Genomic DNA, 53,127 nt, shown 5'->3' with positions numbered 1-53,127 from the left:
ACTACAACTCGGTGCGCCCGCATAGTGCCTTGGGGCAACTGGCGCCGGACCAATTCCGGCAACTGCATCAACCTAAAAACGGCGAGCCCACTAACTTACGAATGGTGTATTCGGCGGGGTAAGGTCATAGGAGCGACATGTATCGGGCCCGAACGAGTGTAACTACTTAGTGACGCAGGACCAGCGATCATGGCAACTTTGTTGTGCGATCGGCTACAGACGAGAGAGGATCCATGAGTGACTTGCTTCGGATACTGTGCGCCTTCTCTTTCTTCGCAGGTTCGTGTGCGGCGCCAGCCGCTCCCGTCGCCTGCGACGGCCAACAGGCAGCAACTGCCGCTGCGGCCAACGTGACAGCCCGCGATATGCTGCAGAAGGTCGTCTCTCTTATGGACGCTGGCGACTCGATTGCGATTGACCGGCTGAGCTTGTGGCTGGGCGTTGTGAATTCAGAGCAACAACAGGCGGTCAAGGACCGGCTCAATAAGGCCTGGGCGTTCCTCGGGGGAACTTCGTTCTTATGCGATACCGCCGACCCTGACTATGCCTGGGTCTACAAATCCCAGCCATTCACCGTCCGTTTGGGTAGTGCATTCTTCTCCGCCGGTACCACCGGATACAGTTCGCAAGGTGGGACGTTGGTCCACGAGACCACGCACTTCATGATCAGCGGAGCCTCCGCTGATCCTCCAGAACAAGCGCTCTATGGCACCAAGGCTGCGCTAGAGCGTGCCAAGTCTTCTCCGGTCGAGGCGCAGCAAAATGCGGAAAATCTCGAGTACTTTGTAGAGGCCACTTTTTTCGGTATGGATCCTCCATAGGCCGGCGGCGCTCCGGCGCGCTCGCGGACGCGCGTCAGCGTCCGTCGTAGCGCGTCCTCCTCGCCCACGCGATGTGCGAACGGCGAGCGGCCCGAGGTGTGACCGAGGAGTACTCCGACATGGACCATGCTGTGAGCGCTGGGCTGCGACTTCTGCGTTTGATCTTCCGGATCTGGATTGCTGCGCTCATCTTCTTGCCGGTTCAGGCGGGTGCGCGAAACACGATCTTTTACCCGGCACCTGGTCTTCCACAAGATCATCACTATCTTGTGCCGGTTCTTGGCGCGCAGACTCCGGCTGGCGCTGCCATCATGTACGAGTGCCTGATCAAGACGCACCCCTTCATGTCCGTCGGCGTCTTTCATTTTAAGAACGTCTCAATGGCAAGCGTGTCCGTGCCGTACGTAATAGCTAACGCTAGTTACGCCACTTTGCCAGAAGCGCAGCAGGCATTGACCGATCTGCGGGCGACGGTCGACTATAACAAGGTGCTCGAATGTCTGAAACTCAGCGGGAACGCGGATGTTCGGGCATCTGAGGTGACCAGCTTTACGCTGATCCCGACCTACGCGTCGTTACTGAAAATGGGGCTAGTCGTTCCGCTCAAGCATCCGCCAAACTTCGACGTCGCTGAACTCACGCGTCGCACACCACTGGCGCCGTTCGATGGGATTGGGCACAGCGCGTACGCACCAAACACGTCAACTGCGAGTGCGGTGATTCACTATCGCCCCATGGCCTCGGCGGACGAGAGCCTTATCCTGCTGAACGACTATCAGGCGCGCTTCCCAGGCGTCCACTTCGCGGTGCTCCAGCATGGTCGCGTCTACTATTTGACTATGGCCGCGATGACCAGCCAAAAGATGTTGACCGAAGCACTTCTTGAAGCGAGGCGACGGGGCCTCTACGAGTTTGGGCAGGTCGATGCGATTCCCCCAACGGTGACTACCGGGTCGGTTCAAGAGATACTGACATTCAAGCCACTGATCCCCCACGACAAGGTCGAATCCCCTCACTTTGACGTCTTGACGATAGGCGCGGCACCCCGGATTCTAGAGCGAGAGAGCCTTTTCGAAGCGCCAACTGATCGCGTCAAGCGCTGCGTTCAAGAGGCGATTCGGGACAACCAGAAACGCCCAGGAAAACCGGAGATCAGCGTCGAACAGGTGTCAAGCTGTTCGGGCATTGTCTTAACATCCAAGATGTTGACCCGCTGTGTGCTGGAGTCCGATTGCATCGGCCCGCACGTCCCCATTGGGATTCTGCAAAAGCCCCTCGAGGTAGCGAAGCAATGTCTGTCGCAACGGGTGCTCGCAGATGGCGCGATGGCACCCGGCGCACAGTGTGCTGGGGCCAAAGACGGAGACGCGTGTGTTCTCAACCTTCGTCAAGCCGCTGCGGCAACGTGCCTCAGCACGACACTGGATACCGCCTTCGTCCAGTTGATGGAGGCTGGGGGCATGAAGGATTGTCTGGCAAGCGGAACTGCGGCATCTTGCCCGTCGCGCGCCCAGATCGAGGCGACACTGTGTGCTCAGTCCTTTGCAAAAAGTGCCTGCGCGGATAGAGCCAAGTTGGAAGAGATTTCCGACCGCATCGCCTCGGTCGTTGGTTGCATTAAAGACTCCTCATGTGAAGCCGTCGTCCCAAGGTTTGGCTACACACCAGCGCAGCTTTCGTCCGACATCGCGTTGATGGGGCAGATTGCCCAGGCGACGATCTCCGTTGACCCTGGCGGCATCGACTTTCTCAACAAGGATCAGACCAAGATCGTCGCGGAATTCAAGGCCTGTCAGGACAAGCGCAATGCCAAGGACCCCGGAGCGGAGGCGTGCTTCGTGAACCTCGGCCTGAACGACCAGGAGAAAGCAGCCTACGCGTGCGTTGAGAACGCGGGAGCCGATCGCGACAAGCAATTCCAATGTGCGATTGACAAAAACAAGGCAGTCGCTGCAGGCGTCAATCAGGCTAAGTGCCTCCGCGATGCGGGCGCGGACCCTGCAACGCTAGACGCCGCCAAGCTGGCGACTTGCACTGGGCTGGATGTCGCCCAGGCCAAGGCGACGTTGGAAAATACCGCGGCAAAGGTAGACTGCGCGCGACAACAAGTGTCCCCGCTAGATGTGGCCGAGAAATGCATTGATTCCGTGCCGCCTACCGTCAAGGCGACACTGGTATGTGCGAGGCTTGCGCGCAATGGCGCCGCCGTCGATCAACTGGCGAATAGTTGCCTGCCTGCCGGCACCGCGGACAAGGCCGCAACTGCGGCATGCTTGGTGTCGGCAGCCACGGATGCAGAGCGCCTGGCTTGCGTGCCTGATTTCATGGGCTCCATTGATCCCAAGGTGCAAGGAGCGTTGGCTTGCGCATCATCGCTAGCTTCCACTTCTGATCCTGCTCAGGCTCTCGTGGCCTGCGTGCCTGCATCGGGCAAGACGGCCGCGGAGATAGCAAAGGCGGCTGAGTGCCTGAGCAAGGCGAGTACCCAAGTCGAGCAGGCTGCCTGTGTGGCCACTGGCGTAGGCGCGGATCCGAAGACGGTGGCGACCGTGACTTGCCTGGCCAAATCAGGCGGCGACAATGAGGCCATGGTCGCATGCGCTGCCGGGGCAGCGCTTCCGCCGAACGTCGCAAAAGTAGCTTCCTGCGCGTCGGAATCGACCGGCGAAACCGATTTCGCCATTTGCGCGTCCGGGCTGAAGATGAGTCCGGAGTGGCGAATCGCTGCGGAATGCGCGGCCGAATCGGGCGGTGTACCGGTCACGTTTGCGGGCTGCACGGCCGGCCGACTAACGGTGCGCGAACTGCAAAAGTGTCTCTCGGGCCAGATCGGCACCGAGGGTGGTTGCTTCGGTCCAAGCAATGACGTCGTCAAGGCGATCAACACAGTCGGCAACGATCTGACGCATGGCCTTGGCGATAACAACGACATTCGGGTTGCGCTGGGGAAGGTCACCGAACCATTCAAGACGCTCGTCAATGGTTTCGTTGACGGCGTTCAACATGCAGCGCAGCAAGTCGGCAATGCTGTCGGTGGCGCGGCACACTGGGTTGGTTGTCGAATCGGTATAGGTTGCTGAGACAGGACGATCCCTCGCATCTTTGCGTACTATCGCTCGCGCTCGCCGAATGGTCGTTTGAAGCGTAGGTGGATCATTCTGCCGGGAAGATTGACGACTGCTACCGTCGCCCCCATCGTTCGGACACGGTGGGATAGTGACAGTGGCAGGTCCATCACATCCCTTGATCAGGTGGCGTTGACAGCGCAATCAGGGCCACGCATGCCCCTTATGCCGGATGCGGTTCCTTCAACAGTCCACGCGCTTGCACGCGTGGATGCAGCGCTATCTTCGCCGCCTGATAGCTCGCATGCGCATCCGACAGATCAAGTCGGCACGGATTGCTCCAGACTGTTGTGCCGCAAGCCTGGTTCATTGCGCCGATACGCTTCGCGTTCATGTGTCTAAAAGTAGCGCCAACGATTGACGCGACGTCATCTGAAAATGAAAAACCCCGCGTACTGCGGGGCCAGGATTGGTGAATGCAATCGTCACACTCGGACATCGTCAAATTCAGTGAACCTCGGCAGTATGACTCGCACGCGAACTCCATCTTTATGGAGCCCGATGGCAATGACGCAGTCAGCCACCTCAAGCCGAACGGCCTTGTCAGACTGGACATCGTAGAGCTGCTCAACTGCATCTTCCACTGCCTCGAGCACCTGTCTCGAGTGAGGTTCACCGACAATCAAACCGCTTAGCACAGATACCAGTGGGTCCGAGTCAGTCATGAATCGAGCGTGACGCAGCCGATCGTAGAGATCGTCCGGCATTGCATCCTTACCGACGTTCGTCCAGATCTCTTCCCCCACTACTTCCCCGTCACGCTTGACCGGCCGGAAGATGATGCTTCCAGTGTCGCGATCGAGAATGATGTCGGGGTTGCTGCCGGCCTCGCCGTTCCTCAAACGTTGCCAGCTATCGGGATCGTTCCTTTTAACTAGATTTTTCGCCTTGGCCTTATCCTCGTGCGAAACCTTTCCTCTCTTTACCGCTTTATTTCGCCGCTTCAAATCCCCTTGTCTCCGATCATACGCTTCGATGACGCGCGAACCATCTGGCAGATCGAAGATATCGATATCAAGCCTATGTCCCATTAGTAAAATCCCCGACGTAGTCGCCCATTATTGGTCTCTTCAATGCTTGGGAACCAAGCGCAACGAGACTACCACATCCAGATCTCAGTTAATCAGGGGATCGGTAAGACCCATCTCGCAAGCAACTTGGGAGAAGCAAAAAGCAGCTTGGCGAGCCGCCGGGCATTCATGATGCATACCTCGCGCCCGACGTGGGCAATACAGCGAATCGCGAGCGAGTCTACACCCCACAAATTACGCTAGATTTACCCTTGGATCAAGAATCGGTTCCGATTTTTGGCTTCCTTGATCCAAGCTGGCGCTCGGCCACGGCCCGACCACGTGGCGCCGGTCTTCGGATCGCGGTACTCCGCCTCCGTCGGCGCCTTCGTTTGCGTTGATGCCTTTCCACGGCGTGCGCCGAAGATGTCCCTTTCGGTAATGCCGTACTCCGCGACCTTGGCACGGATGTCTTCGAAAACGGCCTGAACCTCAGTTAGGCGATCAGCTTCTGCTTTTTCAGTCAGAGCATCCAATTGCGCTCTCAGGTCCTTGTAGGTCGCCATGCTTTCCGCCTCCGGTTGTGTTGGGTAAATAATAACTGTTTTGGCTTTAGTGAAGGAGTGCATCGATATCCACCAAGTGGGGAATCCCGTAGAAGGCTCGACTACGACTCACTTTCGATCTCGGATTGCGAAGATTGCGCCCTGCCGGCTCGCCAATGAGAGAATCGATCATCGTGAGCTTCAATCAGGTGACACAACGAGAAGCCATTTCCGATCCAAAGCGGAAGTAGACGAGCTTGCTACAACAACGCCGCTCGCAATGTAGAAAGAAGCCCATCACTCAGCCAGAATTTCTTTTCGAATCCAGTTGATTATAGCTACCCTCACATATCGATTAAAATTCTCGTGATCAGCCAATTTTTCCTGGAACGTAAGCGCCACCTCTCGCTGAAAATTCACTTCGTATTCGTCAAAGTAAAATTTTCCCGCATGGAAGTGCCCCGATCTTACGCTGTAAAAATAGTCACACAACTGCTTATCAAAACCTTCTTTACTATTTTTAATCATAAACTCAGAAAAGCTTATCTTTTCGAAATTGGCAAGGGCCTCCACTGCGCAGACCTTATACGACTGAGCTAGTGTCGGCCGGCTCCACCCCTGTGTTAACGCGATATTGTACATTCGGCAGCTAGATATAAATGCCTCTTTCTTTTCTGCGGATAGCGACGCAATACCTTTGAAATATCTTCTAATTTCAGAAGGAATTTTGATTTCGCAATTCGGGTAATGCGGGGATTCACTTATAGGGACATATTCTGGCCTGCTCTTATTGTTGACGTGCGCCCTAGTTATCTTGTGATTAGAAAATTTCCCTTCAAGGAAATCATTATTCGAAATAGTATCAACCGTTTGAGTCACGTGAAATTCAACCCCACCATCACGCTTCTCAACCGGAAAGTTTAACGTCATCTTTCCGGAGTTAAACGAATCTACGTGATCCATATTATTCACATCCTTGAGGCCATAATGATTATCCTTAACCACAAGGCCAAGCTCATAATCTACAAATCCGGTTCTATATCTGTTGAGAAAAAAATCAGAACCTTGCTTGATCGCAAAGATTCTAAACTCAGAACTCACCATTTCAAATCCGGTGTCCAGCAATACCGACAAATAGGCATTTGTATTTGATGTGTGATTGTAAGCCAAACTTCTAGCGTGCTCGACATTAATGGCCTCAATCTCCGTATCGAGCAGCACAATCTGCTCTGTGAGCGGCTCATTTTTGCTAGTCCAAATAATTGGCTTTATTAAGAATTTAAAGTCCGAGTTTACAAACACCTCTTCTCGCAAGGGGTGTGCGTTGAATATTTTGCTGTAGGTTCTTACGGTGTATTTTTTGCGGTCGCCATTATGCTCTCCGCCAATTATTTCATCCATCACGCGCAAAGCGTGATACTTTAAATTTATCCGATTAAAATCTTTCGGCCCATCCAGCAACGTTAGCGTTAACTCGTGTATACAATCCTCATCCACCCTGAACACACTTGCTATTTCAACCTCAACTCCGTCAATTATATTTTTAGTGACGAATTCGATGTTTCGCTCTGAGTTGGCGAGGATTTCAGAAGAAGATGATATAATTCCATTACTTATCCCCTGCAAAACAGCCTGTATCCTATTGACGGTTTCGCATTTAATCTTATATTTTCTTTCATGCTTGTAGCGGATCTGTTCTTGCATATTACTCTCGGTCATTAGAGTTTTTTCGAAGGGTGGGCGCTTGATGTGAATTGTCAACGATTTTGGCATAACCGTCGACTGTCTCCGTTTGACAGTGCTCCGATGGTGACACTGCCCCGTCCGAAACCTACATGCGGCCCGTCAACGTCAACATCATTTACATATACATTACTCACGTTATTCTTCGACGCTCTAGGCCCTCGATAGCATCCCCCGCCGCCGAAGCGGCATACAAATGGAGCGCTTAGCCTGCTGATACAGCTCATGCATGTCCCGCTGTCCATGAATCCTCGAGTCGTGCCAAACAGACGCCGCGCAAGCCCGGTTCATTGCATCAACCGTCTTAGCTTTCATATGACGCTGGATCGCCGCACGCTCTTGCCAAGGCAATGCGTCGATGCACAGGTCTACCAGCTCGGCGCGTCGCTTGGCCGCCTTCCGATCCGCCTCCTCCGACCGCTCGTCTGCCGTAAGCGCCCGCTCGGATTCGGAGAAGCCACGGCACGACGGATCGACCCGCCCATAGCCAAGGCTAGGCACGTACCCTGCCTGCCAGTCGTACCATTCGTCGAGCAGTTCTTCGATTTGGTTGCTTTCGTCGATCGTCATGTTCAGCCTATTTTCGATTTGCTTGAGACACCGGTTATTCGTCGTTACATGACGACCGTGAAGTTGATGCCGTAGTGCGTGAGCCAGTCGCCTACGGCATGGCGCATAGTTCGATTGCGCGGCCACGGAAACGAAATCTGCACGCCGTGCTCCGTCTCGGTAATCTCGCCGCTGAACGGGCATTCGTCGAAGGCAATGAGATCCGCGCCAGTCACCCCATCGAAATGGCGGATCGCCGAGATGAGCAGCCTCTCGGGAACGTCGCTATACAAGATGCACGCGGCTGCGCTCATGCCCCTTCCCTCAAATCGATTTGGAGTGCACCGCTTTCCAAGAACTGACCGAGCACACGGCATTTCTGGTTGCGGTAGACGTATGCCTTCGTCCGGAACACGCCCGGCTCAGTCCACCGCGGATCGATCTTCGGCATGCGCGCCCGATGCATTTCGGGTATGAACGCGTCCACTTCGACGGCCGTGATCAGTTGCCGCTTGACTGTAGCGATACGCGCGATGCGGACAACCGTCGCGTCGATCTCGCGCGTACGCTCGTAGAAGACGATGCCACCGCCACCGCGCTTTCTCGACGCGCTATACACCCCGTCCGGGATCTCAACCCACAATCTCACTGGCAATTTGCTTCTCCCATTTTCCGGGCACGCACTGGCGCCCATGCTTCGTAAGCGACGTCCCATGCCGCGAACTTTTGCTCCCGCAGCCCCGGGCCCTGATCGATCAATGAGTGGCAATTGGCGCATCCAGGTACCGTAAATTCGTGGCGTGCCTTGATGCCCATGCCCTTACCGTGTTTCGCCTGGTTCGAGTGACAGGGAACGACCGTTTCCCCTCCGCCGAGACAACCGCGCATGCGCAGATAGCACGGCTCGCCCCGGCAGGCCTCGAGGTATTTCGATCCTCCGGCGACCGTCGGACGCTTCGCTCGCCGCTTCATCGCCACCTTGCGCGGCGCCTGCTCGGGCAACGGTGAGCTTTTACGGAACCACGAACCGCGCTTCATCGGCGTCTTGCGCGTGCCGAAGCCTGAGCGCTTCATGCCGCCGCTCGTCCGGTTTCGACCATTGCGCGTATCGCCCTTTCAGCCCATTCGATCGATTCAATTGCTTGCCGCTCACGCGCGGCCTCTGCCGCAATACGCTCTTGAATTCGTCGCCAGCGATCAGAACCGGCCCACTTATCGAACCCTTTGAACCGCTTTCCGGTGTACATCAGCGGCGAAGCCGCGTGCCCCTTGGTACCTGCAGCGGTCACTTTCTCGCCTCTTTTCAAATAGCCAGCAGCGATCAAGTTTCGGATCGTCTCGCGCGGGCCACCGCCTAGACTCAGACCCAACCTACGAGCGATTTCACCAGCGTGAATGCCCGGATTCGCCTTCACGCACTCGATGATCTGTTTCGAGACTGGGCCTACCTTCCCATCAGCCATCAGAATTCCTCCGTTTGCCAGCCGCCGGACTTCGCCGGACCAGCAGTCACGGCGATGAACCGCACCGGGTACTGATCTGCGGCAACCTTCACCTTTACGCGCGCGTCGTCTTGCCAGTGGCCCTTGACCTCATGCGCTTCGAGCTGGCCATTCGCCAACATCACTGCGAAATCCGGCGTGTAGAACGTGTTGTCGGCGAGCCGGAACTTGATGCCCTCGAAGCGATACCAGACGACCTCGCCCTCCCGCTTCCGCGCCTCAAGGTGATCCGCGTACCGCTGCTCGGTCTTGTTCATCTCACCGGTCTTTAAGCGCCCGAGCGCTTGCATGCGCGCCTTAGCGTCGGGCTGGCGATACGTCGGCGTCAGTACGGGCGACGCACCAATCCCGTCGCTGATATCGTCGAAACCTGCGTCGACCTGCGGCCGATTGCCGGTCGCATCGAACACGGCCCTCTGCGCAGCGGTCATCTTCGGTCGCGAGTCGTCGCGTACGTGCGCAGTGCCGACCTTCCTAATACCGGCGTCGACGCGCATCGGCCATGTGGTTCGTTTCGTCATGCCTCCACCTGTTGCGCGCCCTGATCGCGCGGAATGTCGTTGAAGTAGGCGTACAGGGCCTCGTAGCGCTCTTCGCTTTCGCGGCTGACCGTGCTCAGCATGTCTTCCATCCATTCGCCCGGGCCGGCCGCCTTGAACACCTTCGCCTTGTACTGCTCGAAAACCTGGTTCGGTTTCTCTTCAATGCCAAGTTGCTTACCGAGCTTGCGAATGCCCGGCGCCGTCTTCCACCAGTCCGGAGCGATCGTGGTATCCGAGCCCGACGACGTTGCTGCCAGATCGCCTTTCAGCGGGAACAGGCCGGTCCAGCCGCGCAGCACGGCTTCCTCGATGCACGCCTTTGGGTCTTGGCCCGACGAACGCAGCTTCGTCAGCTTCCGGATCGACACGGTCGCCGCCGGACGAGTCCATGGCGCGTCCTTGTGCTTCGCCTCACGGTGTTCGCACCACATGTCCCAATCCTCGAACGCCAGCCAGCCCGGCAGTTCGATCGACTGCAGCTCGCCGTGAGCCGCAACTTTGGGCGCACGTCGTGCGCCTTGGTGGTTCTCTGATGGTTCCTGTGGTGGTTCATGGTGAATCGGGTGCAACCCATTGCACCCTTTTGCGAAACCCATTGCACCCTTTCCGTCGTTCGTTGCACCCTTTTTGCTTCTCGTTGCACCCTTTCCGATGGGTGCATCCGTTGCACCCTTTGAGCCAGCGGAAATGGGTGCAATCTCTGCACCGTTTATCCAGTCGGGATTGATGCGGTACTCGCAGGCGCGACCACGGCCGCCGCCAGCGTTGGCAACCAAAATCAACCAGCCGCGTTCCACCATGCTCTTGAGCTGGTACTGCACCGCACGCACCGAGCGGCGCGTCTTTTCCGCGAGCCTTTCGATGCTCGGGAAGATGTGTTCCCCGTTGTCGTCGCAAAAGTCGGCCAGCTTCAAAGCGAGCAACAGTTCATGGTCCTCGCCCGGATACCGGTCCCACACCATTGTTTGGACCTTGATGCTCATGCAGCCCCATCGATCGACATTTGCCGAGGATCCGCAGGCTCGGTAGCCGGCGCCGCGGCGTCGATCCCGAGAACCCACCGCAGCACGTCAGCACGCTCGCCTGTCGCCCTTTCGAGCTCGGCGGCGATCTGCTTGCGGGTGCGCATGCGTGGGGCCGCGTCGCCGGTCAGCACAGCCTTCTGTGCCCGCGACTTCGCATGCCCTTCCTTACCGTCAGCCGCTGCAATGACGGCTTGCACCTTCTGGCGCTGCTGATCCGGCGTCAGCTTCGCGAGCTTCAGCGCGTTCGAGACGGTGATCTGGTCAGCCTCGAGCGCGTCTCGGACGGCAGCCGTGCAATCGAGCAGCTTCAACTGCTGGCGGACCGTCGGCACCTCGACGCCGAACATGGTTGCGACGGTTTCTTCCGTGTGGCCGACGTCGAGCATGCGCGCCATCTTCTCGGCGCGGTTGATCGGCGAATCCTCTTTGCGGATCTCGTTCGTGCTAACCATCACGGCAGAGAACGACTTACCGCCGTCGTTGATAACCTTCTGCGGGATGGCCGGGATTGTGATCGGCGGCTCGCCGGCGGCGATCAACTGCCGATTGAGCTCGCGGGCATTGATCACCCGCGTGCGGCCGTCGATGACCAGGTTCTTGCCGGTCTCCGGATCCTTGTAGAACAGCACCGGCTTACGCACCCCGATCGCGCGGTAGTTCAACACCGTCTTCGGGTTCGGCTCTTGATGGACGCGCCGGTCGTACAAAGGATGCGACGGGTCGACAACGAGCTCAAGGTCGTTCGGGTCCATCGCGAGCGCAGTTACCTTGCTTTGCGCGCCATATGCTTCTACGGAGCTTTTTGCCACGTTTCCTCCAGAAGAGAAATTCAGGCCGCCTGTGCATCGGGCGGCGGATTGCGATCCGCAAAATCGGGATCGCCGGGTGATCGGGTCGAGCCGTCGGCGCGGTGCCAGCAATACAGTGAACCGCGCCGATGCCAGAACCAGTAGCCAGCGCACGCGCACGCCGTCAGGCGCGTGTTGCGCTTCTGCATCCAGGCATCAATTCGGAAATTGCGCTGGCCGCAGACGTTGCATTGCGGTTGCCGCACGTACTCGTCGGGACGCTTCTTCAGCACCCGGCGCGTTTCGCAGTGCCGGCAGCGGCAATGAAAGCGGGCCATTTCAGTGGCCGCACGGCACTGAGCCGTCGAGGGATTCGGACGCCCCACACGACAGACACTTACGCGGGTACGTCGGGTGTTGGCTGGCGTCCCTCACGATGCGTCTCGCCTCCTCCGGAATGGTCAAGCTCCGCTGACGCATTTCGACCTGCTGGTCGATCTGATTGGTTTCCATAAATTCACTTTTTTAGGACTACTAAACCAAGACAGAAGCGCTCTTCGTCGAAAACGCTTTTGCCTGGGTCCGCTGCTTACATCACCACCGACCGCCGCACTCCCCGAACCCTTCCCGCGCGCAGTGGCAGTTCACACCAACCTTGCTCATCGTCGACAGCCCGTCCAAGTACTCGCGCGAGACGACGCGCAACTCAAGCGCGTTCAGCCCCGCATCGATCTTGCTGATCGGCACGCCGAGATTCCCCGAGAGGAAACGGCTCACCTGCGAATCGTCCCAGCCGAGCGCATCGGCGACCGGCCCGCGGCTGCGCGGATCGCTCAGCGCCTCCCGGAACGCCCGCTCAATACTGGGCCTCCGGATGACCTCAATCGTGTTCATAGCAACTCAACTCCGTTCAAAACTGATTGAATGACCTTGAAGGTCGAATTTTCTAAACTTCAAGCATCGAATCTCGATGCAGATCGGACTAAGGCGAGGGTTCCGGCCCTATCTGTAGAATTGGCAGCTCTCACACAACCATTCCGATACGGGGAACCCTCATGATCACAGAGCGCTTCAAAGCGACCGACAATGCAGGAAAGGTTTACGAAGTCGTTGTTTTGCAAGACGAAATCGATACCAGCGACCTCGATGGCCCCAGCAGCATGTTGGGAATGAAGGAATTTCGCTTATCAACCGGTGAAGCGCTAAATCGCGTTTCTGAGAACGTCTTCCGCGTCCTCAGATCGGGTATCGAAATCACTCGCGTTTAATCTCCGGCGACGATGTACCCGCGACTAGTCGAGCTCATCGTCGTCACCTCCACTTCCTTTCCGTACTTGGACGACAGATGCTTCCACAGGGCAATTTCAACGGTAGCCGGAACCGCAATGCTGTCGACCAGGATTTCGGCTCCTTCGAATCGAATGACGTTGTCGGGCGCTGCCAGCTCCAGCCGTACCGACGGCTGGCGACCCGCTGTAGCGGTCAAACTGAGGCCGCGCACGCACCGACCGATGTCCACGCCGTCGACCTCGACATTTCCGAGGCCGACGCCGTCGACGTTGATCGTCACTGCGCTTTTCAATAATCCAGCCATGAATAAAACCTCCGTGGAGATCCGCAAGATTGCGGATGACATCGAACAAGTGCTGCGAGACCACGACCTGGCGACTCCCGATTCAATCGCGATCGGCGCCCTTCAACTGCACGCCTCTCGCCTAAGAGCACACTGCAACTACTGCGGCGAAAAGGCAGGAAAAATCACAACTCTTGCGAGCATGTTCTACAGTGCACGGAAGCATCAGTCTCATCGCGGGGGCTCCGATGGCGTCTGGAGGGACATGCATACCAACCTCGAATTGATTCGGTCATGGGCTGAGGTCTGGGAAGAAAAAGGCAATTGAGCTGAACCGATCAACCAGAGGACCAGACGTGCGTACAGACGCTTCATGCGGTCTCCTTTTGTTGAGCGAGCTCGGGCCAAATTAGATGCCAGTCGTCAGGACGAAGGTCGCGGCGCGAAAGCCGCCCCTCGCTGAATTTCTCGATCTGAACGCATCTCTTTTCAGAGATTGCGCTTAGTCCGGACGCCATCTGAGACAGATACGATGAGGAAACGCCAAGGAACGCAGCCAGCTTCGAAGCCGTTCCGCGCTCGCTCGTCGAGATGAATTCCTTGAGGTTCATGGAAGGCAGTTTAGTTGTCTCTAAACCACCGGTCAAGTGAATACTGATTTAGAAGAGTCTAAACTTTGGGCATGACGATCCAAGACATTCGCCGGGCAAATTTGCGCCGCTGGACCGAACAGCATGGTGTTCCTAGCAAAGAGAAGAGCTACTTCTCTCAGTTGCTCGGAGGCACGTCCTTTGGTGAACGCGCTGCTAGACGCCTCGAGGCCGAGTACGGAATGGGCGATGGCTACTTGGATCTACCCAGCGCCGAGATTGAAGAGCGGAATGCAACGTCACCGTCCCCGCGCGATGTCAGCCCAGAGGCCCGATCCCTCATCGATGCAATTGCCGCCGCTGACAAGATTGGGTTATCGCCAGACGCCTTCAACGCGTTGAAGGAAACGCTCAGGGTCTTTGGTGCGCTGACACGTCCTCGGGGCGGCACATTTGACGTGGAAGATCCAAGCCACTGATAGGCGTTAGATTCCAATCATGCATCAGCGCCGAAGTGCATCGGCACACCCTTCCGCTGCCTACGTCCCGGGCGACAACACCAGGCCCAAGCAGCTCCGTCAGCCAGTCAAAACCAGCGCCACTATGTCGCTCGACCACACGAACGAGTAACCCGATCCTTTCTTTCACGCTGCATTTTGTGACGATCGCCAGATCGCCCGGTTTGCAGCGCAACCCCGTCCTCTCTTTCTCGTCTCGCACGCGTATCCTCGCCGTATCCATCTCAAATTACTGTATGCATGTACAGTAGTTTAGCGAAGTTCACGCGACCCTTTCAACTGAAAATTCGGCAAACACTTAATGCGTACCGTGCGTCGGCCATGACGCGCGTTGTGGCACGCAACGGAAGTAAAGAATTTACTTGACTGTGAGTTTAGTATTTTCTAATATTCATCTCAACGCGGCTCTGATCGCTGCGCCACCGCCCCGGCGGTCGATCTTTAAGAGTACTAGTGCGCCGGGACCGCAGTACAGGGAGCAACCGGCCGGCTTTACGGTGTAGCCGAGAAACGGGGTAGCGTCCGACACCGCACAGCTTTCATGAGATGGGGCCCTGCTGAATCGGACGCGGTCTGGCCGCGGCAAGGGAGCCAGAGGTCACCGGAGTCGGTCGCGACACACATGGTGGTTCGCGAGATAGCCGGAGAGTTGACCGGTGGGGAAAGCGAAGCCGGCGACGGCAATGGCCCCATCCCATGAAAGCTTCTCTCAAGAGCGCGCATTCGGTCGCGGATCCTCCGCACCCACGAACTCAGCGCAGCAGCACCTAGCCGAGTGCGCGCCCTTGAGAGTTTCGACAGCGTTGATCGGGCGACATTGAAGATCAGTGAGGCTCGTTGAGCGCTGTTACTTATTCGGATTCCTAATTTATATGGAGAAGATGCATGGCAACCGCCACCAAGGAGCAGATCTACGACGAGCAGATCTCTCCGCTTATGACGCAGATCATTGCGATCTGCAAGGAACACCAAATCCCGATTGTCGCGTCGTTCTTCACGCCCGGCGATGACGATCCTGAGCTGGCGGTCACGACCGCACTGCTCGGCAGCGGCTTCGAAGCACCGCCGAATTTCAGCAACGCGCTGCGTGAACTCCGGCCCGAACTGTTTGGCGGAACGCCGCTCATGCTTCGAACCGATCACGGCGACGGCAGCACGACGCTCACCGCCGTCATCTAAGTCGACAGAGAACACAACAACTTCAAGGGAGCAATGAACAGCCTACAGCCTGTATTTCCACAAAACAGACGATCGCTTGTAACACGCGTGCCGAGCGATAACGCCCTGCTCGCCTCCTGCGATCAGATGAATGGGTATGTCGCGAAGGGTAGCGCGGTCGCAACGGCATGCGGCGTCGCTATCGGTTGCGTCTGGTTCCTCTGTGTTGCCTACCGTGCGGGAGTTATTACATGGCCTTGGTGAAAGTGTGGCTCGGCGCGCTCGCTGCCATTGCGCTCTTCCTCTGCCTACAATCCACTCTGCAACAAGTCTCTGAGCACATCGAGCGCGCACCAGCCACGCAGCGCACTTAGTTGGAATGGAGTAATTAAAAGCCCGAAAATAACGGGCTTGGTGGACTGCCATACAGCGCGAGTAATCTCGGCAACCGTTCAGCGTTGCTTCTGATCAGGCGCCATTCTGTACATCAATCATTCCCGATCCACCAGTTTCGCTTTGATTTTAAGCAACTTGGCGCGATTGGGACGGTAAACCTTGATGCCGCGGTAGCTATGAATCTGATTTGTTCTTGCAATGTAGCCCGCGTCATCGCGAAGAGCTTGAGTCACCACCGTCTGCACGATCGATGCATCCCTGTCACTGCGAATTCGCTCGAACGTCTGAATAACGCGCGGGCTGAAATGAACGACGTAGCCCTTCAGTGGCCCGTCCTCAATTCGAATTTCATTACCGATCGCATTTATGGAGTTTGCGGGTAGAGCCGCTTTAACTGCCCCCACGCACAATGCAATAATTTCGTCCATACGTTCCCCAAGAAGTTATTTGGAACGTGATCGTACCATGATCGCCCTCCTCCCCAAGTCGCGCAAATTCCGTTGCCTCGGATGCGTGGCTTTTTTGTGGGTGGCTTGTACGGCGCCCCGCATTTTTATCGCAGCCCGAGACGAATTAAGTTGACTGTGTCAGCAAGCGAGTTTTGAATGAATGATGCGCGAGCGAAATAATCGTTCCACTTGGCCGGGTCCTTTTCGAACCCTTGGAACATACCTTCTTGTACGGCATATGCCGTCGCCGCGGTAAGCACCTCCGCCGACAACTGTCGCGCGTCGAGAAGAGCTGATACCGCATCGAAGTCTGGAAGCACGTGAACCGGAAGCTCCAACAATGCCGAGTGAACCTGTGCGAAAGCATCACGGCGCCGCTGCCGGCGCCCCAGATCATCGGGATCTTTACTCATGCCAAGCTGAAACGCGAGCGCTTGAACGTCGGAAGTTAGCCGAAGCACGATCGATTGAAGGAGCCCGTACGCGCGAAGAATCTCGCTTCGATCGCGCTCTTCGACGCTGCGACGCGCGTTGTCAACCTGATAGTAGGTAGCCCAGACGGCGGCCAGAATGGCGACCACTGCACCAACGGCTTGCGCCCATGAGGCCCATTCCCCGGATTGCCCAGGAACGCGAACGAGGATAGCTGCCAGCGAGAGTCCGAGGATCAATCCACTAGCGCCAACCTGAGCCACACGCGAGACAACGGTTTTCAAGAATCCATTTGAGCTCATCGCAACCCCGTTAATTTTGGTGCGAATCGTAGCACGCTAGCCCCTACGCAGCCCGCAACCGTGCACGGATCTCCATGGCTGCCATCAGCACGAGCCAGAAACCGATCCAGAAGAACGCGATTGTGTTCAGCAGATTGCGATTCTTCTGGGTCGCTTCCAAGTTCTGATCGAGGTAGCGCTGGGTCAGTTGAAAGACGATTTTGTTGGATATGGTGAGCTTCGCGGCATGTCGGTCGCAAAATTCGGCACGGACGGGTTCTCCGACGTGGCCCTTCAAATATGAAGGGTCTAACGGGGCACAGGCGCCCTTGGCGCAACGGGACAAGAGCACAGCGTTAGATCCGGGCTCTTCAACGAAGTAGTCATGGTCGAGCGTTGTCACGGTTCCTTCAGCAACCTTGTCGACAACGACATTTCCCGTTGTGTCGACGGCGCACATATCCGACAGCTTAGTCGGTGGTCGCACGGCCAGCCCCATCCCGGCATTGATGGCCCCAATTGCAGCCATCGTCAGCGCGAAGCGGCGGAATTTAGAAATATTGATTCTTGCCATGGTCGACGCCTAGAAGCCGATTGGTCTCGCGCAGATTCTCACCGAGTCCGCCATCGAAGTCGAGCAACGAGCTAGTCGCCGTGCTCAGTAGCAACACCGTTCCCCCAAGCCGCGCAAATTCCGGTGCCTCGGATGCGTGGCTTTTTCTTGTGGGCGGCTTGTATAGCGCCCGCTCTTTTTCGTTTTCCATTTTCTTGGCAGTGGCACTTTGCGGGCGCCCTTCGTGGCGCCTGCTCCTTTTCTAATTTGAGGATGCGATGACTTCGCGTAACCCGTACTTTCTCGACGGTCCGAGCCAGTTTGGTTTCAGCGGCGGCCGGTCATCGGCATACATGCTGGCCAAGACAGTCAAGGCGCACGGCGGCAAGCTGCCGGACGATGTGTACGTGACGTTCCACAACACTGGGAAAGAACGCCCGGAGACTCTCGAATTCGTTCGCGACGTCGGGTTATACCTCGGCGTGCACGTCTACTGGACTGAATTCACGGGCGTCTATGGCTCGGGCCTCTCGTGGCGACTCACGAATTTCGAGCATGCCGAGCGCAATGGTGAGCCATTCGATCGCGTGATCGAGTACTACCGCCAGTACCGCAACATCGAGAAAGGAGAACCGCCGATTCTGCCGAATCCCGCTAATCGCATGTGCACCGATCGCATGAAGATCAAGGCGGCGAGTTGGTTCATGCGCGAGCGCGGATACGACGAGTGGGAAGCAATCATCGGTGTCCGAGCTGACGAAGAGCGCCGGTATCACAAGCGCATGGCCGCGAATGACCGCGGCTCCGACCGCTGGACCAACTACATGCCCATGTTCGCGGACGGCGTGACAAAGCCGATGGTGAATGCATTCTGGAAGTCGATGCCCTTCGACTTACGCCTCGATCCGAACAGCGATGAAGGTAACTGCGACGCTTGCTTCCTGAAGGCTGAGCATAAGATCGTCCGCATTTTCATGAAGCGGCCCGAAGCTGCCGAGTGGTGGATTCGCCAGGAACGTGAAACTGGCCAGCGTTTTCGCCAGGACCGCCCCTGCTACGCCGATCTGCTGCGCCAGGCGGATTTCTACCGCGCCCAGATGGACCTGTTCCAACCCGACGAAACCAAAGAAGACCTCGCCGACTGTATGTGCGGCGACTGACCTATCGAACCATGCCATGACCCACTGGATAGACCGCTCCCACCGCGGCGACTGCCGCGACCTGATGCGCACGATGATCGCTGACGGCGTGAAGGTGCAGACGATCGTAACGAGCCCGCCGTACTGGGGCCTGCGCTCGTACCTGCCCGACGGCCATCCGGACAAGCATCGCGAGATCGGGCAAGAGCCGACCCTGAGCGAGTTCATCAAGACGCTTGTGAGTGTATTCGAGCTTGCGCGCGAGCTGCTCACCGACGACGGCGTTATGTATCTGAATATGGGGGATTCTTACGTGAGCGCAGGTTCTCGACGTAAAGTGCCTTATGGCACTTCCGGCAAAGAACCTGAAGATTCTCAAGCGTGTGATTGTCTTTGCGAAAGTCTTTGTGATGCGTGTCGCAAGCCTTATTGGATTGGCAAATCTCACAGCGACCGCCGGCACGAAGCCATGCCTGCTCTTTCGCTTTTCGCGTCCAGCCGCGGGAATATGGAATCCGAGAGCGCCCATCCTCCCACATTGGATTTTGCTCCTGAGGTTGACCGCACTTTAACCGCCAGTCAGGATCATTCGCGCGCTCAAGTGATTCCGCTCGACGAACCGAGCGGCGCTCAGAAGTCCACCACCACTCGCGAATCTTATCCGCGACACCGGGAAGACTACCGCCAGTCGGTCCCTTCTTCGGGATGCCTTTTGTGCGGGCGCTCATTGCAGCGTTCCGTTCAGGCGTCCGCTCATATGGCGGTGTGCATTTGCGGCACATCGCCGCACGGGTCGGCGTTTGGTAGACAGGACACGGATGTTTCGCGCTTGGCATCCGGATATTTAACCACGCCGTCCCTGAAGCCGAAAGACCTGGTCGGCCAACCGTGGCGCCTCGCGTTCGCGCTGCAAGACGCCGGCTGGTATCTCCGGCAGGACATCATCTGGCACAAGCCGAACCCGATGCCGGAGAGCGTGCGCGATCGCTGCACGAAGGCGCACGAATATCTGTTTCTGCTGAGCAAGAGTGAACGTTACTACTTCGATGCCGAGGCAATCGCTCAGCCCTTGGCTGAATCTAGCGTTGAGCGGCTTTCTCAGCAGAATCTTGTGAATCAGGCCGGAAGCGATCGGGTGCCAGGCAAGATCAACGGCAGCATGAAGGCGGTCGGCCCGCGCTTCGGCGGCAGCAAATACGGCGACGACGATCGAGAAGAGTCTCGGACGAAGAGCGGCAATGAGTGGCATGGCGGAAAAGGCCGCGCGAACAGGCGATCCGTCTGGACCATCCCGACGCAGTCATACAGCGGCGCGCACTTCGCGACCTTCCCCGAGGCGCTCGTCGAGCCCTGCGTGCTCGCCGGCAGTCGGCCCGGCGACGTGGTGTTCGATCCGTTCTTCGGTAGCGGCACGACTGGCCAGGTCGCGCAACGGCTCGGGCGCCGCTTCCTCGGCTGCGAATTGAACCCTGATTACGAATCCCTACAACGCGACCGACTGCGGCAATCGAGCCTTTCTTTCCTCTAGTGCGTGCTTAGCATTGACGGCTTACGCGAATCCGCCGTCGATGCTCATCTTGATAGTAGCGATTGCCGCCGCCTGCGCTGCTGCCCGGCTCGGATAGATCTTGCCAGGATTTTCGATCTTGACCAGCGTCCACGGATGCTGGTCACACGTTCTCGCCAATTGCGAGACCAACTGGATACCTCCGCCGACTTCGCGCGCGCGGATGCTCAGATTGCGACCTTCGTACCTGTCGACCAGGTGGATTCGATGAGCCATGACAACCTCCGTTCCGGTGAGTGACTGGAACCAGCATGGAACCTCCTAACGCTTTTATCAAGCGTCCGAGTTGCTCGCGATACAAATAAAAACTGTGACCCATTCAACCTATTCTGGAGCCAGACATGACTATCCGAAACGAAAATTGCCCGCTCACGCAGAACGAGAGCGGGCAAGAACTCAAGACAGTCGAGGCACGAGCGCTGTCCGAAAAAGTTAACGACACGTCGAGCAAGAACCTTAGCCGACGAGAGAGCCCCGCTCCCGGACTGGCAAGCGAGGCGACAGCTCAGCGGTCGGACACGGAGAGAACCCATACGGAGGTTGACCCGACCGCCGAAGTCATTCTCGGCTCGCGCGCTGCCAGCAACAATGGAACGAGTTCGAAAGTGGGCTCGGCACCCATGCTCCAGAAGATTCCCGTCGTGCGCGACCAGGACGGCTACTTCATCCACCCCGATCTGCGCCATTTCTGGATCGTGACGATGGATGGCGCCGAGCACTGCTCGAAGGAACAGTGGGCCGCTCTCGAAGCTCAGGCCGGCATCAAGACGTCGATCTACTACCTCGAATCCGAGCCCGAAGATCACCCCGCCATGCAGGCGTATTGGGAGCGCGGCGAAGGCGCGTGTCAGTGGGATCCCGAACCGGAACCGGGCTGGTGGCTGATCGAGATCGGCGACAGCGAAGACGGCCCATATGCCGTCTATGCGACGCACACACATGGCGCCTAAATGGTCAGGTCATGCGTCAGGTCGAGGACGAGCGCGGTCTTCGCGGCTCCTCTCCGCATTCCGCGCCCGTCGTCGAAACCAACCATTGCGCGCGCAATGAGCTGGCGCAACTTTTCGACGTGCGGCGCTCGTTGCTCCTGGTCGGAATTGCGGAAAGCGTCGAGAAATGTATCCGAAAAGTAAATGGATACGCTTCGCGACCACTGGGTCAATTCTTCGGGCTGGTCAGGGATCGGCCACACAACAAAGAAGTTCACCGACGACCCGAGATGAAACTCAGCCCCACCGGGAAATACGTCGGAGATTGCATCAGCAATGTCCTGAAGCTCGGGCAAATGACGTTCATCGATTTTAAGCATTTCAGCCTCCAATCTGGGGCAGCCCTCTGGGTATGGGTCGTCGAGTTCAGGCGTATCGGCTGAGCCACTCCTCGGAAAAATTCTTCGCGTAAGCAACGGCCTCGGTCTCTGTGTCGAACTGACCAAGGCTGCGGAAAGCCGCTTCCCTGCTGAACCCCAATTTCGTCACTTCAACCTGGGCGGCATACTTGCCGCCCTCCGTCACGCGCGGTTCGCAGTTCATTTCGTACCCGCGCATCACAAATTTCTTCTGCATTGGTTCAACGCCTTTTTGAGACAGAGGGATCGTAGCATGGTCGACTCACCTACTCTGATTGCGCCTGCCCCGTACGTCACCGTGGGGCTTGCCGCCATGATCACGGGCCTCACCGAGAAAGCCATCCGTCGAAAAATCGAGGACGGAAAGTGGCTTGAAGGTCGAGAGTACCGACGCTCGCCTGACGGCGGCATCTTCATTTCCATCAAAGGGTATCAACTATGGGTAGAGCAAGCGGCGGTGTAGAAATTCGCACGTCATCCATCCGCCTGAACTTCACACTCGACGGCAAAAGAGAGCGGCAAACGCTGATGCTGAACGGCAAACCGATGCCGCCCACACCAGCAAACGTCAAGTACGCTCACCGCCTGATCGCCGAGATCGTCGATCGGATCAGGCTAGGAACCGTCAGCTTGGTCGAGTATTTTCCGACCTCTGGCGCACCCAGCACACTGACCGTCGGCGGCTGGCTCGACACCTGGCTCGCCGCCCAGCGAATCGAATCTTCGACGAAAGACGGATATGAGAGCGCCATCCGATTCTGGAAAGCCGCGGCGTGCGACAAGAGTCAGAATCCGCTCGGCCCCACTCCCCTCCGCAGATTGAAGTTGAGCCATATCTTGACTGCGATTGCGGGCCGGCCTGACCTGAGCGGCAAAACGGTCAACAATTACGTGTCGGTAATGCGAAAGGCGCTCGACTTGGCCGTATCCGACAATGTGTTGACCGACAATCCCGCGGCAAATGTTCCTCGTGCGAAACACCAAAAGCCCCCGCCCGATCCGTTTTCCCGCGACGAGTCGGAAAAAATCATCGATGAGGCCGAGCGCGCCCATCCCGGACAGGTACATAACCTCATCGAGTTCTGGTTCTGGACCGGCCTTCGGACATCGGAGATATTCGGCCTGCAGTGGCTAAATGTGGATTTGCAGAATGGGACCATTCTGGTCGCCGAAGCACTAGTCCGCGGCGAGCATAAGGATCGAACCAAGACAGCAGTCGCACGCACAGTTCGCCTGAACAGCCGGGCCCTAGCCGCATTGACACGTCAGCGCTCATTCACCCAGATTGCTGGCGCCGCGATCTTTCATGATCCGCGGTACAGCACTCGGTGGGAGGACGAGCGTGCATTCCGGCGGAGCTTCTGGACGCCGATTCTGAAACGGCTCGCGATTCGATACCGCCGGCCGTACAACATGCGGCATAGCTACGCGACAGCGATGCTGATGGCCGGAATGACCCCAGCCTTTTGCGCGAAACAGCTCGGGCACAGCATCGAGATGTTCCTGACAACGTACGCGAAATGGATGGATGGCGAGCAGAACGCTCTAGAGATGGCGAGGCTCGAATCGACGTTATTGTCCCCGAGTTGTCCCCCGCAAAGCAAAACAGGCGCCTAAGCGCCTGTTTTGTTAATGCATTCTGTGGGGTGGCTGATGGGACTCGAACCCACGACGACAGGAATCACAATCCTGGACTCTACCAACTGAGCTACAGCCACCACTGTTACTGCTTTTTTCTTCGCTGCTTTTGTGTTTCAGCAGCGAAGAACAAGATTATACGAACACTTTTGAATCTTGCAAAGCTTTTTTTTCAAAAATTTCTTCGGCCTCGTTCAGATGCGCGCGCGCCTCGTCGAACACGGCCAGATCCGCTCGCGCGAGCTTCTTGTTGTCGGACAGCACACGACGCCAGCCGCGTGCACCGGGCATGCCGCGATACAGTCCGAGCGCGTGCCGCACGATCGCGCCGAGGTAGGTCCCGCGCTTCAGTTCGGCCGCGCAGTATTCGATCAGCTTCGCCTCCGCCTCTTCGCGCGTCGGCACCGCCGCGGTCGACCCGTAGAAGCGCGTATCCACCTCCGCGAGCACGTAGGGGTTGTGATACGCCTCACGGCCAAGCATCACGCCATCGACATGCTCGAGATGCTGCGCAACCTCGTCGAGGGTCGTGATACCGCCGTTGATGACGATCTCGAGCGACGGAAAATCGCGCTTCAGCTGATACGCATAGTCGTACTTGAGCGGCGGGATCTCACGATTTTCCTTCGGCGACAGCCCCTTCAGGATCGCATTGCGCGCATGCACGACGAACGTTTCGCAGCCAGCCTCGGCCACCGTACCGACGAAGTCGCGCACGAACGCGTAGTCCTCGACCGCGTCGACCCCGATCCGGTGCTTGACCGTGACCGGCACCGACACCGCATCGCGCATCGCCTTCACGCAGTCGGCAACGAGTTGCGGCTCGTTCATCAGGCACGCGCCGAACGCGCCGCGCTGCACGCGCTCGGACGGGCATCCGCAATTCAGGTTGATTTCGTCGTAGCCCCACTGCTCGCCGAGCTTCGCCGCGCGCGCGAGATCATCCCGCTCGCTACCGCCCAACTGCAGCGCAACCGGCGATTCGTTCGGCGTGAACGCGAGATGGCGCTGGGCATCGCCGAACAGCAGCGCACCCGTCGTGATCATCTCCGTATACAGCCAAGTATCGCGCGTCAGCGTACGGTGGAACGACCGGCAATGGCGGTCAGTCCAGTCGAGCATGGGCGCGACGGATACGCGGCGGGGAGGAAGCGAGGACGGTACGGACATGGATTTCGGGCAACAGGCCAGGCGGCGCGGAAACAACCCGGTATTTTACCGCAACACGGGCTGTGCCTGCCCGGCACGCGTGCTACCCCTCGCCCAGCTCCGCATCGACCGCCCGCCGTGCCTCGTCGAGCACGCGCTCGATCACACGTCGCTCGGTCAACAATATCCCGTCGACCTTGACGAGCCGCCAGTCGATCCGCACCGCATCACCCTGCAGCACGCGATAATGCGCATGCTCGCCGTCCCAGACCTGCTCGGTCTTCACCTCGATCTCGAAGCCGCGGTACGGCTCGCTGAAATCGCCGAGGTCGCTGCCTCTCGGTTCCATCGCACGCTCCGTGGCGACGCAGCGCCGGCCGCCCAGGCGGCCCGGCGCCGCGCGCTCAATCGTATTCGTCGGATAAAAAGGATTTGCCATCGGCCGTCAGGTCGACCCGGTCGGCCGCCGCCTGGTAGATCAGCCCCTCGTTCAGCAACGCGTAGACGGCGTCGTCGAACACGGCGGGAACCGGCCGGCTTTCACCGAACTGGTCGATCCATTTCAGCGCCTCGATGGCTTCGGGGGAAAGGATGGGGGTCATGCGTTGGCCTCCGGCATCGGTGTCGCTCCATCCTAGCACTTCGTCCGGACGTCGAATACCGAGGCAAACGCGCTGCGCCAATGCCGGGCGGCGCCAACGGGCGGGTTGCCCGCGGCGCGGCGCCGGTGCGGCACACGCGGGCTCAGAGGCGCGCGATCGATACTTCGGTCGATTTCACGAGCGCGACGACTTCCGCGCCCACCTTCAGTTCGAGTTCGTCAACCGAACGGGTCGTGATCACCGACGTGACGATGCCGAACGGCGTCTCGACGTCGACCTCGGAGACCACCGATCCGCGAATGATCTCCTTGACCTTGCCCTTGAACTGGTTACGTACGTTGATTGCAGTGATGCTCATCAGGTTGATCGCTCCGAAGAAAAAGATCTCAGAACGGGCGGCCGCTGCCGCCCGGAATTAAACGGCCCAGCGGATCTGCCCGACCGGTCGAACGTTGTCTGCCTCATGCGGTGCGTCGTGGTCGGCCCCACCGGGCCCGCCGGCGAGCACGCGTTTCAGCACGCGATCCTCGAGCGCCGCAAACGCGGCCGACGCGCGGGCGCGCGGCCGGTCGAGCGGCACCGGCTGATCCAGCGCCACCCGCCCCTGCTCGATGAGCAGGATACGGTCGCCGAGCGCGACGGCCTCCTGCACGTCGTGCGTGACGAGGAGCGCGGTGAATCGATGCTCGCGCCACAACCGCTCGATCAGCGCGTGCATCTCGATGCGGGTCAGCGCGTCGAGCGCGCCGAGCGGCTCGTCGAGCAACAGCAGTTGGGGCCGGTGCACGAGCGCACGGGCCAGTGCGACACGCTGCCGCTGGCCGCCCGACAGTTGCGCGGGCCAGTCGTTCGCGCGTTCCAGCAGGCCGACTTCATCGAGCACCGCGCGTGCCTGGTCGCGCGCGCCGCGTCCGAGGCCCAGCATCACGTTCTGCAGCACGGTTTTCCATGGCAGCAAGCGCGCATCCTGGTACATGATCCGCGTATCGAGTTCGCCGCCGCCCTCGCCGCGCGTTTCGAGCGTGCCGCTGCTCGGCTGCTCGAGTCCCGCGACGAGACGCAGCAGCGTCGATTTCCCGCAGCCGCTGCGGCCGACGATCGCGACGAAACTGCCGCGCGCGATGCCGAGCTCGACGTTGTCGAGCACCGTGCGTGCCCCGAAGCGCTTGCTGACACCCGACAGCGTCACGGCATCGTCGGTTGTCGGGCTTCCTGGCCGTCGCCGCGCGAGCGGAACGACGGATGCGCCAGCGTCACGTTCGAGAACCGCTGCGTCCCGCGCATCGCCGTCCGCGACACGCGCCTGCGCCAGTTCGGCCTCGAGGTCTGCGCCGGCAAGCGGGCCGTAGGCGGCCGAAGTCGTCGCATTCATGCCTTTGCTCCTGATTGATAAGCGGGGTGCCAGCGCAGCGTCACGCGCTCGAGCCATTTCGCCAGCACGTCGGCCAGCTTGCCGAGCACCGCGTACAGCAGGATGCCGACCACCACCACGTCGGTTTGCAGGAATTCACGCGCGTTCATCGTCATGTAGCCGATGCCCGACTGCGCGGAGATCGTTTCCGCGACGATCAGCATCACCCACATCAGCCCGAGTGCAAAGCGCACGCCGACGAGAATCGACGGCAACGCACCGGGCAGGATCACGTCGCGGTACAGCGCAAAGCCGCGTACGCCGTAGCTCTTCGCCATCTCGATCAGGTTTGCATCGACCGAGCGGATCCCGTGATACGTGTTGATGTAGACCGGGAAGAACACCCCGAGCGCGACGAGGAACAGCTTCGCCTTCTCGTCGATGCCGAACCACAGGATCACGAGCGGAATCATCGCGAGCGCCGGGATGTTGCGAATCATCTGGATCGTCGAATCGAGCGCGACCTCGGCCGCCTTCGACAAGCCGGTGGCGAGCCCCAGCGCGAGGCCGACGCCGCCGCCGATCGCGAAACCGAACAGCGCGCGCCACGTGCTGACCTTCACGTTCGCCCACATTTCACCCGACGTCACGAGCGACCAGGCCGCTCGCACGACCGCCACGGGTTCGGGCAGCACGCGGGTCGACAGCCAGCCGATGCGCGCGCCGACTTCCCATGCCGCCAGCAGCGCGAGCGGCACGAGCCACGGCGCGACGCCGCGCCATGCGCGGGCGGCCACGGCCGCGGCCGTCGTCGACGTTTTCGTTGTCATCGCAGGCCTCCGGTCGCTCAGCTCTGGGCCGCTTTCGGCAGATAGCTGTTGCCGACGATCTCGCCGAACGGGCCCGACAGCGGGCCAGTGGCCTTCGCCGCGCCGTTGCCCTTGATCAGCGGGAATACGAGTTCCGCGAAACGGTACGACTCCTCCAGGTGCGGATAGCCGGACAGGATGAAGGTCTCGATGCCGAGATCCGCGTATTCGCGCATGCGCTCGGCGACCTGCTCCGGGTTGCCGACGAGTGCGGTGCCCGCGCCGCCGCGCACGAGGCCGACGCCGGCCCACAGGTTCGGATACACCTCGAGCGCCTCGCGGCCGCCGCGCTTGCCGCCGTGCAGCGCGGCCATCCGGCGCTGGCCTTCCGAATCCATGTTCGCGAACGCCTTCTGCGCGCGTGCGATGGTTTCGTCGTCGAGGCGGCTGATCAGGCGCTCTGCGTCGCGCCATGCTTCGTCCTCGGTCTCGCGCACGATCACGTGCAGACGAATGCCGAACTTGATCTTGCGGCCGCGCGCCTCGGCGCGGGCGCGAATATCGGCGATCTTCTTCGCGACGGCCTCGGGCGGCTCGCCCCAGGTCAGGTAGGTGTCGATGTGATCGGCCGCGATCTCGTGCGCAGCCGGCGACGAGCCGCCGAACCACAGCGGCGGATGCGGACGCTGCATGGGCGGATACAGTGCCTTGCCGCCCTTCGACTGCAGATGCTTGCCGATGTAGTCGAACCCGCCGTTGTCGTGCGACGCGGACAGCAGCCCGCGCCAGATGTTCAGGAAGTCGTCGGTGATTTCATAGCGCGTGTCGTGATCCGCGAACAGGCCGTCGCCTTCGAGCTCGGCGGCATCGCCGCCCGTCACGACGTTGATCAGCAGGCGGCCGCCCGACAGGCGGTCGAACGTCGCGGCCATCCGCGCCGACAGCCCCGGCGATGCGATGCCGGGACGGATCGCGACCAGGAATTTCAGGCGCTGCGTCGCCGGGATGAGGCTCGACGCAACGACCCACGCATCCTCGCAGGAACGGCCGGTCGGCAGCAGGACGCCTTCGTAGCCGAGCGTATCGGCCGCCACCGCGACCTGCTTGAAGTAATCGTAATCCGCGGCGCGCGCGCCTTCGGCCGTACCGAGGTAGCGGCTGTCGCCGTGCGTGGGGATAAACCAGAACACATTCATCTGCTGCTCCTGCTTGACTGTCCTTGCCGGAATTTGAAAAAGACACCACCCTGCTCGCGTCGCGGATGAGCGGCGCATGCATGGTGTGCGTTCGAATCGGGATGGCTCGCCGTTCAGGCCGTGCAGCGGGCGAGGACGCGATTGCACGGCTGTTTCTGGGAAATCAGTCTAGGGATCGGTGCAGGGCTTTGGAACGATTTTTTTGAGCTTAGGTTTTCCGCTTTCGTGATTAGCACGACGCTGGAGCGAATATCGCGGCGGGCGGGCCCTATAATGGCGCACCTATCCGAATAACTCCGCGCGGACGGCCCCGGCCGTGCGCGCCTGCGGTGCACTCATCGATGCAGAAAGTCATCCTGCCATTCCTGTCCGGCTTCCTGGCCGCCCTGTTCTTCCGCGAAGCCACGCTCGCCCTCCTTCATACGGCCGACCTGATCGCCGCAACCGGCTTCTCCACGCAGCCGTTCGCGCCGCTCGGCATTCCTGAATTTGTCGCGAACGCGCTGATCAGCGCGTGCTGCGCGATCCCGATGGCATGGCTGCTGCGCGTCTCGCCGGAGCGCGAGGCCTCGTGGATCGGCGCGCTGGTGTTCGGCGGCATCGTGCTGACGGCCGCCCGCGTGTTCGCGATCGATCCGCTGCGCGGCATCTGGCCGTCGGGCAACATGATGCCCGTGCTCGCGGCCGGCTTCGCAGCGAACGCGGTATGGGGCTTCGGCGCACTCGTGTTCATGCGCGCGTTCATGTCGGACGACGCAGGCGACGAATAACGCGGCGGCAAGCGCTGCGCCCTTCGACCACCCACCGGTCGACACCCATGAAAAAGGCCGCCTGCTCGTGCAGGCGGCCTTGTCGTTTCCAGCGCGCGCTTCGGTCAGTCCGGCCGACGTCAGTCCTGCAATTTCCGCAGCGGATGCGTGTCAGGCGTCCACGGGCTGTCGAACATCGCGAGCACGTCCGCGCGATCGATATCGGCGGACGACTTGAAGCGCCAGGCCGGCTGGTGGTCCTTGTCGACGATCAGCGCACGCACGCCTTCGATCACGTCGCCGCGCGCGAACGTCGAGCGCGTGAGATCGAGATCGCGCCGCAGGCAATCGGCCATCGTTGCGCCGCGTGCACGTTCGACGACTTCCAGCGATACGGCCATCGACAGCGGCGACAACTGTTCGCGCATCGCATGAGTCGCCTTCTCGACCCATCCGTCGACGGCCGCGCAATCCGGCTCGGCGTCGAGCGACGCGAGGATCGCGCCGATGTCCGGCTGCGCGAAATGCCGGTCGATCCCGGCACGCGCGTCGGCCAGCGTCGACGTGTCGGGCGTCGGCACGACCTTGTGTGCGGCCGCCGCGTCGGCCACGCACGCGACTGCCCGCTCGCCGCTGTCGATGCGCGCGCTGCGCAGCGTATCGAGCAGCGCCGGCAGTGCGGCATCGGGCAGATAGACGTCGGCGAGCTGCGCGTACAGCGCGCCGGCCGCGTCGAGCGTCGCGCCGGTCACGGCGAGATAGCGGCCGAGCGCGCCGGGCGTGCGCGCGAGGAACCAGCTCATCCCGACGTCCGGGAACAGGCCGATACGGGTTTCCGGCATCGCCATCTTCGTCGAGTCGGTCACCACACGCAGGCCGCCCGTATGCCGCGCCGCCTGCGAAATCCCCATGCCGCCGCCCATCACGACACCGTGCATCAGCGCGATATAAGGCTTCGGATAGGTGAAGATCGTGTGGTTGAGCGTGTACTCCTCGGTGAAGAACGTGTCGACCGCATCGCGGTCGCCTCGCTGCCACGCATCGTGGAAGAAGCGCACGTCACCGCCCGCGCAGAACGCGCGCGGATGCGGGCTGTGCACGACGACCGCGACGACCTCCGGATCGTCGCGCCATGCGTCGAGCGCCTGCTGCATCAGCCGGATCATGCCGACCGACAGCGCGTTCAGCGCCTTCGGCCGGTTCAGTTCGAGAAAGCCGATGCGGTTCGCGACAGTCGCGCGCACGTCGGGCTGAGTGGATTCGGCGGAAACGGCAGCGGAAGTGGGATCGGTCATGAGGGTCATCCGGCAAATGGCAGTCGCACGCTCAGTGCGCCTGCATCTTCGAGAACAGGTTCAGCACCACGACGCCGGCGATGATCAGGCCGAGGCCGATCACGGCCGGCAGGTCCGGCACCTGGCGATAGAGCAGCATCGCGACGAGCGTGATCAGCACGATGCCCGCGCCCGACCAGACGGCATAGATGATGCCGACGGGCATCGTGCGCAACGTGATCGACAGGCAGTAGAACGCGATGCCATAACCGGCCACGACCAGCAACGACGGCCAGAGGCGCGTGAAGCCGTCCGCCGCGCGCAGCGCCGACGTGCCGATCACTTCCGCGACGATCGCGATCGCGAGCCATGCGTAACCGGGAAGCTGCATCGCTCAGCTCCTTGCGAGGGCCAGCACGGCGTAGTCGTGGCCGAGTTCGGCACATAGCGCCTCGACGACGAATTCGTGGTCCGCGCGCTGCGGCAGCCCCGACGCGGTGATCGAGCCGATCACGCCGGCACCGGCGACGGTCAGCGGGAACGAGCCGCCGTGCGGCGAATATTCGGCGATCGGCAGCCCGTGCTTGTCGACAAGCGTCGCGCCGGCCTGCTGCATGCGCAGGCCGATCGCGTACGAGCTGCGGCGGAAATGTGCGACGACGTTGCGCTTGCGGCGCACCCAGTCGGCATTGTCGGGCGTGGCGCCAGCAAGCGCCGCGTAGAACAGCGGCTGGCCGAACGTGACGATGTCGATCGCGATCGCATGGCCACGCGACGTCGCGAGCGCGTGCATCCGGTTGCCGAGCGCCCATGCGCGGGCCGCGTCGAATTGAGGAAATACGAGCGCCTGTTCCTGCGCGCCGATCGATTGCAGATCGTGAGCGATGTCCATGAATCCGTCGATACAGTAATGAGAGTCGCAACAGCGCCGAAACGATCGCGCACGGCCCCGCTGCCGAAGAAACGAAACAAACCGCTCGATTCTAGCGCACGCACCCGCCGTACCGGCCCCACAAGCAGCGACAAGAAATTGTCAGAAAACGCTTGCACGCATTCGGGTTACTCCTTATAATTCATTTCTTCGACGGACGCGGGGTGGAGCAGTCTGGCAGCTCGTCGGGCTCATAACCCGAAGGTCGTAGGTTCAAATCCTACCCCCGCAACCAACCGTCCAGAATTACGCAAAAAGCCCGGCTCCGCGCCGGGCTTTTTGTTTTCCGCCGCACGCCCCGTCCCGCTTCGCGCGACACGCGGCCTGCACGCGCAGGCGTTCAAGAATGCCGCGCCCCGGTGATACACTCGCATCACCTCGTCCCTTCCACTCGACATGAAATTCTGCTCCGTCTGCGGTCACGAAGTCATCGCGCGCATTCCTCCGGGCGACAACCGCGAGCGCTTCATCTGCGATCACTGCGGCACGATCCACTACCAGAATCCGCGCAACGTCGTCGGCACGGTTCCGGTCTGGGGCGATCAGATCCTGCTGTGCCGCCGTGCGATCGAACCGCGCTACGGGTTCTGGACGCTGCCCGCGGGCTTCATGGAAATGGGCGAGACGACGGCCGAAGCCGCCGCGCGCGAAACGCTCGAGGAAGCCGGCGCGCGCGTCGAGGTGCAGAACCTGTTCACGCTGCTCAACGTGCCGCACGTGCACCAGGTCCACCTGTTCTACCTCGCGCGGCTCACCGATCCGGCGTTCGAGGCCGGCGAGGAAAGCCTCGAAGTGAAGCTGTTCGACGAAGCCGACATCCCGTGGGACGAAATCGCGTTCCCGACCGTCAGCCAGACCCTGCGATTCTTCTTCGCCGATCGCGCCGCGGGAGACTACGGCGTGCACACCGGCGATATCTTCCGCTCGCTGCGCAACGGCTGAGCCCCCGCCCCATGGTCCCCTGGCTCGGCCCGGACGATCCGTTTCCGCCCATCGAACGCGCGCTCGGTCCCGCGACCGGCGCGCCCGGGCTGCTCGCCGCGAGCGCCGACCTGCTGCCCTCGCGCCTCATCGACGCGTACCTGCGCGGCATCTTCCCGTGGTATTCGGACGGCCAGCCCGTGCTGTGGTGGAGCCCCGACCCGCGCATGATCCTCGTGCCGGCCGAATTCAAGGTGTCGCCCTCGCTGCGCAAGACGCTGAAACGCGTGCTGCGCGAGCCCGAATGGGAAGTGCGCGTCGACTACGATTTTCCCGGCGTGATGCGCGCGTGCGCGCAGGCGCCGCGGCGCGGGCAGCGCGGCACGTGGATCACGGCCGAGATCATCGACGCTTACACGTCGCTGTACCGCTCCGGCAACGCGCACAGCATCGAGACGTGGCACGACGGGCGGCGCGTCGGCGGCCTGTACGGCGTAGCGTTCGGGCGGATGTTTTTCGGCGAATCGATGTACGCGGATGCGACCGATGCGTCGAAAATCGCGCTGGCCACGCTCGTCGCGCACCTTCGCGAGCAGGGGCTGGAAATGATAGACTGCCAGCAGAATACGTCGCATCTAGCGTCGCTCGGCGGCCGCGAGATCGCACGCAAGGCCTTTGTCGCTCACGTGCGCAGCGCGGTAGCCGAACCGCCGATTCCGTGGCAGTTCGACAAGCGCGTGCTCGCCGCGCTGACGGGCCGCGCCGAAACGGCGGCCCCCTCCGGGATCGAGCGCTAGCGCGGCACTCCCTCCCTGCAACGAGAGCTGCCCATGACTCACCCGACTGAGCTGCCGCTTTCACCGCTTTCGGCGCTGCAATTCTATGCAACGGCGCCCTATCCGTGCAGCTATCTGGACGGCCGCGTCGCGCGCTCGCAAGTCGCGACGCCGAGCCACCTGATCAACTCCGACATCTACACCGAGCTCGTGAAGGCCGGCTTCCGGCGCTCGGGCGTCTTCACGTATCGTCCGTACTGCGACGGCTGCCGTGCCTGCGTGCCGGTGCGCGTCCCCGTCGCCGCGTTCGCGCCGTCGCGTACGCAGCGCCGGATGTGGAAGCGCCATCGCACGCTCGTCGCGACGGTTTCGCCGCTGCACTACGACGAAGAGCACTACGCGCTCTACATGCGCTACCAGTCCGCGCGCCACGCGGGCGGCGGCATGGATCGCGACAGCCGCGACCAGTACGAGCAATTCCTGCTGCAGAGCCGGATCAACTCGCGCCTCGTCGAATTCCGCGACCTCGACGCCCCGGGCGGCGAGCCCGGGAAGCTGCGCATGGTCAGCATGATCGACATCCTCGGCGACGGGCTGTCGTCCGTCTACACGTTCTTCGAGCCCGACGACCGGCACACGAGCTACGGCACCTACAACATCCTGTGGCAGATCGAGCAGGCGAAGAGCCTTGGCCTGCCCTACGTGTACCTCGGCTACTGGATCCGTGAGAGCCCGAAGATGGCCTACAAGGCGAACTTCCACCCGCTCGAAGGGCTGGTCGACGGCCGCTGGAAGATACTCGATCCGGAACGGATCGACCTGCCGCCCGTCGATGCTGCGCTGGCCCGCGCGCCGTTGCCGGGCGGGCATTCCGGCTCGGGCTGACGCGCGCCGCGGGGGTGACGAAGCGAAGCGCGCCCCTGCCGCCCAACTCCCGGTAAAATAGCGGGTTGTCATTCATTCCGGCTGTCCGCCCTATTCCCGTGTTCAGTTCCCTTTATCCGCTGGCCCGCGCATCCCTGTTCAAGATGGATGCGGAAGACGCTCACCACCTCACGCTGCGCGCGCTCGGCGCGGCCGGCCGCACGGGCCTTGCCTGCGCGCTGTCGGCCCGCGTGCCCGACGCGCCGCGCACCGTGATGGGGCTCACGTTCCGCAACCCGGTCGGCCTCGCGGCCGGCCTCGACAAGGATGGCGCGGCCATCGACGGCCTCGCGGCCCTCGGCTTCGGCTTCATCGAAGTCGGGACGGTCACGCCGCGCCCGCAGCCCGGCAATCCGCGCCCGCGGATGTTCCGCCTGCCGCAGGCCGAAGCACTGATCAACCGGATGGGCTTCAACAACCACGGCGTCGACCAGTTCGTGAAGAACGTCCAGGCTGCCCGCTATCGCGGCATCCTCGGCCTGAACATCGGCAAGAACGCCGATACGCCGATCGAGCGCGCCGCCGAGGACTACCTGTACTGCCTCGAACGCGTGTACCCGTTCGCGAGCTACGTGACGATCAACATCTCGTCGCCGAACACGAAGAACCTGCGCCAGCTGCAGGGCGCGGGCGAGCTCTACGCACTGCTCGCGGCGCTGAAGGACAAGCAGCAGCGCCTCGCCGACCTGCACGGCAAGCTCGTGCCGCTCGCGCTGAAGATCGCACCCGATCTCGACGACGAACAGGTCAAGGAAATCGGCGACACCCTGCTGCGCCACAAGATCGAGGCGGTCATCGCCACCAACACGACGCTGTCGCGCGCGGCCGTCCAGGGCCTGCCGCATGCGGACGAAGCCGGCGGCCTGTCCGGCCGCCCCGTGTTCGACGCGTCGAACGAAGTGATCCGCAAGCTGCACGCCGAAGTCGGCAGCGAAGTGCCGATCATCGGTGTCGGCGGCATTTTCTCGGGCGAGGATGCCCGCGCGAAGCTCGCGGCCGGCGCGGCGCTGGTGCAGCTCTATACGGGGTTCATCTACCGCGGTCCCGCGCTCGTCGCGGAATGCGTGAAGGCCGTCGCCCGCGAACGCACCGCGTAATATAGGCATAAACAAACGATATTTAAAAATCGATTGCATTTTTGCTATCGTCGACCCTTATCAGAATCAATGACCCGGACAGGGCAAGGAAACACACGATGAAGATTGCGCTGCTGAAGAAGCTGCTGGTTGCCGGCCTGATCGGCACGTCGTTCGCCGCTGCCACCGCGCATGCGGCCGACCTCCTCGACCAGGTGAAACAACGCGGCACGCTGCGGGTCGGCCTCGAAGGCACGTTCCCGCCGTTCAACTCGAAGAACCCGCAAGGCGAACTCGTCGGCTTCGACGTCGACATCGCGAAGGCCGTGGCCGCGAAGCTCGGCGTGAAGGCCGAATTCGTGACGACCGAATGGAGCGGCATCATCGCCGGCCTGCAGGCCGGCAAGTTCGACGTGATCGCCAACCAGGTCGGTATCACCGACAAGCGCAAGGAAACGCTCGACTTCTCGCCGGCGTACACGTACTCGTCCGCGCAGCTGATCCAGCGCAAGGACGACACGCGTGACTTCAAGTCGCTTGAAGACCTGAAGGGCAAGAAGCTCGGCGTCGCGCTCGGCACGAACTACATGGACATGGCGAAGTCGGTGCCCGGCATCGACGTGAAGACGTACCCGGGCGCGCCCGAGTACCTGCGCGATCTCGCGGCCGGCCGTCTCGACGCGGCGCTCAACGACCGCCTGATGCTCGCGTACCTGACGAAGAACTCGCAACTGCCGCTGCGCCCGGGCGCGAACGTCGGTTCGGCGAACCCGTCGGGCATCCCGTTCAAGAAGGGCAACCCGAAGTTCCAGAAGGCGATCGACGACGCGATGGTGCAACTCGAGGCCGACGGCACCTTCACGAAGATCTCGGACAAGTGGTTCGGCATCGACGTGACGAAGCCGATCAAGTAAGCGCGCCTGCATTTCCCGCCTGACGGCGGGCCGGAAAGGGCGGCATCCGTCACGATGCCGCCCTTTGTTTTATGCGTCCGGTTTATGATTGCGCTTTCGCGCACGCATTCGATTCGTATTCCATGTCGACAACGTCCCTGCTCGTCCAATCGCTGCCGGTGCTCGCCCAGGGCGCCGTCCTGACCGTCAAGTTCGCCGTCCTGTCGATGGTGTTCGGCCTGCTTGGCGCCGTCGTGCTCGCGATGATGGGCATCCGGCAAAGCGAAGCGCTCGACGGCTTCGAACGCATCTGGGTCAACGCGCTCGCGTGGCTGGCACGCGCATACGTGAGCCTGATGCGCGGCACGCCGCTGCTCGTGCAGATCTTCGTCATCTACTACGGGCTGCCGAGCCTCGGCATCTCGCTCGACCCGACGCCCGCCGGCGTCATCGCGCTGTCCGCGAACGTCGCCGCCTACATGTCGGAAAGCATGCGCGGCGCGATCAACGGGATCGCGCGCGGCCAATGGCTCGCCGCGTACAGCCTCGGGTTGTCGTGGGGGCAGACGCTGCGCTACGTGATCGGCCCGCAGGCGCTGCGCATCGCGGTGCCGAGCCTGTCGAACAGCCTGATCAGCCTGATCAAGGACACGTCGCTCGTGTCCGTGATTACCGTGACCGAACTGCTGCGCAGCGCGCAGGAAGTGATCGCGGCAACCTATCAGCCGCTGCCGCTCTATCTCGCCGCCGCGGCCGTGTACTGGATCCTGTGCCAGATCCTCGAATGGGTGCAGCGCTGGTACGAAAAGCGCCTGTCGCTGCCGTCGCGGCACTGAGCGCACGCCGCGCGCCGGGCCGCTCGCGCGTGCCCGGCTCCCGCCTTCCCGCTTACTCGCCCGAATAACGCACGCCGAGCGCCGCTCGCGCGGCATCGGTCATCGCGATCATCTGCCGCGAATGGTCGTGCGTCATGATCGGGCTTTCGGTCTTGCCCGCGCGCAGCAGGTCGCAGAAATGCGCGGTCTCGTAGTTCAGCCCGCCGCCGTCGACCGGTGCGTCGAGTTCGACGGTGCGCCCGTCCGCATAACGAATCGTCGCACGCGCGGGGTTCCACCATTTCTCGTGAATCGTCACGTGGCCGCCGGCCGCGGCGATCAGCGCGTCGCCGCGCCCCATCACGTCGAGCCCGCAAAAGAGCTGCGCGATCCCGCCGTTCGCATGCACGCTGTTCAGGCTTGCGAACAGATCGACACCCGTCTCGCCGACGCGGCCGAGCGTCTGCACGTCGCACGCGGCGCCGAGCCAGTCGACCGCGAGAAACGCCTCGTAGATCCCGATATCGAGCAGTGCGCCGCCCGCGCGATCGAGACGATAGACGGCATGGTCGCCCGGCACCGATGACGATGCGCACCCTGCCCGCACGAGCCGGATCTCGCCGATCGGATCGTCATGCAGATGCGCACGTAACTGACGGTACAGCGGGAAGAACGGCGGCTTCATCGCCTCCATGAAAAGCCGCTCGGCGTCGCGTGCCGCACGCAGCACGGTGTCGAGCTGCGCCGCGTTCAGCGTCGCGGGCTTTTCGCACAGCACGGCCTTGCCGGCAGCCAGCGCGGCCAGCGTGTACTGCGCGTGACTGTCATGGAGCGTCGCGATGTAGACCGCGTCGATATCGCTCGCGAGGAGTGCTTCGAGGCTTGCGGCAGGCGTACCGCCGTACGCTTCGCAAAAGTCTGCCGCGGCACCGGCGCGGCGGGCCCAGGCACCGGCGAGCGTGGCGCCCGGCACGTGCGCGAGGCTTTGCGCGAAACGGCGCGCGATGCTGCCGGCGCCAACGATGCCGAAGCGCACCGTGCGATGGTCGTTGTCGTTCATCCTGATCTTCCGTGTCGGTCGTATGACGATGGCCGGCACGCTGCCGGCCGGCCGTCATGATAAACGGCCCGCGGCACACGGATGAGCGACTCGCGCAGCGTCAGGCGCGCATGGGCACGTCGACGGAGAAATCGCGCGAGATCTCGTCGGCGCTGAAATCGATCAGCGCAAGCGAAGCGGCTTCGGCTTCGCGCGGGTCGCGCCGCTCGATCGCGTCGACCACCCGTGCATGCGCCTTTACGACGACGTCGTGCGCACCTTCCTTCTGCACGACACGTGGATTCACGAGACGCACCGCACCGCGCACGATCGCCGCCATCTGCTGGAAGAACTGGTTGCCGCTCGCCTGCACGATGCGCGTGTGCAGCAACTCGTCCGCCGTGTCGTAGCCGGGGTCGCCCGGCTGCAGCACCTTGAATGCATCGAACGCTTCGCGGATGCCCGCGATGTCGGCAGCCGTCGCGCGCACCGCCGCCTGCGCGGTCGCGCGCGGTTCGATCAGCATCCGGAATTCGATGACGTCGCGCATGAACTGCGGATCGGGTTTCGCCCGGAATCGCCAGCTCACGACGTCTTCGTCGATCATCCGCCAGTCGCGCATCGGCCGCACGCGCGTACCGACTTTCGGGCGCACGTCCAGCATGTCGCGCGCAAGCAACATCGATAGCGCTTCCCGCATCACGGTGCGACTCACATCGAACTCTTTCGACAGCACGTCCTGCGGCGGCAAGATGCCGCCGTACTTGTCCTCGACGATACCCGAGACAAGCCCATCCATCACTTTCGCGACCAGTGACCGGTCTTTGCCCTGCTCCATGACACCTCCCCGTGCGTCGATTTGCGAACACCTGCTCCGCAGTTCCGCCGGCCCTGGTTACGACTGTTCTTATGATCTATAAGTTGATGAGTTCGAGGATATTTCGCTATCTGGTAAACACCTGACAGGGTTATCCCTCTTTTTGACCGGGTGATTTATACGGCTAAAAATAAGGCCCGGGAAGCGCATTGCGCCTACCGGGCCCCGATTTCCACAAGATTTAAACATTCAGTCCATTACGACGTGCGACACATCATTACGGACTGCTTGTCACATCTTTCAATTAGCCGAATAAACGATCGTTTCAACGCCGTTTTCCGTGCCGAGCAAGCACAGATTCGCACCGCGCTCGGCGAACAGGCCGACCGTCACGACGCCCGGCCACGCGTTCACCTGGGCTTCGAAACCGCGCGGATCGGCGATCTGCAGCCCCTTCACGTCGATGATCTCGTTGCCGTTGTCGGTGATGTACGGCGCGCCGTCCTTCGTCACGCGCAGCACCGGCACGCCGCCGAGCGCGGTCACGCGCCGGCCGATCGCCGTGCGCGCCATCGGCACGACTTCGATCGGCAGCGGGAACCCGCCGAGCACCGGCACGCGCTTGCTGGCGTCCGCGATGCAGACGAACGTATCGGCCACCGATGCGACGATCTTCTCGCGTGTCAGCGCGCCGCCGCCGCCCTTGATCATCGCGCCGCTCGCGTCGATCTCGTCGGCGCCGTCGACGTACACCTGCAGCGAGTCGACCTCGTTCAGGTCGAACACCTTGATGCCGTGCGACTTCAGGCGTTCGGTCGTGGCGACGGAGCTCGACACGGCGCCGCGATAGCGCGCCTTGACGACGGCGAGCGCGTCGATGAAGCAGTTGGCGGTCGAGCCGGTGCCGACGCCGATCACGGCGCCTTCCGGCACGTTCTGGATCACGTAATCAGCGGCGGCCTGGCCGACGAGGCGTTTGAGTTCGTCTTGAGTCATGGAGTGGTAATGCTGCGGGATTGCGGAAAACCGCCAGTTTACCGGACTCGGATGACGGCCCGGGTTTTTCGGCGTGCCGGGCGCGACGGATTCAGGGGGCGCCCGCCTCGGGCGCGTTGTCCGCCGGTTGCATGCCGGGAAAGTACTTGTCGAGCAACGCCTGCGCGATCGCGTCGGTTTCGGCGTCCGGGTTGCCTGCATAGTCGGACGGCCTGAAATGCATCTGGAACGCCGCGAACACGCGGCGCGTGCGTGCGTCGAGCACGCCATCGGTGGCCACGTCGTAGCCGTAGCGCGCAAGCTTGAGCTGCAGTTCGCGCACGTCGACCGGCGCATGCGGATCGCGACCGCCGAGCCGCGCGGCCACGGCCGCATCGTCCGGCCACGCGCCGACGCCGGCTCGGGCCAGCGCATGCCACGGAAACAGCGGCCCCGGATCGATCTTGCGTTGCGGCGCGATGTCGCTGTGCCCGACCACGCGCGTCGGCGGAATCCCGTAGCGTGCGACGATGTCCTTCGACAGCCGGGTCAGCGCCGCGACCTGTTCGGGCGGATAAGGCTGCCAGGTGCGGTTTTGCGGATCGAGCGGCCCGCGGTTCACGTTCTCGATGCCGATCGACACCGCGTTCAGCTCCGTCGTGCCCTGCCACTCGCTGACGCCCGCGTGCCATGCGCGCTCGGATTCCGGAACGAGCTGGTAGACGACCGGCCTCCCGCGCTCGAGGCGCGGCTGCGGCGGGATGACGTAATGCACGCTGACCGAATCGCCCGTCAGCGTACGCAGCGATTTCGCCTCGTCGCTTTCGGTGTAATGCATCACGAGAAAGCGGATCCGCGCATCGGCGCCGCGCGCGTGCAGGCTCGTGTCGGCGTAGTAGGTGCCGCGTTCGACGAGCGACGGTGACGTGCAGGCAGCCAGCAGGCACAGCACGGCGCAGGATGCGCCAGCGCGAAACAGGGTCATCGGTCGCGAGCTCCGGAGAGCCGCGTGCCGCAGCGGATCGCGGCACGCGTCGTTCGGGTCATTCGAGGCCCGCGCAGGGCGCGCGGGACGGGCTGCGTCAACCCTTCACGCGGCGCTGGCGCACGGCTTCGTACAGGCACACGCCGCTGGCGACCGACACGTTCAGGCTTTCCACGCTGCCGGCCATCGGAATGCTCATCACCTCGTCGCAGGTGTCGCGCGTCAGCCGGCGCATGCCTTCGCCTTCCGCGCCCATCACGAGCGCGACGGGGCCGTCGAGCTTGGTTTCGTAGAGCGTCGCCGATGCCTCGTCCGACGTGCCGATGATCCACACGCCGGCCTCCTTCAGCTCGCGCAGCGCACGGGCGAGGTTCGTCACCGTGATGTACGGCACCGTATCCGCCGCACCGCTCGCCACCTTGGCCGCGGTGGCGTTCAGGCCGACCGCGCGGTCGCGCGGTGCGATCACCGCGTGCGCGCCGGCCGAATCGGCGACACGCAGGCACGCGCCGAGGTTGTGCGGATCGGTGACACCGTCGAGCACCAGCAGCAGCGCGGGGCCCTGGATGCCGTCGAGCAGCTCGGACAGGTTCTGCGCGAGCGGGATGTCCTCGACACGCGCGACGACGCCCTGGTGGCGCTCGGTATGCGCGAGGCCCCACAGGCGCGTTTCGTCGGCCGCGATCAGCCGCACGCCCGCTTCCTTCGCGGTGTGCAGGAAGTCCTGCATGCGGCGGTCGCGGCGCGTCTGGTCGTACAGCACCTCCGCAACCGTCGATGCATCGTGCCGCAAACGTGCGGTCACCGCATGAAAACCGTAAAGAACCTTCAGACGTGACATGACTGGAACAACCTTCGATCAAACGTGCGGCCGCGCGACGCGCGCAGCCGCGATCCATGGAAAAGGAAAGCGCCGCGTTGCCGGCTGATGACCGGTCACGCGGCGTCTCTCGATACTGCAGGGCGGGCGCTGGCGCCGCCCCGAACGCTCAATACTTCTTGCGGGCGCGTGCCTTCTTCGCAGTCGGCTTCGCCGCCGCACCGCCACCGCTGCCGCCCTTCTTGCGCGCGGCGCGCACTTCCTTCACCGCGACGCTCGGCGCACTCGCGGCCTTCTTGCGGCGCGGCACGGAATCCTCCACCTGCGGCAGCGTGCGTACGCGCGGGCCATTGCCGCGGTCGACACCCCCGCCAACGGAAGCCGGCGCGGGCGACGGACGCGGCGCCTTCACCGGCGTATCGCGCACGAGGCGGAAGTCGATCTTGCGTGCATCGAGATCGACGCGGCTCACCTGCACGCGCACGCGATCCGACAGGCGATAGCGGATGCCCGTACGCTCACCGCGCAGCTCGTTCTTGATCTCGTCGTACTGGAAGTAGTCCGAGCCGAGTTCCGTGACGTGCACGAGCCCTTCGATGAACAGCGTGTCGAGCTGCACGAAGATGCCGAACGACGTGACGCCGTTCACCATCCCGCCGTATTCCTCGCCGAGCTTGTCGCGCATGAAGTAGCACTTGAGCCAGGCCTCGACGTCGCGCGATGCTTCATCCGCGCGGCGCTCGTTCGCCGAGCAGTGCAGGCCGAGTTCTTCCCAGATCGCCGTGTTGGAACGCGAGCGGCCGCGCGATTCGTCGTCGGCCTGCTGCATCGCGCGAGCGCGCGGCGACAGCGCGGTGTTCAACTCGAAACCTTCCGGCGCCTTCGGCACGTACTTCTTGCCCGACAGGATCGCGTAGATCGCGCGGTGCGTGAGCAAGTCCGGATAACGGCGGATCGGGCTCGTGAAGTGCGCGTACGCCTCGTAGGCCAGGCCGAAGTGACCGATGTTGTCCGGACTGTAGACGGCCTGCTGCATCGAGCGCAGCAGCATCGGCTGCAGCATCTGCGCATCGGGCCGGTCGCGGATCTGCGCCATCAGCGCCGCGTAGTCGCTCGCATGCGGCTTGTCGCCGCCGCCGAGCGACAGACCCATGCCGCGCAGGAACGCACGCAGGTTCTCGAGCTTCTCCGGCGTCGGCCCCGCGTGCACGCGGTACAGGCCCGGATGCTTGTTGCGCTTCAGGAAATCGGCCGCGCAGACGTTCGCGGCCAGCATGCATTCCTCGATCAGCTTGTGCGCATCGTTACGCTGGCGCGGCACGATCTGCTCGATCTTGCCCTGCGAGTTGCAGACGATGTAGGTCTCGGTCGTGTCGAAGTCGATCGCGCCACGCTTCTGCCGTGCGGCGAACAGCGACTTGTAGACGCCGTACAGATCCTGCAGGTGCGGCAGAAGATCCGCGCGGCGCGCAGCCTCCGGCCCCTTCGTGTTCGACAGCACGGCGGCGACTTCGGTGTACGTCAGGCGCGCCGCCGAATGGATGACGGCCGGATAGAACTGGTACGCCTTGATCTCGCCGCGCGCGGTGATCACCATGTCGCACGCGAGCACGCAACGATCGACCTGCGGATTCAGCGAGCAGAGGCCGTTCGACAGCTTCTCCGGCAGCATCGGAATCACGCGGCGCGGGAAGTAGACCGACGTGCTGCGCTCGAGCGCGTCGGCATCGAGCCCGCTGCCCGGCTGCACGTAGTGCGACACGTCGGCGATCGCGACGATCAGGCGGTAGCCGTCGCCGCGGCCGACCTTGACCGGCTCGCAGTAGACGGCGTCGTCGAAGTCGCGGGCGTCCTCGCCGTCGATCGTCACGAGCGGCACGTCGCGCAGGTCGACGCGGAAACGCAGGTCGGTCGGCCGCACCTTGTCCGGCAGCGCGGCGGCTTCGTCGAGCGCCGGCTGGCTGAACTCGTGCGGCACGCCGTACTTGCGCACCGCGATTTCGATTTCCATGCCCGGATCGTCGATGTCGCCGAGCACCTCGACGACACGGCCGAGCGGCTGCGAATGGCGGCTCGGGAAATCGGTCAGCTCGACGACGACGACCTGCCCGACCTTCGCCTTCTTCACGTTCTGCGTGATCAGGATGTCGTGGCCGATACGCTTGTCTTCCGGTGCGACGATCAGCGCGCCGTTCTCGTTGAGCAGGCGGCCGATCACGCGCTTGTTCGCGCGCTCGGTGACTTCGACGACATGCCCTTCCGGGCGGCCGCGGCGATCGTAGCCGACGATCCGCGCGAGCACGCGATCGTTGTGCATCACCTTCTGCATTTCGCCGTTCGGCAAAAACAGGTCGTCCTGGCCGTCGTCGCGGATCACGAACCCGTAGCCGTCGCGATGCCCCTGCACGCGCCCGGCGACGAAGTTCGACGGATGGGTCAACTGGTAGTGGCCGCGCTTGTCGAGGCGGATCTGGCCGTCGCGTTCCATCGCGGCGACACGCCGGAAGAACCCCTCGCGCTCCTGACGCTTGATCGACAGTGCTTCTGCGATGTCGTTGGCGGCCAGCGGCGCGTCGCTCGTACGCAGCACGCCGAGAATTTCTTCACGGCTCGGAATGGGGTACGGATATTTGCTCAAGGGTTTGTCGATGGTTGTTCTCGTTGCGTTGATTGATGGTGCACGGCATCAACATAGAGGTGTCCTTCAGACAGTTCTATATTGACGGCGGCGGGTCATTCTATCACCCGGCTGTGTCACCAAATGACCGGAATGCCGCCGGCAGGCATGGCGGCGCCCGGTTTGCGATGCATCGCAAAAAAGTGTTGACACGAATAATTGGGGCGCTATAATTTCGCTTCTTTGCAGCAAGCAGCTACTGCAAAACGTGCCCAGGTGGCGGAATTGGTAGACGCACTAGGTTCAGGTCCTAGCGGTGGCAACATCGTGGAGGTTCGAGTCCTCTCCTGGGCACCATCTGTTTTTAAAAAGGTCGGCTTTTAGCCGGCCTTTTTTATTTCTAGCCCGGAAAGCAAAGCGCCTGCGCGCATGTGCTGCAGAACCCTCTCCTCGGCAGCCTCGGTATTCAAAAAAGCAAAAAGCCGGCATCGTGCCGGCCGCGAATCAGCACCAAAGTGGTGCGCGCGTGGCGGATCGAAATCCGCGTCGCGCCACGTCACCATCAGAGCATGCGCTTCAGCACGTCGTTCTTCGACACGAAGTGATGCTTGAGTGCCGCCCCCGCGTGTACCGCCACCACGAATGCCAGCGTATAGCAGCCGAACTTGTGAAGGTCGAACCAGTGCTCGGTCACCGGCCCCGCGCTATACGGCGTCTTCACGTAAAGCACGCCAAACAGCCAGTAGCCGTCCGGCACCATCACGAACCCGCTGAACAGCACGAAGGCGACCAGCGCGTAGATCAGCGAGTGCACCAGATGCGCGATCGATTGCTGCTGACGCGGAATCGATGCGACGTCAGGCGGCGTGCGGCGGAAGAACGACCACACGTAGCGCAGCGGAAACAGCACGATCAGACAGCTCGCGAGCGACATGTTCAGGGTCGACACGAAACGCCAGAGATCCGGCTGCGTGATGACGTGCAGCGAAATTCCGGCCACCATCGTGTACAGGATCACGGCCGCGAAAATCCAGTGCAGCGCGCGGGAAAAGCGGTCGTATCGGCCGCTGGATAATGTTTCGTTCTGCAAATCTGTTTGGGAAGCCACCTGCATGATTCATCCTTTATCGGTTGCGAAGACATGGTTGCCATGGATATGTGGATGAAATTATCGAGGTGGAAACCCGTGGTGATAACCATTCTCAAGGATTTCAAAATACCCGGCGCGACGTCAGCGCATCTCGATCAGGAACGTCATCACGCCGTCGCCCGACCCCGCCGTCACGCGCTCGCCGTACTGGTAGTACTGCGCGGTATACGGCAACGTGGTTGCCCCGACCGTCGCGTCACCGAGGCTGTGCCAAGTATTCAACGTGACCGGCGCGTCGTTCTTCAGCACGCGAATGCCGACCCCCTGCGCGGCGTCGTCGCCGAGCAGCTTCAGCACGTCGGTCGTGCCCGGCACCGTCTCGCCGAGCAACCGGATCGACAGCGGTGTCGGCCGTGCCTCGCCGAACGGGCTGCAGGTCAGGTCGATCGCGAATTCGCGTGACGCCTGCGTCGAGCCCGGACCGTCGAAGGCCGACGCGGGCACGGCGCCGAGCGGCACGACGAGATGCTTCGAGGCCGTATTGACGGTGCACGCGACGCCCCGCACGTAACTGCTCGTAATGTGCTTGCGCACCACGTAATGGCTCGGATCGCCGCTCACGGGCGACGCCTCGACGACAAACGCCTGGCCCAGCAGGAAGCCGGGCGTCACCGGCCCGATCTTGACGAGCTCCATGTCGATCACGAACGTGCGCGCCGAGCCGTCCCCCGGATGTGTCCCGAGCACGCCTTCCGTCTTGCTGCCGAGATCCTCGCCGTCGCGCACCATCCTCAACGCAAGGCCCGGGAGATTGGTTGCCCACAGGTTCATGCCCGGCGCGGGGCCGAACTCGCTCGAGTAGTTCAAGGTCCGCGCCAGCGGCTCGCCCTGGCCGTTCGGCGCACAGGTGAGGGTCAGCGTGAACCGGACCGACCGGACGACGCCGCCGACCTCGACGCCGTCGGCCGCGATCGAACCGAACTCGATCGGATTGAAATCTTCGGGCAGGCTCAGGCACGCGGCAAACGCGGGCGCCGTGCAGAGCATCAGCGTGACGAACGCCGCCCAGCGGCGCAGGCATGTGGCAAATCGGGATATCGTGAGTTTCATGAACGGGGTGAAGTAGGTGAAGCAGCGTCGGCCCGCAGCGCCGGATGCGTGCGCGAGCAGACGACCTCGAGTTCGGGGAAATTGCTGTGCGGCGTCGACTCGCCCATGTTGTACGACAGTGCGCAGCGCTCGTCCGGGCGCGGCCCCCATCGCACGAACAGGTCGCCGGCCCGGCCGACGCCGGTGACGAAGCCCTGCCCGCCGGGGCCGACCATGCCGACCTCCTTGCCGGCCGCCGTCAGCACGGCGGCACCGAACGGCACCGGCTGGCCCGAGTCGTCGGTCATGTCGAGCATCAGGCGGCCTGCCTCGACCTCGAACGGCGCCAGCACGACCGCACCACGTGTCGGCACGACGTGCACGATCGCGTTGCGGATCTCGAGCTGACGATCGAGTTCCGCCGTGCGCAACGCGATGCGGTTCTGCCGGTAAGGCGTGACGTTCGGCACGACCGCATTGCCCGCGCGGTCGGTACGCACACCGGCATGCGCGATCACGCCGACGTCGGCCGCACCCTCGCTGCGCACCAGTGCGACGGTTTCGCCGAGCGGCTGCGACAGCGTGACGCCGCCGCCGTGCACGACCATGCCGCCCGCCGCACTGACCGAGGTCTGCGAGCCGCTGCGCGTCTGGTTATGGGTGGCCCCGAACTGGCCGGCCGTCGCGCGGTAGTTCAGGTTCACCGCACCGCCCAGGCCGTGTGCCGTGCGATCAGCGTCGACGCCGTAGCTCAGGCGATCGTCGTCGAACAACGTGCCGAACACGCCCGCGCGCTGCTCGGTGCCCGCGGTGCCGGCGATCAGTGTCGCGCTGCCGTACGCATGCGGTGTCGTCGTGCGCCCGCCGCCGAACGGAATCGACAGGTTCAGCGATACCTGCCGGCTGCGCTCGCCGCGCGCGCGCTGCTCGGCGCTCAGGCTCACGTTGTAGGACACGCGCGACACGCTGCCCGAATAGCCGAGCTGGAGCAGCCGGTCCTCGCCCGCACCGTCGCGGTAGGCGCGCCGGCTCGCGCTGACGTACAGCGAACCCGCGCCCCCCAGGCTCTGCGACACGCTCAGCTCACTGCGGTTGCGCTTGCCCGCGCGGCCCGCCCACGTGTCGACCGACGTCGCGTAGCGCACCACGACGTCGGACAGGCTGCGATAGCCGCCCGAGTACTGGTGATGCGCGGCGCGCAGTTCCGTGCCTGTCGACGCGAACGCCTTCGCGTACATCGCGCGCACGGCGCTGCCCGCGCCCGCTTGCCCCGCCTGGTCGCGATAACGGGCGTGCGTCACGTCCACCGACAGTGCACCGATCCGCGCCAGGTTGCGCGCGGCGCCGGCCGCCAGCGCCGCATACCCGTTCGCGAACGTCACGCCGCCGTAGATCGTCGTCTCACCGGGCAAGCCATAAGCGGCGCTCGCCGACGTGAACCACTGCGATTGCGCGGAATCGGTACGCAAGCGCCCCGCGGCCGCGCGATACGACCACGCATTCTGGCGCAGCAGGGTCGGAATGCTCGCCGACGGCTGGATGAAGCTGCGCTTCTGGCCGTCCGCCTCGACGATCGTCACCTCGAGGTCCGCATGCGCCGCGATCGCGTACAGGTCGTCGATCTCGAACGGCCCCGGCGGCACGTAGCTGCTGTAGATCAGATAGCCGTTCTGGCGTATCTCGACCTTCGCGTGGCTTTGCGCGATGCCGCGCACGACCGGCGCGTAGCCGCGCTGGCTGTCCGGTTGCATCGTGTCGTCGGACGCGAGCTGCACGCCGCGGAACGCCACGCTGTCGAACACGTTGTCGGACGTGAAGTTCTCGCCGAACGTGACGCGGCTGCGCCAGCCGGGAAGGTCGCGCTCGAGATAGGTGTTCATGAATTGCGTCTGCAGCCCCGACGCGTTGTGGTTCACCATCGCGCTGCTGCGCAGGCGCCACGCGCCGAGGTTCAGGCCCGCGCGCACGCTGCCGTACGCTTCCGTCGCGTGCCCCGACGGCCCGTCGTAACGCCGCTGCGCGGCGTTGAAGCGATAGTCGAAGCGCAGCGCGTTGATACCTTCGTCCCAGCGCGACGGATCGACCGAGCCGCGCGGCACGCGCTTCATCTTCGCTTGCGGAACCGTCAGCGCCAGCGTCTGGCGATCCGGATCCACCGTAACCGTCGCATCCGGCATCGCATCGCGCGGATCGACGCACGCGAGCGTAGCGCCGGCCGCATCCGCGGCATCCACCTCGGTAATGCGCGGATAGGCCGCGAGGTTCACGCCGAACCCGTCGAGCTGCGCGGCGCCCAGGCAGGGTCGCACCGCATTGCCTTGCTCGTCGCGTGGATCGCGCTCGAAGCGGATGTCGTGCATGCCCGACGCTTCGCCATTGACCGACACATCGACCGGGTGCACGCCGGGCAGCAGCACGTTCGCTTCGGCGAACACGTCGAGATCCACGTCCGCCTGCGGGTTGCCGAACGCGAGGAACGCGGGATTGAATGCCGTGTTCGCGTGCGCGTGCGCGTGCGCCCCCGCGGTCGGCAATCCGATCGCGAAGGTCGAAGCGAGCGCGAGCACGCATCGGCGCAGCGGGTCAAGGCATCGTGTCATGAAATGGGGGAACGGCGCGCACCGGATGGGCGCACGCCGCATAAGTCGAAAAAATGGAAAGTCGGAAAAGCGGATTGCGGCGCGGCCGCTTGCCGGCCCCGCGACCGCGATGCGTCAAACGGCGCCGGTCGGCACCTTCGTCGTGACGGATGGCGTCACGGCGCCGTAGTCGTTGATCGTGCTGAACCGCAGCGTGACGGGCTGCGTCGGCACCGCGTGGATGTAGCGCAGCTTGTAGGTCGCCGCCTGCAGCGGCGGCACCATCTCGAGATCGACGTCCTCGGTCGTGCCGGCTTCGATGCCGATCTTCGAGAACGTGACGTGATAAGGCGTCGGATTGTTCACCGTCAGCAGCACACCGTCGCTCGACGGCGCGATGCGCCAGGTCAGCGCCGCCGGCGCATCGGCCGACGAGCCGGTCAGGCCCTGCGGCCGATAGAACGCCTTGATCCGCGTCTGGATCGCGATCTGGAGCACGTTGTCCTGCTTCGGCGTGGCAGGAATCTCCTTCACGTTCAGCCACATCAGCGACTCGCGATCGGACGGCAGCCCGTGCTTGACGGGCATCACGCGCAGCAGGTTTTCCTTGCCGGGATCGAGCCGCGACAGCGGCGGCGTGACGAAGAACGGTGCCTTCGCGCCGCCCTTCGTCGATCCGCCGTCAATCCAGGCCTGTACGACGTAAGGCTGGCTGTCCGCGTTCTTCACGGGCACGACGGCTTCGCGCCGGTCCTCCGGCAGGATCACGCGCGTCGCGCCCACCACCACGCCCGCGAGCGCGCCGTGGGTCATGCACAGCCCGAGCACGCAGGCCAGAGTACGTTGTCCGAATTGAATCGTCATCGCTCGATCCCGTCTGCTTAGCGGTAGTGCAGCGTGAACGACGCCGTGCCGTTCGCCTCGCCCGCCTCGGTCTGGTTCGACGTCGAGACGTAGTTCGCGGCGAAATTCAGCACGTTGCTGCCCGGCGTCAGCTTGAGCGTGTCGGTCTCGCTGTTGATGCCGATCTGCTTGCCCCCTTCGTCCATCAACTGGATGCCGACGCCTTTCGCGTCGTCCTGCGCGCCGGTGCCGATCGCGAGCAGCGTCGGATCGTCGCCGTTCGACGTGCCCTCGAACTGCGCGCGCACGCCGCTCAACTGGTCGTTGCACTCGCTCAGCGCGATCTGGAACGGCACGCGGCGACTTTCCTGGCCGGCGGTGGCGAGCTGGTCGATACCGATCGCGCCGAGCGGCACCTGAATATTGCTGTTATCGATCTTGCAGGTCGTCGCGACGATCTTGCCGTGGAAGTTGATCGTGCCATCCGCGGCGAGTGCGGACGTCGAACCGAATGCGGCCAGCAGCGCGGCCAACAGGAGGGATTTCTGGTACTTTTTCATCGAGTATCTGGGTAGAGAATTGAGGATTTCCGCTGCCGGTCCCTGACAGCGGAACAACGAACCCGTCGAGTTCGCAGGCATTATTCCGATCCGGCCGTCACCACCCAACAAACTTGAGAAAATTCTCAACGCATACCACCTGGACGGATGAATCACGATGCAATGCGACACCGGCGGCGACGCTTTCCACCCTTCCCGGGCGCGCCTTTCGACGTAGCGAACAGCACCCGGGCAATACGCAAGGAATCCTCATCATCAGGCGAAAGATGCACCGTGTGGCGACATGGCCGTCGACACGGATGGTGCGCGCAAACGCGCCCGAGGCAGGCACGGCCAAGCGTGCCGCTCGCGGCGGCGGTGACGAACGACGGGGGGAAACGGGATGTGATCGGGACGCGGCGAGACGGGCTGCCGTGCCTCACGAACGCCTCAGGACAGCCTCGCGCAGGCGCGTCGATTCAATACCGAACGGCGGCTGAAGCGGCGTGCCGCGACAGCCTTGCCGGAACGGGAATACGGATGGGAACAGGAAGGATCGACAACATCGATCCTGTAGTCAGCCGGCGCGCCTCGCCGCGGCCGGCCGCTTGCTCAGGTCAACTCGAGCCGATACCCGTAGTTGTAGATCGTCGTGATCGCGAGCCCGTTCTTCGGCCGCAGCCCGAGGCTCGTACGCAACTTGCTGACATAGGTGGCCAGCGTCGCGTCGTACTTCCGATCCACCACGCCCCAGATACGCTTGATCATCATGTCCTTCGACACGATGCGCCCGACGCTCTCGAACAGCATCAGCGCGAGATCGAACTCGCGCTGCGACAGCTCGACCGGCACGCCGTCGACGGTCGCGGCATGCGAGCTCGTGTCGAGCACGAACTTGCCGACCTCGACGACCTTCGCGCGCTGCGTCTCCGGATAGTACTTGCGCGCCTGCGCATTGACGCGCGCGACGAGTTCGCGCTCCCGCAACGGCTTGATCAGGTAATCGTCCGCACCGGTGTTCAGACCGAACACGATGTCGTTCTCGCCGTCGTGCTGCGTCATCATGATGATCGGTAGCGTATCGGCGAACGATTCGCGCGCCCAGCGCATCACCTCGATCCCCGACTTGCCTGGCACGTCCCAGTCGAGCAGCAGTACGTCGACGCGCTGCGTGCGCACCAGCTCGATGAAGCTGTCGCCGTCGTGACGCACCTCCGTGTCGTAGCCGGCCTTGTTGAGCCAGCCGGCCACGACGCCCGCCTGCGTCACCATGTCTTCGAGTATTGCGACAATCATGTTCGATCCAGTCTCAAGATGCCGCCCCGTCCTCGGGCCCGTTCGCCACTCCGTCGGCCGGAGCGGGCGGCAAGTAAACAAAAGCCCATTCGCCATAGGCATCGCTGTCGCCGAACGTATCGTACCGCGCGGGGAAGCCCTGGCGCTTCAGCGGCTGCCCCGGCGCCTCGCTGAACACGCCCATGATGCCGCCGTCCGGCGCCTTCACGAGCCCCCACTGCATCGACCCGGTCAGCGGATCGGCATACAGGCGCCGCAAGTGACGCTGCGTCGGCAGCGCGCGGCGGTCCTCGAGCAATACGTCGAGCGACTCCGGATAGCGGCTGCCTCCCGCCGCATTGTAGTAGCTTGCGATCGCCGCGCGATACTGGTCGCCGACAAACAGCAACTGCGCCTCGCGATCGCGCTGCTGCACCGTCTGCCAGATGCGCGCGGCCTGCGTCATGCCGAGCCCCAGCGCCGCGACGAGCATCAGCACGCCGAGATACGCGATGCCGCGCTGCCCGCGCGGGCCGCGGCATCGGCCGCCACGCCGCCGGTTACCACGTCCCATATGCGCTCCCGTCGAGCGCACGCCCTTTCGCGCCGCTCTTCACGTCCGCGACGCCGCCCCGGTCGCCGGCCTGCGGTTGCCAGGAGCCGCGCTTGCCCGTGACCGGGTCGAGCGGGATCTCGCGCAGATAGCGCTTGTCGACCAGCACCTCGAGCGTGTCGGGATCGCGGCCGTGATCCGCCCGATAGTCGTCGATCGACTGGCGCAGCGTGTTCAGGTTGTGGCGCAGCACCGTTTCCTTCGCGCGATCGCTCTGCTTCAGGTAGCCGGGGGCGACGAACGCGGTGAGCGACGCGATGATCGCCATCACGACGAGCAGTTCGATCAGCGTGAAGCCCGCGATGCGACGTGCACGCTTACCACTGGTTGTACGGGACGCCATTGAGGCTCTCCTTGCGGTTGGTCGAGCGGATGTCGAACACGTCCTCGCCGGACGAGAACGCGTTGGGGTCGCTCGCATAGCTGCGCGTTTCCCAGGTGTCCTCCGGCGCCTTGCCCTCGCATTCGCACATCGGATCGGCAGGGATCTTGCGCAGGAAGTACAGTCTCGCGCCGTCCGGCGATTTCTTGTCCTCGACGCCGTCGACGAGCGCGTGCAGGTCGGGCGGGTAGCCGCTCGCGTCGACACTGCGCTCGATGCGCCCGTCATCGGCCGCCGCCTTGTACGCGTCGAGCGCCGAGCGGATCACCACCAGCGCACGGCGCAGTTCGGCCTCGTCCGAGCGGCGCTTGACCAGATCGGTCAGCGGCAGCGAGACGGTCGCGAGCAACGCGAGCAGCGTCAACGCCACCAGCAGCTCGATCAGCGTGAAACCGCGCGCGCGCGCACGTCGACGGATGCTCATGCGAAGCCCCGTGCGCGCGACAGCAGTACCGGCGCGTCGGCATACCGCACCGGCGCCGGTTCGCGCTCGCCCGTCAAACGCGCGACGAGCGCCTGGAGCGAGCCGATCAGCGAGCGTACCGCGGCGGTGATGCGATGCTCGCCACGTGCCTCGGGCTCGGCGAGCGCCGCGTGCGGCGCGGCAGCATCGGCCACCGTCACCGGCGCAACCGCACGCACGACGGCAGCCGGTTGCACCGCCTGCGGAGCCGCGTCGACGTCGCCCGCACGCGCCTGCCCGATC

At 62.5% G+C, this 53,127-nt stretch carries 65 protein-coding genes, 3 tRNA genes and 1 pseudogene; 20 read left to right on the top strand and 49 right to left on the bottom strand.

The genetic code is table 11. From position 1 onward, the window contains the following. Positions 1 to 233: 233 nt before the first annotated feature. Together G3N96_RS17060 and G3N96_RS17055 are read left to right on the top strand one after the other, a co-directional pair. Complete coding sequence (locus G3N96_RS17060; protein WP_206137909.1) at positions 234 to 821, top strand: M35 family metallo-endopeptidase; 588 nt, start codon at positions 234 to 236, stop codon at positions 819 to 821. Positions 822 to 940: 119 nt separating this feature from the next. Beyond that, complete coding sequence (locus G3N96_RS17055) at positions 941 to 3,901, top strand: hypothetical protein (protein ID WP_206137908.1); 2,961 nt, start codon at positions 941 to 943, stop codon at positions 3,899 to 3,901. A gap of 470 nt (positions 3,902 to 4,371) precedes the next feature. Here the strand turns inward: G3N96_RS17055 and G3N96_RS17050 are convergent, their stop codons facing one another. The 13 genes from G3N96_RS17050 to G3N96_RS16990 form a co-directional block, all read right to left on the bottom strand. Then, the gene (locus G3N96_RS17050; protein ID WP_206137907.1) at positions 4,372 to 4,977 is read right to left on the bottom strand and encodes a hypothetical protein; all 606 of its coding nucleotides are present in this window, start codon (positions 4,975 to 4,977) and stop codon (positions 4,372 to 4,374) included. 245 nt (positions 4,978 to 5,222) lie between these two features. Continuing rightward, positions 5,223 to 5,522 carry an H-NS histone family protein gene (locus G3N96_RS17045; protein WP_206137906.1) on the bottom strand — a complete coding sequence of 100 codons (300 nt, stop codon included), beginning with the start codon at positions 5,520 to 5,522 and terminating at the stop codon, positions 5,223 to 5,225. 276 nt (positions 5,523 to 5,798) lie between these two features. Next, positions 5,799 to 7,205 carry a hypothetical protein gene (locus tag G3N96_RS17040; protein ID WP_206137905.1) on the bottom strand — a complete coding sequence of 469 codons (1,407 nt, stop codon included), beginning with the start codon at positions 7,203 to 7,205 and terminating at the stop codon, positions 5,799 to 5,801. A 192-nt stretch (positions 7,206 to 7,397) separates the two neighbouring features. Further along, positions 7,398 to 7,814 carry a hypothetical protein gene (locus G3N96_RS17035; protein ID WP_206137904.1) on the bottom strand — a complete coding sequence of 139 codons (417 nt, stop codon included), beginning with the start codon at positions 7,812 to 7,814 and terminating at the stop codon, positions 7,398 to 7,400. 44 nt (positions 7,815 to 7,858) lie between these two features. After that, positions 7,859 to 8,107, bottom strand: coding sequence for a phage portal protein (locus G3N96_RS17030; protein ID WP_206137903.1), 249 nt, complete (start codon positions 8,105 to 8,107; stop codon positions 7,859 to 7,861). After that, positions 8,104 to 8,436 (bottom strand): hypothetical protein, encoded by a 333-nt coding sequence (locus G3N96_RS17025; protein ID WP_206137915.1) that lies wholly within the window; start codon positions 8,434 to 8,436, stop codon positions 8,104 to 8,106. Before G3N96_RS17025 ends, G3N96_RS17030 begins: the two co-directional genes overlap by 4 nt. Positions 8,437 to 8,438: 2 nt before the next feature. Further along, positions 8,439 to 8,867, bottom strand: coding sequence for a nuclease domain-containing protein (locus tag G3N96_RS17020; protein ID WP_206137902.1), 429 nt, complete (start codon positions 8,865 to 8,867; stop codon positions 8,439 to 8,441). Then, positions 8,864 to 9,256 carry a winged helix-turn-helix domain-containing protein gene (locus G3N96_RS17015; RefSeq protein WP_206137901.1) on the bottom strand — a complete coding sequence of 131 codons (393 nt, stop codon included), beginning with the start codon at positions 9,254 to 9,256 and terminating at the stop codon, positions 8,864 to 8,866. Before G3N96_RS17015 ends, G3N96_RS17020 begins: the two co-directional genes overlap by 4 nt. Further along, a complete protein-coding gene (locus G3N96_RS17010) occupies positions 9,256 to 9,816 on the bottom strand; it encodes a hypothetical protein (protein WP_206137900.1) in 561 nt (186 codons plus the stop codon). Before G3N96_RS17010 ends, G3N96_RS17015 begins: the two co-directional genes overlap by 1 nt. Next, complete coding sequence (locus G3N96_RS17005) at positions 9,813 to 10,820, bottom strand: helix-turn-helix domain-containing protein (protein ID WP_206137899.1); 1,008 nt, start codon at positions 10,818 to 10,820, stop codon at positions 9,813 to 9,815. The genes G3N96_RS17010 and G3N96_RS17005 overlap by 4 nt, the downstream gene beginning before the upstream one ends. Further along, positions 10,817 to 11,671 carry a hypothetical protein gene (locus G3N96_RS17000; protein WP_206137898.1) on the bottom strand — a complete coding sequence of 285 codons (855 nt, stop codon included), beginning with the start codon at positions 11,669 to 11,671 and terminating at the stop codon, positions 10,817 to 10,819. The genes G3N96_RS17005 and G3N96_RS17000 overlap by 4 nt, the downstream gene beginning before the upstream one ends. A gap of 20 nt (positions 11,672 to 11,691) precedes the next feature. Then, a complete protein-coding gene (locus G3N96_RS16995; protein ID WP_206137897.1) occupies positions 11,692 to 11,988 on the bottom strand; it encodes a hypothetical protein in 297 nt (98 codons plus the stop codon). 256 nt (positions 11,989 to 12,244) lie between these two features. Further along, a complete protein-coding gene (locus G3N96_RS16990) occupies positions 12,245 to 12,526 on the bottom strand; it encodes a DNA-binding protein (RefSeq protein WP_206137914.1) in 282 nt (93 codons plus the stop codon). 179 nt (positions 12,527 to 12,705) lie between these two features. Between G3N96_RS16990 and G3N96_RS16985 the strand changes: the two genes are divergently transcribed. Continuing rightward, positions 12,706 to 12,918: a hypothetical protein gene (locus tag G3N96_RS16985; RefSeq protein WP_089445537.1), complete on the top strand. Its 213-nt coding sequence runs from the start codon at positions 12,706 to 12,708 to the stop codon at positions 12,916 to 12,918. On the opposite strand, the gene G3N96_RS39220 is transcribed toward G3N96_RS16985, so the two are convergent. Beyond that, a complete protein-coding gene (locus G3N96_RS39220) occupies positions 12,915 to 13,244 on the bottom strand; it encodes a hypothetical protein (protein ID WP_241022682.1) in 330 nt (109 codons plus the stop codon). The two genes, G3N96_RS16985 and G3N96_RS39220, sit on opposite strands and share 4 nt — an antisense overlap. On the opposite strand from G3N96_RS39220, the gene G3N96_RS16975 reads away from it, so the two are divergent. Further along, positions 13,243 to 13,551 (top strand): hypothetical protein, encoded by a 309-nt coding sequence (locus G3N96_RS16975; RefSeq protein ID WP_241022681.1) that lies wholly within the window; start codon positions 13,243 to 13,245, stop codon positions 13,549 to 13,551. The genes G3N96_RS39220 and G3N96_RS16975 overlap by 2 nt on opposite strands. 43 nt (positions 13,552 to 13,594) lie before the next feature. On the opposite strand, the gene G3N96_RS16970 is transcribed toward G3N96_RS16975, so the two are convergent. Then, positions 13,595 to 13,834: a YdaS family helix-turn-helix protein gene (locus tag G3N96_RS16970; RefSeq protein WP_206137896.1), complete on the bottom strand. Its 240-nt coding sequence runs from the start codon at positions 13,832 to 13,834 to the stop codon at positions 13,595 to 13,597. Between the two features lie 71 nt (positions 13,835 to 13,905). Here G3N96_RS16970 and G3N96_RS16965 point away from each other — a divergent pair, with 71 nt between their 5' ends. Together G3N96_RS16965 and G3N96_RS16960 are read left to right on the top strand one after the other, a co-directional pair. After that, a complete protein-coding gene (locus tag G3N96_RS16965; RefSeq protein WP_206137895.1) occupies positions 13,906 to 14,292 on the top strand; it encodes a hypothetical protein in 387 nt (128 codons plus the stop codon). Positions 14,293 to 15,216: 924 nt separating this feature from the next. Then, positions 15,217 to 15,510, top strand: a complete 294-nt coding sequence (locus G3N96_RS16960) for a hypothetical protein (protein ID WP_206137894.1) — start codon at positions 15,217 to 15,219, stop codon at positions 15,508 to 15,510. Between the two features lie 470 nt (positions 15,511 to 15,980). Here G3N96_RS16960 and G3N96_RS16955 read toward each other — a convergent pair whose 3' ends face one another. The 4 genes from G3N96_RS16955 to G3N96_RS16940 all read right to left on the bottom strand — a co-directional run bounded on the left by G3N96_RS16955 (position 15,981) and on the right by G3N96_RS16940 (position 17,811). Beyond that, on the bottom strand, positions 15,981 to 16,313 hold the full coding sequence (locus tag G3N96_RS16955) for a hypothetical protein (RefSeq protein ID WP_206137893.1): 333 nt from the start codon (positions 16,311 to 16,313) through the stop codon (positions 15,981 to 15,983). A 125-nt stretch (positions 16,314 to 16,438) separates the two neighbouring features. Next, a complete protein-coding gene (locus G3N96_RS16950) occupies positions 16,439 to 17,050 on the bottom strand; it encodes a hypothetical protein (protein ID WP_206137892.1) in 612 nt (203 codons plus the stop codon). Positions 17,051 to 17,111: 61 nt separating this feature from the next. Then, positions 17,112 to 17,621 carry a hypothetical protein gene (locus tag G3N96_RS16945; protein WP_206137891.1) on the bottom strand — a complete coding sequence of 170 codons (510 nt, stop codon included), beginning with the start codon at positions 17,619 to 17,621 and terminating at the stop codon, positions 17,112 to 17,114. Next, a complete protein-coding gene (locus G3N96_RS16940; protein WP_206137890.1) occupies positions 17,599 to 17,811 on the bottom strand; it encodes a hypothetical protein in 213 nt (70 codons plus the stop codon). The genes G3N96_RS16945 and G3N96_RS16940 overlap by 23 nt, the downstream gene beginning before the upstream one ends. Before the next feature lie 67 nt (positions 17,812 to 17,878). Between G3N96_RS16940 and G3N96_RS16935 the strand changes: the two genes are divergently transcribed. Continuing rightward, a complete protein-coding gene (locus G3N96_RS16935; protein WP_206137889.1) occupies positions 17,879 to 18,760 on the top strand; it encodes a Nin-like protein in 882 nt (293 codons plus the stop codon). A gap of 16 nt (positions 18,761 to 18,776) precedes the next feature. Continuing rightward, positions 18,777 to 20,267, top strand: coding sequence for a site-specific DNA-methyltransferase (locus G3N96_RS16930; protein ID WP_346778897.1), 1,491 nt, complete (start codon positions 18,777 to 18,779; stop codon positions 20,265 to 20,267). 21 nt (positions 20,268 to 20,288) lie between these two features. Here the strand turns inward: G3N96_RS16930 and G3N96_RS16925 are convergent, their stop codons facing one another. After that, positions 20,289 to 20,522, bottom strand: coding sequence for a hypothetical protein (locus G3N96_RS16925; RefSeq protein WP_206137888.1), 234 nt, complete (start codon positions 20,520 to 20,522; stop codon positions 20,289 to 20,291). Between the two features lie 125 nt (positions 20,523 to 20,647). Between G3N96_RS16925 and G3N96_RS39215 the strand changes: the two genes are divergently transcribed. After that, positions 20,648 to 21,256, top strand: coding sequence for a hypothetical protein (locus tag G3N96_RS39215; protein ID WP_241022680.1), 609 nt, complete (start codon positions 20,648 to 20,650; stop codon positions 21,254 to 21,256). Here G3N96_RS39215 and G3N96_RS16915 read toward each other — a convergent pair. Together G3N96_RS16915 and G3N96_RS16910 are read right to left on the bottom strand one after the other, a co-directional pair. After that, a complete protein-coding gene (locus tag G3N96_RS16915; RefSeq protein WP_206137887.1) occupies positions 21,253 to 21,615 on the bottom strand; it encodes a hypothetical protein in 363 nt (120 codons plus the stop codon). The genes G3N96_RS39215 and G3N96_RS16915 overlap by 4 nt on opposite strands. Positions 21,616 to 21,661: 46 nt before the next feature. Continuing rightward, a complete protein-coding gene (locus G3N96_RS16910) occupies positions 21,662 to 21,871 on the bottom strand; it encodes a hypothetical protein (protein ID WP_206137886.1) in 210 nt (69 codons plus the stop codon). 36 nt (positions 21,872 to 21,907) lie between these two features. On the opposite strand from G3N96_RS16910, the gene G3N96_RS16905 reads away from it, so the two are divergent. Continuing rightward, positions 21,908 to 22,117: an excisionase gene (locus G3N96_RS16905; protein WP_206137885.1), complete on the top strand. Its 210-nt coding sequence runs from the start codon at positions 21,908 to 21,910 to the stop codon at positions 22,115 to 22,117. Beyond that, entirely contained in the window at positions 22,093 to 23,271 is a 1,179-nt protein-coding gene (locus tag G3N96_RS16900) for a site-specific integrase (RefSeq protein WP_206137884.1), read from the top strand. The genes G3N96_RS16905 and G3N96_RS16900 overlap by 25 nt, the downstream gene beginning before the upstream one ends. A 25-nt stretch (positions 23,272 to 23,296) precedes the next feature. Here the strand turns inward: G3N96_RS16900 and G3N96_RS16895 are convergent. From G3N96_RS16895 to ssuD, 8 genes are all read right to left on the bottom strand, one after another. Beyond that, positions 23,297 to 23,372 (bottom strand) — tRNA-His (locus tag G3N96_RS16895). Positions 23,373 to 23,427: 55 nt separating this feature from the next. Then, the gene (dusA, locus tag G3N96_RS16890; protein ID WP_235986660.1) at positions 23,428 to 24,414 is read right to left on the bottom strand and encodes a tRNA dihydrouridine(20/20a) synthase DusA; all 987 of its coding nucleotides are present in this window, start codon (positions 24,412 to 24,414) and stop codon (positions 23,428 to 23,430) included. Between the two features lie 130 nt (positions 24,415 to 24,544). After that, positions 24,545 to 24,790, bottom strand: coding sequence for a hypothetical protein (locus tag G3N96_RS16885; RefSeq protein WP_011351864.1), 246 nt, complete (start codon positions 24,788 to 24,790; stop codon positions 24,545 to 24,547). A 55-nt stretch (positions 24,791 to 24,845) separates the two neighbouring features. Further along, on the bottom strand, positions 24,846 to 25,043 hold the full coding sequence (locus G3N96_RS16880; protein WP_206137883.1) for a hypothetical protein: 198 nt from the start codon (positions 25,041 to 25,043) through the stop codon (positions 24,846 to 24,848). Between the two features lie 142 nt (positions 25,044 to 25,185). Then, positions 25,186 to 25,401 carry a TOBE domain-containing protein gene (locus tag G3N96_RS16875; RefSeq protein WP_006476104.1) on the bottom strand — a complete coding sequence of 72 codons (216 nt, stop codon included), beginning with the start codon at positions 25,399 to 25,401 and terminating at the stop codon, positions 25,186 to 25,188. A gap of 57 nt (positions 25,402 to 25,458) precedes the next feature. Beyond that, positions 25,459 to 26,415 carry an ATP-binding cassette domain-containing protein gene (locus G3N96_RS16870; RefSeq protein ID WP_206137882.1) on the bottom strand — a complete coding sequence of 319 codons (957 nt, stop codon included), beginning with the start codon at positions 26,413 to 26,415 and terminating at the stop codon, positions 25,459 to 25,461. Next, a complete protein-coding gene (gene ssuC, locus G3N96_RS16865; RefSeq protein ID WP_089439997.1) occupies positions 26,412 to 27,224 on the bottom strand; it encodes an aliphatic sulfonate ABC transporter permease SsuC in 813 nt (270 codons plus the stop codon). Before ssuC ends, G3N96_RS16870 begins: the two co-directional genes overlap by 4 nt. Before the next feature lie 17 nt (positions 27,225 to 27,241). Then, entirely contained in the window at positions 27,242 to 28,399 is a 1,158-nt protein-coding gene (gene ssuD / locus G3N96_RS16860; RefSeq protein WP_206137881.1) for an FMNH2-dependent alkanesulfonate monooxygenase, read from the bottom strand. Between the two features lie 341 nt (positions 28,400 to 28,740). Here ssuD and G3N96_RS16855 point away from each other — a divergent pair, with 341 nt between their 5' ends. Beyond that, entirely contained in the window at positions 28,741 to 29,169 is a 429-nt protein-coding gene (locus G3N96_RS16855; protein ID WP_006484223.1) for a hypothetical protein, read from the top strand. A gap of 119 nt (positions 29,170 to 29,288) precedes the next feature. Here the strand turns inward: G3N96_RS16855 and G3N96_RS16850 are convergent, their stop codons facing one another. Genes G3N96_RS16850 through G3N96_RS16840 form a run of 3 tightly spaced genes read right to left on the bottom strand, consistent with a single transcriptional unit; the run spans position 29,289 to position 31,314 of the window. Continuing rightward, positions 29,289 to 30,443, bottom strand: coding sequence for an enoyl-CoA hydratase/isomerase family protein (locus G3N96_RS16850; protein WP_206137880.1), 1,155 nt, complete (start codon positions 30,441 to 30,443; stop codon positions 29,289 to 29,291). A gap of 31 nt (positions 30,444 to 30,474) precedes the next feature. Beyond that, a complete protein-coding gene (locus tag G3N96_RS16845) occupies positions 30,475 to 30,813 on the bottom strand; it encodes a multidrug efflux SMR transporter (RefSeq protein ID WP_039358831.1) in 339 nt (112 codons plus the stop codon). A gap of 3 nt (positions 30,814 to 30,816) precedes the next feature. Continuing rightward, on the bottom strand, positions 30,817 to 31,314 hold the full coding sequence (locus G3N96_RS16840; protein ID WP_206137879.1) for a heme-degrading domain-containing protein: 498 nt from the start codon (positions 31,312 to 31,314) through the stop codon (positions 30,817 to 30,819). A gap of 197 nt (positions 31,315 to 31,511) precedes the next feature. Here G3N96_RS16840 and G3N96_RS16835 point away from each other — a divergent pair. From G3N96_RS16835 to G3N96_RS16805, 7 genes are all read left to right on the top strand, one after another. Further along, positions 31,512 to 31,588 (top strand) — tRNA-Met (locus G3N96_RS16835). 161 nt (positions 31,589 to 31,749) lie between these two features. Next, positions 31,750 to 32,295 carry an NUDIX hydrolase gene (locus G3N96_RS16830; RefSeq protein ID WP_089425269.1) on the top strand — a complete coding sequence of 182 codons (546 nt, stop codon included), beginning with the start codon at positions 31,750 to 31,752 and terminating at the stop codon, positions 32,293 to 32,295. 11 nt (positions 32,296 to 32,306) lie between these two features. Continuing rightward, entirely contained in the window at positions 32,307 to 33,071 is a 765-nt protein-coding gene (gene aat / locus G3N96_RS16825) for a leucyl/phenylalanyl-tRNA--protein transferase (RefSeq protein ID WP_124584175.1), read from the top strand. Between the two features lie 33 nt (positions 33,072 to 33,104). Continuing rightward, positions 33,105 to 33,935 carry an arginyltransferase gene (locus G3N96_RS16820; RefSeq protein WP_206137878.1) on the top strand — a complete coding sequence of 277 codons (831 nt, stop codon included), beginning with the start codon at positions 33,105 to 33,107 and terminating at the stop codon, positions 33,933 to 33,935. A 98-nt stretch (positions 33,936 to 34,033) separates the two neighbouring features. Beyond that, the gene (locus G3N96_RS16815) at positions 34,034 to 35,071 is read left to right on the top strand and encodes a quinone-dependent dihydroorotate dehydrogenase (RefSeq protein ID WP_206137877.1); all 1,038 of its coding nucleotides are present in this window, start codon (positions 34,034 to 34,036) and stop codon (positions 35,069 to 35,071) included. Between the two features lie 98 nt (positions 35,072 to 35,169). After that, positions 35,170 to 35,964, top strand: a complete 795-nt coding sequence (locus tag G3N96_RS16810; protein ID WP_124584171.1) for a cystine ABC transporter substrate-binding protein — start codon at positions 35,170 to 35,172, stop codon at positions 35,962 to 35,964. A gap of 122 nt (positions 35,965 to 36,086) precedes the next feature. Continuing rightward, the gene (locus G3N96_RS16805; protein WP_006484207.1) at positions 36,087 to 36,779 is read left to right on the top strand and encodes an amino acid ABC transporter permease; all 693 of its coding nucleotides are present in this window, start codon (positions 36,087 to 36,089) and stop codon (positions 36,777 to 36,779) included. A gap of 52 nt (positions 36,780 to 36,831) precedes the next feature. On the opposite strand, the gene G3N96_RS16800 is transcribed toward G3N96_RS16805, so the two are convergent. The 6 genes from G3N96_RS16800 to rnr form a co-directional block, all read right to left on the bottom strand. Continuing rightward, a complete protein-coding gene (locus G3N96_RS16800) occupies positions 36,832 to 37,818 on the bottom strand; it encodes a Gfo/Idh/MocA family oxidoreductase (RefSeq protein WP_206137876.1) in 987 nt (328 codons plus the stop codon). Between the two features lie 100 nt (positions 37,819 to 37,918). Beyond that, positions 37,919 to 38,635 (bottom strand): FCD domain-containing protein, encoded by a 717-nt coding sequence (locus G3N96_RS16795; protein ID WP_021161556.1) that lies wholly within the window; start codon positions 38,633 to 38,635, stop codon positions 37,919 to 37,921. Positions 38,636 to 38,914: 279 nt separating this feature from the next. Beyond that, positions 38,915 to 39,610: a ribose-5-phosphate isomerase RpiA gene (rpiA, locus tag G3N96_RS16790; protein ID WP_089494761.1), complete on the bottom strand. Its 696-nt coding sequence runs from the start codon at positions 39,608 to 39,610 to the stop codon at positions 38,915 to 38,917. A 91-nt stretch (positions 39,611 to 39,701) separates the two neighbouring features. Next, positions 39,702 to 40,574: an N-acetylmuramoyl-L-alanine amidase gene (locus tag G3N96_RS16785; RefSeq protein ID WP_124584167.1), complete on the bottom strand. Its 873-nt coding sequence runs from the start codon at positions 40,572 to 40,574 to the stop codon at positions 39,702 to 39,704. 97 nt (positions 40,575 to 40,671) lie between these two features. Further along, positions 40,672 to 41,415, bottom strand: a complete 744-nt coding sequence (gene rlmB / locus G3N96_RS16780; RefSeq protein ID WP_011351846.1) for a 23S rRNA (guanosine(2251)-2'-O)-methyltransferase RlmB — start codon at positions 41,413 to 41,415, stop codon at positions 40,672 to 40,674. A gap of 148 nt (positions 41,416 to 41,563) precedes the next feature. After that, on the bottom strand, positions 41,564 to 44,032 hold the full coding sequence (rnr, locus tag G3N96_RS16775) for a ribonuclease R (RefSeq protein ID WP_206137875.1): 2,469 nt from the start codon (positions 44,030 to 44,032) through the stop codon (positions 41,564 to 41,566). Between the two features lie 249 nt (positions 44,033 to 44,281). Between rnr and G3N96_RS16770 the strand changes: the two genes are divergently transcribed. Beyond that, positions 44,282 to 44,368, top strand: a tRNA-Leu gene (locus tag G3N96_RS16770). A gap of 205 nt (positions 44,369 to 44,573) precedes the next feature. Here G3N96_RS16770 and G3N96_RS16765 read toward each other — a convergent pair. The 10 genes and pseudogenes from G3N96_RS16765 to G3N96_RS16720 all read right to left on the bottom strand — a co-directional run. Continuing rightward, complete coding sequence (locus G3N96_RS16765; RefSeq protein ID WP_346778896.1) at positions 44,574 to 45,119, bottom strand: cytochrome b/b6 domain-containing protein; 546 nt, start codon at positions 45,117 to 45,119, stop codon at positions 44,574 to 44,576. A gap of 123 nt (positions 45,120 to 45,242) precedes the next feature. Further along, positions 45,243 to 46,211 carry a fimbrial protein gene (locus G3N96_RS16760; RefSeq protein WP_206137873.1) on the bottom strand — a complete coding sequence of 323 codons (969 nt, stop codon included), beginning with the start codon at positions 46,209 to 46,211 and terminating at the stop codon, positions 45,243 to 45,245. Beyond that, on the bottom strand, positions 46,208 to 48,790 hold the full coding sequence (locus G3N96_RS16755) for a fimbria/pilus outer membrane usher protein (protein WP_206137872.1): 2,583 nt from the start codon (positions 48,788 to 48,790) through the stop codon (positions 46,208 to 46,210). The genes G3N96_RS16760 and G3N96_RS16755 overlap by 4 nt, the downstream gene beginning before the upstream one ends. A gap of 114 nt (positions 48,791 to 48,904) precedes the next feature. Beyond that, on the bottom strand, positions 48,905 to 49,633 hold the full coding sequence (locus G3N96_RS16750) for a molecular chaperone (RefSeq protein WP_206137871.1): 729 nt from the start codon (positions 49,631 to 49,633) through the stop codon (positions 48,905 to 48,907). A 17-nt stretch (positions 49,634 to 49,650) separates the two neighbouring features. Then, the gene (locus G3N96_RS16745; protein WP_206137870.1) at positions 49,651 to 50,172 is read right to left on the bottom strand and encodes a fimbrial protein; all 522 of its coding nucleotides are present in this window, start codon (positions 50,170 to 50,172) and stop codon (positions 49,651 to 49,653) included. Between the two features lie 591 nt (positions 50,173 to 50,763). Next, positions 50,764 to 51,447, bottom strand: coding sequence for a response regulator transcription factor (locus tag G3N96_RS16740; RefSeq protein ID WP_089425257.1), 684 nt, complete (start codon positions 51,445 to 51,447; stop codon positions 50,764 to 50,766). A gap of 13 nt (positions 51,448 to 51,460) precedes the next feature. Next, complete coding sequence (locus tag G3N96_RS16735; protein ID WP_206137869.1) at positions 51,461 to 52,000, bottom strand: type II secretion system GspH family protein; 540 nt, start codon at positions 51,998 to 52,000, stop codon at positions 51,461 to 51,463. Then, a complete protein-coding gene (locus tag G3N96_RS16730) occupies positions 51,987 to 52,382 on the bottom strand; it encodes a prepilin-type N-terminal cleavage/methylation domain-containing protein (RefSeq protein ID WP_089456124.1) in 396 nt (131 codons plus the stop codon). The genes G3N96_RS16735 and G3N96_RS16730 overlap by 14 nt, the downstream gene beginning before the upstream one ends. Next, positions 52,357 to 52,845 carry a type II secretion system protein gene (locus G3N96_RS16725; RefSeq protein WP_206137868.1) on the bottom strand — a complete coding sequence of 163 codons (489 nt, stop codon included), beginning with the start codon at positions 52,843 to 52,845 and terminating at the stop codon, positions 52,357 to 52,359. The genes G3N96_RS16730 and G3N96_RS16725 overlap by 26 nt, the downstream gene beginning before the upstream one ends. Then, a pseudogene (locus G3N96_RS16720) lies at positions 52,842 to 53,127 on the bottom strand (secretin); the annotation flags it as partial. The gene G3N96_RS16725 and the pseudogene G3N96_RS16720, both read right to left, overlap by 4 nt.

Source organism: Burkholderia sp. Se-20373 (assembly GCF_017104705.1).
GTDB lineage: Bacteria > Pseudomonadota > Gammaproteobacteria > Burkholderiales > Burkholderiaceae > Burkholderia.
This window is presented reverse-complemented; position numbering and strand designations above follow the sequence as displayed.

Excerpts from the sequence above, each read along its gene's own strand:
- G3N96_RS17060 (WP_206137909.1), top strand. The coding sequence starts at position 234 with ATGAGTGACTTGCTTCGGATACTGTGCGCCTTCTCTTTCTTCGCAGGT.
- G3N96_RS17055 (WP_206137908.1), top strand. The coding sequence starts at position 941 with ATGGACCATGCTGTGAGCGCTGGGCTGCGACTTCTGCGTTTGATCTTC.
- G3N96_RS17050 (WP_206137907.1), bottom strand. The coding sequence starts at position 4,977 with ATGGGACATAGGCTTGATATCGATATCTTCGATCTGCCAGATGGTTCG.
- G3N96_RS17045 (WP_206137906.1), bottom strand. The coding sequence starts at position 5,522 with ATGGCGACCTACAAGGACCTGAGAGCGCAATTGGATGCTCTGACTGAA.
- G3N96_RS17040 (WP_206137905.1), bottom strand. The coding sequence starts at position 7,205 with ATGCAAGAACAGATCCGCTACAAGCATGAAAGAAAATATAAGATTAAA.
- G3N96_RS17035 (WP_206137904.1), bottom strand. The coding sequence starts at position 7,814 with ATGACGATCGACGAAAGCAACCAAATCGAAGAACTGCTCGACGAATGG.
- G3N96_RS17030 (WP_206137903.1), bottom strand. The coding sequence starts at position 8,107 with ATGAGCGCAGCCGCGTGCATCTTGTATAGCGACGTTCCCGAGAGGCTG.
- G3N96_RS17020 (WP_206137902.1), bottom strand. The coding sequence starts at position 8,867 with ATGAAGCGCTCAGGCTTCGGCACGCGCAAGACGCCGATGAAGCGCGGT.
- G3N96_RS17015 (WP_206137901.1), bottom strand. The coding sequence starts at position 9,256 with ATGGCTGATGGGAAGGTAGGCCCAGTCTCGAAACAGATCATCGAGTGC.
- G3N96_RS17010 (WP_206137900.1), bottom strand. The coding sequence starts at position 9,816 with ATGACGAAACGAACCACATGGCCGATGCGCGTCGACGCCGGTATTAGG.
- G3N96_RS17005 (WP_206137899.1), bottom strand. The coding sequence starts at position 10,820 with ATGAGCATCAAGGTCCAAACAATGGTGTGGGACCGGTATCCGGGCGAG.
- G3N96_RS16995 (WP_206137897.1), bottom strand. The coding sequence starts at position 11,988 with ATGGCCCGCTTTCATTGCCGCTGCCGGCACTGCGAAACGCGCCGGGTG.
- G3N96_RS16985 (WP_089445537.1), top strand. The coding sequence starts at position 12,706 with ATGATCACAGAGCGCTTCAAAGCGACCGACAATGCAGGAAAGGTTTAC.
- G3N96_RS16975 (WP_241022681.1), top strand. The coding sequence starts at position 13,243 with ATGAATAAAACCTCCGTGGAGATCCGCAAGATTGCGGATGACATCGAA.
- G3N96_RS39220 (WP_241022682.1), bottom strand. The coding sequence starts at position 13,244 with ATGGCTGGATTATTGAAAAGCGCAGTGACGATCAACGTCGACGGCGTC.
- G3N96_RS16970 (WP_206137896.1), bottom strand. The coding sequence starts at position 13,834 with ATGAACCTCAAGGAATTCATCTCGACGAGCGAGCGCGGAACGGCTTCG.
- G3N96_RS16965 (WP_206137895.1), top strand. The coding sequence starts at position 13,906 with ATGACGATCCAAGACATTCGCCGGGCAAATTTGCGCCGCTGGACCGAA.
- G3N96_RS16960 (WP_206137894.1), top strand. The coding sequence starts at position 15,217 with ATGGCAACCGCCACCAAGGAGCAGATCTACGACGAGCAGATCTCTCCG.
- G3N96_RS16955 (WP_206137893.1), bottom strand. The coding sequence starts at position 16,313 with ATGGACGAAATTATTGCATTGTGCGTGGGGGCAGTTAAAGCGGCTCTA.
- G3N96_RS16945 (WP_206137891.1), bottom strand. The coding sequence starts at position 17,621 with ATGGCAAGAATCAATATTTCTAAATTCCGCCGCTTCGCGCTGACGATG.
- G3N96_RS16940 (WP_206137890.1), bottom strand. The coding sequence starts at position 17,811 with ATGGAAAACGAAAAAGAGCGGGCGCTATACAAGCCGCCCACAAGAAAA.
- G3N96_RS16935 (WP_206137889.1), top strand. The coding sequence starts at position 17,879 with ATGACTTCGCGTAACCCGTACTTTCTCGACGGTCCGAGCCAGTTTGGT.
- G3N96_RS16930 (WP_346778897.1), top strand. The coding sequence starts at position 18,777 with ATGACCCACTGGATAGACCGCTCCCACCGCGGCGACTGCCGCGACCTG.
- G3N96_RS16925 (WP_206137888.1), bottom strand. The coding sequence starts at position 20,522 with ATGGCTCATCGAATCCACCTGGTCGACAGGTACGAAGGTCGCAATCTG.
- G3N96_RS39215 (WP_241022680.1), top strand. The coding sequence starts at position 20,648 with ATGACTATCCGAAACGAAAATTGCCCGCTCACGCAGAACGAGAGCGGG.
- G3N96_RS16915 (WP_206137887.1), bottom strand. The coding sequence starts at position 21,615 with ATGCTTAAAATCGATGAACGTCATTTGCCCGAGCTTCAGGACATTGCT.
- G3N96_RS16910 (WP_206137886.1), bottom strand. The coding sequence starts at position 21,871 with ATGCAGAAGAAATTTGTGATGCGCGGGTACGAAATGAACTGCGAACCG.
- G3N96_RS16905 (WP_206137885.1), top strand. The coding sequence starts at position 21,908 with ATGGTCGACTCACCTACTCTGATTGCGCCTGCCCCGTACGTCACCGTG.
- G3N96_RS16900 (WP_206137884.1), top strand. The coding sequence starts at position 22,093 with ATGGGTAGAGCAAGCGGCGGTGTAGAAATTCGCACGTCATCCATCCGC.
- dusA (WP_235986660.1), bottom strand. The coding sequence starts at position 24,414 with ATGCTCGACTGGACTGACCGCCATTGCCGGTCGTTCCACCGTACGCTG.
- G3N96_RS16885 (WP_011351864.1), bottom strand. The coding sequence starts at position 24,790 with ATGGAACCGAGAGGCAGCGACCTCGGCGATTTCAGCGAGCCGTACCGC.
- G3N96_RS16880 (WP_206137883.1), bottom strand. The coding sequence starts at position 25,043 with ATGACCCCCATCCTTTCCCCCGAAGCCATCGAGGCGCTGAAATGGATC.
- G3N96_RS16875 (WP_006476104.1), bottom strand. The coding sequence starts at position 25,401 with ATGAGCATCACTGCAATCAACGTACGTAACCAGTTCAAGGGCAAGGTC.
- G3N96_RS16870 (WP_206137882.1), bottom strand. The coding sequence starts at position 26,415 with ATGAATGCGACGACTTCGGCCGCCTACGGCCCGCTTGCCGGCGCAGAC.
- ssuC (WP_089439997.1), bottom strand. The coding sequence starts at position 27,224 with ATGACAACGAAAACGTCGACGACGGCCGCGGCCGTGGCCGCCCGCGCA.
- ssuD (WP_206137881.1), bottom strand. The coding sequence starts at position 28,399 with ATGAATGTGTTCTGGTTTATCCCCACGCACGGCGACAGCCGCTACCTC.
- G3N96_RS16855 (WP_006484223.1), top strand. The coding sequence starts at position 28,741 with ATGCAGAAAGTCATCCTGCCATTCCTGTCCGGCTTCCTGGCCGCCCTG.
- G3N96_RS16850 (WP_206137880.1), bottom strand. The coding sequence starts at position 30,443 with ATGACCGATCCCACTTCCGCTGCCGTTTCCGCCGAATCCACTCAGCCC.
- G3N96_RS16845 (WP_039358831.1), bottom strand. The coding sequence starts at position 30,813 with ATGCAGCTTCCCGGTTACGCATGGCTCGCGATCGCGATCGTCGCGGAA.
- G3N96_RS16840 (WP_206137879.1), bottom strand. The coding sequence starts at position 31,314 with ATGGACATCGCTCACGATCTGCAATCGATCGGCGCGCAGGAACAGGCG.
- G3N96_RS16830 (WP_089425269.1), top strand. The coding sequence starts at position 31,750 with ATGAAATTCTGCTCCGTCTGCGGTCACGAAGTCATCGCGCGCATTCCT.
- aat (WP_124584175.1), top strand. The coding sequence starts at position 32,307 with ATGGTCCCCTGGCTCGGCCCGGACGATCCGTTTCCGCCCATCGAACGC.
- G3N96_RS16820 (WP_206137878.1), top strand. The coding sequence starts at position 33,105 with ATGACTCACCCGACTGAGCTGCCGCTTTCACCGCTTTCGGCGCTGCAA.
- G3N96_RS16810 (WP_124584171.1), top strand. The coding sequence starts at position 35,170 with ATGAAGATTGCGCTGCTGAAGAAGCTGCTGGTTGCCGGCCTGATCGGC.
- G3N96_RS16805 (WP_006484207.1), top strand. The coding sequence starts at position 36,087 with ATGTCGACAACGTCCCTGCTCGTCCAATCGCTGCCGGTGCTCGCCCAG.
- G3N96_RS16800 (WP_206137876.1), bottom strand. The coding sequence starts at position 37,818 with ATGAACGACAACGACCATCGCACGGTGCGCTTCGGCATCGTTGGCGCC.
- G3N96_RS16795 (WP_021161556.1), bottom strand. The coding sequence starts at position 38,635 with ATGGAGCAGGGCAAAGACCGGTCACTGGTCGCGAAAGTGATGGATGGG.
- rpiA (WP_089494761.1), bottom strand. The coding sequence starts at position 39,610 with ATGACTCAAGACGAACTCAAACGCCTCGTCGGCCAGGCCGCCGCTGAT.
- G3N96_RS16785 (WP_124584167.1), bottom strand. The coding sequence starts at position 40,574 with ATGACCCTGTTTCGCGCTGGCGCATCCTGCGCCGTGCTGTGCCTGCTG.
- rlmB (WP_011351846.1), bottom strand. The coding sequence starts at position 41,415 with ATGTCACGTCTGAAGGTTCTTTACGGTTTTCATGCGGTGACCGCACGT.
- G3N96_RS16760 (WP_206137873.1), bottom strand. The coding sequence starts at position 46,211 with ATGAAACTCACGATATCCCGATTTGCCACATGCCTGCGCCGCTGGGCG.
- G3N96_RS16755 (WP_206137872.1), bottom strand. The coding sequence starts at position 48,790 with ATGACACGATGCCTTGACCCGCTGCGCCGATGCGTGCTCGCGCTCGCT.
- G3N96_RS16750 (WP_206137871.1), bottom strand. The coding sequence starts at position 49,633 with ATGACGATTCAATTCGGACAACGTACTCTGGCCTGCGTGCTCGGGCTG.
- G3N96_RS16745 (WP_206137870.1), bottom strand. The coding sequence starts at position 50,172 with ATGAAAAAGTACCAGAAATCCCTCCTGTTGGCCGCGCTGCTGGCCGCA.
- G3N96_RS16740 (WP_089425257.1), bottom strand. The coding sequence starts at position 51,447 with ATGATTGTCGCAATACTCGAAGACATGGTGACGCAGGCGGGCGTCGTG.
- G3N96_RS16735 (WP_206137869.1), bottom strand. The coding sequence starts at position 52,000 with ATGGGACGTGGTAACCGGCGGCGTGGCGGCCGATGCCGCGGCCCGCGC.
- G3N96_RS16730 (WP_089456124.1), bottom strand. The coding sequence starts at position 52,382 with ATGGCGTCCCGTACAACCAGTGGTAAGCGTGCACGTCGCATCGCGGGC.
- G3N96_RS16725 (WP_206137868.1), bottom strand. The coding sequence starts at position 52,845 with ATGAGCATCCGTCGACGTGCGCGCGCGCGCGGTTTCACGCTGATCGAG.